Origin of the sequence: Dorea sp. D27 (assembly GCF_001185345.1) — a bacterium.
Lineage (GTDB): Bacteria > Bacillota > Clostridia > Lachnospirales > Lachnospiraceae > Extibacter.
Genome location: NZ_KQ236745.1, coordinates 137997 through 195667, shown reverse-complemented (window position 1 = coordinate 195667; position 57671 = coordinate 137997). Strand labels below are relative to the sequence as shown.

Here is a 57671-nt window from a genome sequence, read left to right as displayed (position 1 = left end):
TCCATCGCCTGTTTATACCAGTCCTGCTTCGTCACGTCGGGATCTTCCTTCTGCGCCGCTACCGGTTCCGCCATCCGCAGGCTCCCATGCTTATTATAGATTGCTATGCTCCTTAAGTTGTCCCTGTTTGCCTCATATAGAAGATTCATCTTGGTCTGGATATCCTGATCCTGGCTTGCAAAGTCATTTTCTTTTATGACATTGTAATAGGCAGCATCGGATATCTGTCTCATGCTGACAAGATAATCCTCGAGATTCTCCCCTGTCTGTTCCATCAGCTTCTGTGTACTCTGTACCGTTTCCTGCCTGGATAAGTTGGAGAACCTGATGTACATGACGATTCCAAGAACCATCATCAGAGAGAGCGAAATCAGGGAAAATGCAATCATAATCGTAGACTGGATCTCTCTCGGCTTTACTTTATTCAAACGCCTGAAATATTTATCTTTCACTTCTTCGTATGCTCCACTCTGTATTTGGAAGGGGATACGCCAAACCGTCTCTTAAATACATAGCTAAAATAATTCGGATCCGTATAGCCCACATTCTTAGCGATAATGTAATTCTTTTCGTCTGTTTCTACCAGCTGCCGGGATGCCTGTTCCATCCGATATTCAGTCAGATAGCCGATGAACGAATTTCCTGTCTCCTTTTTGAATATAGTGGAAAAATAAGAATTTGATACAGACAGGATCTTACAGATGCTGTCCAGCGAGAGCTCTTCATCCGCATAGTTATTATGAACATGCTCCTTTGCCTTGCTTACGAAAGATTGAGTGGAACTGCTCCGGGCACTGATCAGCCTTTCCTGGAAAGACAGGCTGGTATCTGTGAGCCATTTCCCCATCACATCCGGCTCCAGATCAAGAAGATGGCTGTACAGCTTACTCATGTCTCCCAGACATTCATCCACGTCAATATTATTGTTCGTTGCAAATTTATAAAATCCGCTGACCAGTTCCATAATCGCGATATGGTACTGCTGCAGGGATTTTGCTGAAACAGACAGATATTCCTGATATTCCTTGACGGCTTCTGCCATCTCCTGCGCCGAACCAATCCGGATCGTATGGAACAGGTTCGACAGCTTTGCGTCGTTCATCGGGCTGGATCTGCTGATTTCACGTGGCGCAATCTCCTTTATGTTGATTGCCCTGGGAGCCCTGTAAATCACCCGGTAAGACGCGGCCTCTCTTGCACTGTTATAGGACAGCGGCAGATCCAGGACATTTTCGCAGACCCGGCCGATACCGACAGTTACGACAGCGCCTATGATGCGCTCGGCATACCGGCAGAACCTGTCACATTCATCCGTCAGTTCTGATACCTCTGTTTCATCCTTCATCTGAACGATTAAGACCGTATTCCCGAGATAAGAGAGGCATTTTGCCTGCCACTTCTCCCCCAGGTACTCCTTCGCCTGCTTCTGGACAGCGGTTGACAGGAGCAGGGTGTTCATATGTTCCGGCACATGGCTCGGTGATGTATAGATAACAAGGCAGACAAAAAATGGTCCTGATAAAGATATCTGGTAATCCGATATATATTTTGGAAGCTCGTCTTCTGAAATTCTTCCTTCAATCAGCGTTGAGTAGAAGTTCGCCTGCAGGAGAGGCAGGGAATCCAGATAATATTTCTGCAATGTTTCCACATTTCTTTTTTCACTGATTTCCTGGTTCAGCTTTGTTTTCATCTGTATGAATACGTTAGTCAGTTCGACAGAATTAACCGGCTTCAGCACATATTCTTCCACTTCCAGGTGTACCGCCTCTTTCGCATATTCAAATTCATCAAAGCCTGTAAAGAGCAGAATCTTTGTTGCCGGATAATCTGCCTTGATGTGTTTGCACAGCTCCAGGCCATCCATGTAGGGCATCTTGATATCTGTCATAACGACATCCGGCTGGAATTCTTCCACCATCTCAAGTGCCTTCACCCCATTATTGGCATATCCGATTACGGAAAATCCAAGCCATTCCCAATTTATCTTTTTTATGATTACCTGGATGACTTCTTCCTCGTCATCCACCAGAAGCACTGTATATGTGTTCATCTTTTTCTCCGTATGTGTGTATGTGTGACTGCATTTATTATACCAAACAGACCTATAACTGTAAATAGTGGCGGACCCTTAACCCGCCAAACGCAGTTTCCTATGTAACGAAAAGAGCCAGAACGATGTCTGGCTCTTGTGAAACTATTATCCGATTATTTTTTCTGTACATATTTCAGACAGTCAAGTGTTACTGCCACGAGGATGATGATACCGGAAAAAACAAACTGGAGGTTCGTATCGATACCAAGGATTGTAAGAGAATAGGTAAGTGCGGTAAAGATGCATACGCCGACTACTACACCTGAAATCTTACCGATACCTCCGGTAAAGGATACGCCGCCTACTACGCAGGCTGCGATGGCATCCATCTCCCAGCCCTGTCCATATGCCGCAGAACCAGAGCCTACCATTCTTGCACATTCCAGCCAGGAACCAAATCCATAGAGGATTCCTGCCAGCACAAACGCGCCTACCGTTACAGCAAATACAGAGATACCTGATACCGCTGCCGCCTCCGGATTGCCACCGACTGCATACAGGTTCTTGCCGAATGTTGTTTTATTCCAGATGAACCATATGATTGCGATAGCTGCTACTGCCCATAATATAATCGTCGGGAAGCTGTTCAGCTTCGGTATGATCATATTCGGGATCGTCGGCTCAATCGCACCAAAAGATACTCCTTTCGTTGCGTAAGTAACGAGTCCGAAGATTACAAGCATGTTTGCCATGGTCGAGATAAAAGGATGCATCTTGAATTTGGCTGTAAAGAAGCCTGCAATTGATGTAAAGAAGGTACACAACACGATACACACTACGAGTGCCAATACGACTCTCACGCCAAGCGACATCCCTGTAAAGTCAAATATATGGCCAAACACGGCACCTGTGTTGATTCCCTGATGCATAATAATCGTAGCCGTCGTCATACCCATGCCGACCATACGTCCGATAGACAGGTCAGTACCTGTCAGGAGAATCAGCCCTGCAACTCCAAGTGCAAGGAACATCCTCGGCGAAGCCTGCTGCAGTATATTTAATACGTTATTATATGTAAGCAGCGGAGAATGTTTGATAATCGGTGTAATGATACACAACATAATAAAAATCAGAATAATGGCTATATACAGACCGTTCTGCAGTAAAAATGACCTGCGGTTGAATGTATATTTATAATTTTCCCATTTCTGTGCCCTTGTCTCCATAAATGTGAACTTTGACATACGGAGCAGGTCAATCAGGTGATATTCATATGCAAAGGCAGCGTGCCTTCTGTCCTTTACCTCCTGAAGCCCTTTCTGCATCTGAATCTTGGCATCAAACAAGAGGTTCTTATACACGTATTTCTCATCTTTTATTTCCTGATGATCCGAAAGTTTTGCCAGATTCTTCTGATGCTCTTTTTCCAGTTCTGCAATTTTCTGCCGGTATCTTTCCTTTACGAGCTCTTTTTCCTGCTCGCAGCTTTCTTTGACCGGCTGATAATACTCTTTGTCATAGTGTGCTTTGAGATAACCTTCTGCATCTGCAATCAGCTTTGCTATCTCATCTTTATTTCTTACTTCAACTGCTTTCGCCTTTTCCAGTTCGCTCCGGAGCTTTGCAATCCGGTCTTCCTTCTCGCCTTTTGTCAAGGTGCGGTCTCTCTTCAAGCCATCAATACTGTTTTGAAGGGAGATAACCTTATCTGTACCTTCCACCCTGAGGCTGTCAATCTGCGTCTGAATCTTACCGACATAATCATCGATTGGCTGACGCAGCTCTAATTCCTGTTCAGCCGTAAGAACTTTACTATTTCCTTTAGCCATATCTATCCGTCTCCCTCCTTATAGGTATTTTGCACTGAGTCTCAAAAGCTCTTCCTGGTCTGTGTCTTTGGTATCGACGATCCCGGAGAGCCGGCCATTTGACATTACGCCAATGCGGTTTGTAATCCCAAGAATTTCCGGCATCTCAGACGACACGACAATCACGGTCTTACCCTGTTTTGCCATCTTGATAATCAGCTCATAGATTTCATATTTTGCTCCGACATCAATTCCCCGGGTAGGTTCATCCATCATAAATACCTGTGGTCCCCGCTCCAGCCATTTTCCGAATATGACTTTCTGCTGATTTCCTCCGGAAAGGCTTGAAATCATATCACTTGGTCCCATACACTTCGTATGCATCGTCTTAATCTCATCGGAAGTTGCCTTTATCATCTTTGAGTCTGAAAGCGCCAGCCCGGACTTATACTGATCCAGATTCGCTATCGTAGTATTGAATGTAAGGTCAGCCTTGATGAAAAGCCCGTTCGCTTTCCGTTCCTCGGTAATCATAGCGAACCCATGATCCATGGCTTCCCTGGCACTGTTAAAGTTCATCAGACGGCCTCTGAGATAAACGCGTCCCGCCGCTCTCGTGCGGACGCCGAAGATTGTCTCCAGAAGTTCCGTACGGCCTGCTCCGACGAGCCCGTACAGTCCAAATATCTCTCCTTCTCTTACATCAAACGAGATGTCGGTCAGATGAGGCTCAAACTTTGTAGATAGATGCTGAATAGATAAAATCGGCTCCTTTGGCGTATTGTCAACCGGAGGGAACCTGTTTTCAAGAGAACGCCCTACCATCGCCGCAATCAGCTCATTCATATCTGTATCTTTGGCACTCTTTGTCATAACGAGGTCTCCGTCTCGAAGTACGGATACGTCATCGCAGATTCGGAAGATTTCATCCATCTTGTGTGAAATATAAATCAGGGCAATTCCCTGTTCCTTTAACATCCTCATCATCTCGAAGAGTTTTTCGACTTCTTGTACGGTCAGCGATGAAGTCGGCTCATCCAGAACTATGACCTTTGAATTATATGAGATTGCCTTGGCAATCTCGCACATCTGTCTCTGTGACACAGACATGTTGCGCATCGGCTGACTGAGGTTGACAGTCATGCCTAATTTCCGAAAAAGGTCGGACGCCTCCTTCTTCATTCTTCCCTCATCTATTACACCAGCCGAATTGACCGGATATCTCCCAAGAAACAGATTATCAACTACATTCCTTTCCAGACACTGGTTCAATTCCTGATGAACCATCGCGATGCCGTTTTCAAGAGCATCTTTGGGCCCGGAAAAGCTTACTTCCTTTCCACAAAGGAAGATATCTCCCTCGTCTTTCTGATAAGTACCAAAAAGACATTTCATCATCGTTGACTTACCGGCGCCGTTTTCACCCATAAGTCCCATGACACTTCCCCGCCTCACATCTAAGCTGATATGATCCAGGACTCTGTTGCGGCCAAAGGACTTGCTCATACCGCGTATCGATAAGACTATGTCATCTTTCTTATCTGCCATCATTTTACTCCTGTCCTGTATTCGTATATTGATATTATCGTGTTGCCCTGCAGTTTCAAGATAAACTTTCGGGGAGAATTCCTTCTCCCCAATCGTCTGTTTTTTATTTTACTGTCTGTTTCTACTGAAGTAATGATGTGTAGGAAGCAGCATTGTCTGTCTTAACCATGTTGATTGCGAATGCATCATACTGGTTTGGATTTCCAAGGCGGTTTGTAATGTTGGACTCTGTCTGTCCGTCACCGCCGATGTACTCGACGTCGAGATTCATAAGCTTGTCATATCCCTGCAGAAGCGGCTGATATGTAGAGCTTAAGAAGTTATCAGATGCATTGTAGATGTTAAGCCATACTTTCTTAGTAGCGCTCTTGCCTTCGTCCAGCTGATTTGATACTGGCTCATAAAGCTTGGTAGAATCTGTGAAATCCTGATAGTTGTCAGCTGTAACTGCAACGTTAAGTGCATAGTAGGAACGTTCTTCTTCATTATATGTATATACATCATCTGTCAGGACGTTGCCCGCGTCATCGGCCGTTCCGATACCTGTGTCAATGTCTACTCCGTCAAGAGCGTTGCGAAGAACACGAAGGGTCAGATATGCCTGTACGTCTGCGTGCTGGCTGATCGTTCCGCCGTAGCCTTCTGCGATTGCGGCTACTGCATCACTGTTAGCATCATAACCAAATGTCGGAACCTTGTTATCCTTGGACCATGCGTTGAACATGGACATGCCCATACCGTCATTGTTAGAAGCAACGATATCTATTGCATCGCCGAAAGAAGAGCTCCATGTACCAATTGCGTTTCCTGCTGTCGCTGCATCCCATGTAGCGCCTGCAGAATTCTTCATCTCCTGAGAAGCATACTCTCTGACTTTGTATGACTTTCCGCCGATTTCAAGCGTTCCGTCCTGTACGATAGAGGAAGAACCATCTGCATTTGTGCCGACCGGCTCGCTGTTGATCTCTCCGTCTTTCTCCACACCTGTTCCAAGCGCTTTACGGACACCTCTTGTACGTGCGATGGAGTCATTATGTCCGATATCCCCGATAGCCAGGACATAACCAATCGTTCCGTCACCGTTACGGTCAATCTTGTCAATGTTCTTCTCGATGTAGTCTTTTATCATCGTGCCCTGAAGTTCGGCACCCTGGTTTGCATCAAATCCAACATAATATGTATCTTTGTTGAAATTCAAAGCCGTCATATCCAGCTCTCCGGTAGAACTGTTGGATGGCTGGCGGTTAAACCATACGAGCGGTTTATCTTTATTAGCCACCTCTCCGCCTGAACTTTCTTTTGATGATGAATCTTTCTTGTCCGATCCTCCCGATCCACCACATGCTGTCAGCGAAACTGCAAGCAGTGCTGCCATTGCTACCATAGCTGCTTTTCTTTTCATAATACAATTCTCCTTTCTTCCCGCACTTTTATCAGTGCTCTTTGTTGATATTTACAGCTTATCCTATATGGCACCAGTAGAACATAGAATATTTTTCCATCATCATTGAAATTTTTTAGGTACTTTCAGCATGTCAGTCCACCCGGTCGACGGCATGTATGATAGCTGCCAGCTTTTGTGCACAGAGGCTTGCCGTCCCGACAGCAACCCCGTCCACATGAGGAAGCGCTGCGTATGCGGCTGCATTCTCCGGGCAGACGCTTCCGGCGTATACCGCCCGCACTGCGGCCTGTCCCGCACTGCGGTCTGGGCCGTACAGTCCGGCAAGTGTTTCTTTCACAAAGCACATAACCTCTTCCACCTCGTCGGTGCGCGGGGTCCTTCCTGTCCCCAGTGCCCACACCGGTTCATAGAGCACGACCATGTCACAGGGCCTGACATCCTTAAGCCCATGTTCTATCTGGTACCGTAGATATGCTTTTGTCCGGCCTGCGCTGTATGCCCTGCCCGTCTCGCCGATGCAGAATATCGGAACAATGCCGGCATCCGTACAAGCCCTGACCTTCCTGTATACCATTTCATCCGTGTCGCCAAAATACATCCTCCGCTCCGAATGCCCGGCAAAAGCGTAACTGCACACTTCCGAAAGCATCGCGGCCGAGATGGCACCGCAGTAACTGCCCGACGGTTCGTAGAATACATCCTGAGCCCCAAGGTATATGCCGCTTCTTTGCGCACACACCTTCTTTACTTCATTTAACGCCAGAAAGGACGGCGTCAGCACGATATCCGTACTGTTCACGGTGTCCAGTCCGTATTTGCTTTGAAGCAGTTCTTCCGCACACTCGACCGACTGCCTGATATCCTTGTTCATCTTCCAGTTGCCTATAACAATTTTTCTGTTCATCGTATCTTCCTCCCATTCAGGACCCTTCCGCGTGCTTCCAGATAAGAAAAGGCAGCGGAGGGGCTGTCTGCCCCTTCCTCTGCCTCACACGCCGGCGGTTCATTATCGCCTTTTATTTTCCATGCTTTCTCAGTTCCAACTTATATGTATATGCATCCCCCCGGAAGAGCCGTTCCGTATATTCCACCGGCCTTTCCCCTGCGTAAGAGATTCTCACGACCTTGAGCGCGGCAGATTCCGGCCGGACACCGAGCGCCTCCGCTTCCTTCTTGCTCACCGTGTGGGCGGAAAACAGTTCCTGGCTTCTGTCCGGCTCGCATCCATATCTGGCCTGGAACACCGCATACAGCGCGGCGCCCCTCTGGAAATCCTGCTCAGCCAGCCCCGGGAACTGCCGCTTTGGCACGTATGATGTCTCCAGCGCTATAATCTCGTCACTGGCCAGCCGGAGCCTTCTGATATAGTATACTTGATCTGCACCTTCCAGAACGAGCTTAGCCTTCAGCGTTTCCGAAACGACCGTATCGGCCACTTCAAGTTCCCGGAACTCCAGCAGCCTCGTAGACGGCACCAGGCCATTTTTGCGAATTTCCTCGCTGATGCTGTAAAAGCCGTTCAGCAGGTGCTCGATTGCGTGGTAGGTCACGAAGCTGCCTTTGCCCGGCTTTCTCGTAATATACCCTTCCCACATCAGCTCGTCCAGCGCCCGCTTCGCCGTTATCCTGCTCACATCATAGTGCTCACATATTTCAGCCTCCGACATGATACGGTCGTCTGCCTTGAGCTGCCTGGAAATAATCTGTTCCTTCAAATCGTCTTTTATCTTAAAATACAGAGACTGACTTCTCTTTTTATTTGCCATACCGTTCTCCCCGACCTGTTCATCTTCTGTATCCATCTTACAACAATTTTCCAGTAATTTCCATATGTTTACGATATCATTACTTTCTGTACAAGTCCGGCGACCGCGTCTGCGAATGCCTCGTCATTGATATGGCAGTCATATTTATATATCGGTATATCATTTCTTAAGTTTTCTTCCAGCGCCTCAAGCAGCGCCATATCCGCCTCCCTGTCATAGAATGGGGTCCCTTCGCAGTCATTGGCGGACAGTCCTCTGAGGGGAAACGCCACGACGGCCTTGCCTTTGGACTGGTTCAGCTTCCCAGCCATGAGCTTTCCCATGTGGCGGTTCTCGCTTACTGAGGTCCTAACGACTTTCAGGCTGGTCACATGCATGATGAACCGCCGGTCCAGATATTTCTCCGGCACAGATTCCGGCGGCGCAAAGTCGATGATATCCATTGCGCCCGGCACGACGACCTGGGGAATACCCATATCGGCTCCGCCGGTGAGCCTCTCCGGCCCGGCATATCCGATGCCTCCAAGTTCACCGGGGGTGAGCTCCGCAGTCGTTATATCCGCGGTCCCGTCTATCCAGCCCTGCCGTATCATCTTCTCCATACACGTTCCGCCGAGACCGTTACTGTGGAATACGAGCGTCTCAAATCCGGCCTGCTCCAGCCGCCGCTGTACCGCCGACACGCACGGTGTAGTGATTCCGAGCATGCTCATGGCAATTCTCGGCCTCGTCTTCTCAAGTGGCGCCTGCTCCATCTTCACCATGCCTGCTATCGTAACCGCAGCCTTATTCATGACCATCTTCAGTATGTCGTTCAGGCCGGAGATGTCGACGAGGGAATTGATGACAAAGGTGTCGTTGATTCCCTCGAACATATGCTGCGCATAACCATTGGTAGCCTGTGTAGACACCATGACTTTCGGAAAGCCGACCGGCAGGTTCCTCATCACTTCACCCCCGACAATCGTTCCGCGGCCTCCTCCCATCGTTATCACCCCATCAATTTTCCCCTCCTCATGCAGGCGGCGGACGGTGAGGGCCGCCCCCTTCAGCATGGTATCGTTGGATTTCTGCCTGGAATGCTCCCGGCGCATCTGCTCCAGATTCTCCCCTGCTTCCCGGGCGACCGCCGCCGCGCTTATGTCAGGGGAAAAGCCGGGACTGCCGAGGATGCCGGTGTCTACTACAAGCGTCTTTATGCCTTCCCGCTCGATTCTCGTCTTTAAGTATAGAAACTCGTCACTCTTCGTGTCGAGTGCACCGATAACTGCAACTGTCTTCATGTATTACGCTTCCTTTCCCTTGTTATATTCTAATGTGCAGAGTTCCCACCTTTGCTACAGAGTCGATTCCCTCTAAAACGTCTCATAGCATTTCCTCCATCATAAAACGTGCAGCATAGTCAGCAAATTCCGGGGCATTGATGTGGTAGTCCAGCTCGATTACCTCAATCTGCGGCTTCAGATTCTTCCTCATTGTTTTAAATAATTCCCGATCTGCTTCCGGGGAATAGAACTCTTTTCCTTCACAATCATTTGCAGACACCCCTCTGAGAGGAATGATAACAACGGTCTTTCCGGTTGAGTAGTTCAATCTTCTTGCAATGTCCTCTCCTAATATTTTATTTTCTTCTATGTTTGTCCTGACTACTTTTAAATCGGTATTGTGCATCAGATATTTTCGCCCTTCATATGCGGGCGGCATCGTTTCAGGGGGCATGAAATTCAATACGTCCACAGCACCCGGAACTATAATCTGAGGAATCCCTTTTTTCCCTGCGGTGCAGAGGCGGTCCCCGCCTGCACCTCCCGGAATTCCGAAAACATCGGAGGTTATCTCACCCAGCGTGACATCTATTACTCCATCGACAAGGCCGGTACGTATCGCCTTTTCCATTATTCTGCCTCCCATTCCTGTCGTATGAAATACAAGCGCTTCGTACCCGTTCCTTTCCAGCTTCTCCTGTATCCCGCTGACACACGGCGTAGTGATTCCGAACATGGACATCGCGATGCGCTTTCCTGCTCCCGCCGGCAAGGATAAAATCTCAGCATTTCTGGCCAGTCCGACAACAGCAGCCGCAGTTTCTCTGATGGAGCTCCTTAGGAGGTAGTTGAGGCCCTGGATGTCCACCAGCGAATTCATCACCATCGTATCATTTATGTCTTCAAAATGAGACTGCGCATGTGCGACAGTCGCAACTGTTGACAAGATTACTTTCGGAAATCCAATCGGCAGGGCCGACATGGCAGACGCAGCTATGTGCGTGCCCTGCCCTCCCCCCATAGAAACGGCCCCCTGGATCCTGCCCTCCCTATGCAGCTTTTCCACCATGGCCTTAATGCCGCGAATCATTGCATCATTTGCAGCTTTTCGGTTCCGTTGTTCCCTGAGTCTTCTAAGCCCTGTACCAGATAAATCCGCAATCTCTACAGCCGTTATGTCCGGACGGAACTGCGGTTCCCCCAGCACCCCCACATCTATCATAAGGGGATGCGCCCCATACTCTTCGATTCTGTCCCTCAGGTAACTAAACTCCCTGCCTTTTGTGTCAAATGCCCCGATAACTGCTATCGTTTTCATTCGTATCCCTCTCTGCTATTTCCCAAGTGTCAGTGATCTGAATTCCTGTACGACTTCGTATATCGCCTCTTCCGTAGGTATCCGCTCCACCGTGGATGCTCCGACAAACGCGTCTGCTTTCGTGAGCCTGAATCCTTTCTGCACCGATTCCGGGTCTGCAAAAGGTCCGCCATGGCACGCCACAATCACGTCCGGGTTCTCCTTGACAGCCACATCATACAGACGGTTAATCTTCTCCGCCGCCTTCTCTACCGTAAGAACATTGAATTTAAAGGCCTTGTCCCTTGTAACCCCTACATGGGGGCATATGATATCAGTTCCCGCCTGAACCATGCTTTTCACCTGTTCTTCGTCAAATGCATAGGCTATGGTAAAGATATTTTTATCGTGGCATTTCCGGATGAGCTTTACCTCGCCATTAAAGCCGATGCCTTCCCGTTCCATACTCTTGCGCAGTGCTCCTGAGTGTCCACCCAGCGTCGGCACATTTGTAATTCCTGAATATCCTATTCCTGTCAGTTCATCTATCAGGCGGTCAATATCTCTGTATGGGTCGCCTGCTCCAATCCCTGCAACCATAGGCGTGTCGCTTACGCGGTCGATTATCTTATTCCCCATTTCGAGAGAAACCCCGTTACAGTCAACATACTGCATATAGCCAAGCTGTCCTGCATTGCCGTTCATCCTGACAGGCCCTGTACAGTATGACATTATTATATCTATTCCTGCTTTATCCGCCGCTTTGGCAATCAGTCCGACACCTCCGGCCCCGATTATAATTGGCTTTTTTTCAGCCCTTTTTTTATTCAGTCTGTCTAATACTTCCTGCCTTGTAAATTTACAGCCCATCCATGCTCTCCTCACTTTCTACAGAAAATTAATGATTTCTTTCAGTGTATTTGACATATCTCTTTGTACTGCCAGACTCCCAACCGCCTCTTCACTGACTATCCCGGCAGCCTTCGTCTCAGTTAGCAGCCGCTGTAGGTCATCTGTTTCGGTCAGATATCCGACATCTGCAAGTACAATAATACTTTCGCTGAGCTCATACACGCTGTCGGCGAGCAGCTTTTGATACCTGATATATTCTCCACGGTCCTTTACCGTCTCCTGGCATTGTATTACGATGACATCTGCCCCCGCATCGTACATAGCAGTAATATCGTCCGGTGTTTTCACAACTGCCATTGTAAACATATCTTCCTGCTTTGCTTTCGTTATAAATTCTATTTCTTTTCGGAAGCAGCTTTGTTTCAGCCGGGCTTCGTACGCGCTGCTGCCAGGACTGTTGATCACGCCACTGTATCCAAGATTTTTAACATGGCGGATCATCCTGCCGGCATCTATGTAAGGATTATAAGCCCCGATGCCGGTTATTACAGGTGTCCTTTCTATAACCGGAAGAAGATGCTTGGCCAATTCACGGGCAACCTCATTTACATCATGGTAAGGAAGTATGCACTCTTCCTCTGCAAGGCCGTTGATCAACGCTTGAGACTTTGCCCCTGCCAGAATAATGTCAACCCCTTCTTTCTCTTCTGCCCTGGCATACAATCCAGTTCCGGCGCCGCATGCTATGACCGGTTCGTGCTTTTCAATCCTTTGATATAAGCGCCCTATAATTTCTTTCCTAGAATATCTCTTCATATCCTTCCTCCTACATGCAAGTGTTCAGCCTTCTATATCTGGCTACCGTCTCCGAGACCGACCTGTCTATTGTTACACATTCTACAGATTCGTCGCTGATATATCCATCTGCCTTGATATCCTCAAGGTATTTGTGTATATCTGAAACCTCATGAATCGTAGCGCCGCTGCACAGTATGATTCTGTCTTTATCTTCTCTCCTGGCAGTCTCAACTAATTCTATCGCTGCTTCTACCGCTTTATCCTCCGATGGTGCATCATCCCATCCGTGGGACTCATTCTCTGTCCTTGGTATATAAAGGCTCAATATATCCACACCTGCATCCAGCATCTGTTTTACTTGGTCCGGTTCAAAGCAGTACCCTAAAGTTACGGCTCCTCTTCTGCTCCATCTCCTGAGATATTCTACTTCCAGGGAATAGCCGACTCCTGCCATCTGAATGCCATTTCCATAGGAGCCCACCCATCCTCCGGCGGTAGGATAGTTCGTAACACCGGTTACTCCTTTTTCCAGAAGCTTTTCGGTAAAACGGTCTACATTCGTATAAGGTTCCGCAGGTCCGACGCCTGCAAAGACCGGCGTGCCGTTTGCGGCCGCCACATATCTGTCGGCCTGCTCCATAATAATTTCATTACAATTCCCCCCGTAGCCTGCACGCGCAATTACCGGCATCCTGCCGTCTGCCCCGAACATCTCCTCTTTGTGGGTGACAATGAAGTCTGCCCCTGTATCATGTGCTATTTTTGCGGTGAGCGGTATCCCCGCCCCAACACCTAATATGAACTGATTCCGCATTCTTTTCGTTTTTAATAGTTCTAACATTCTATTTCCTCCTCCGGTTAATTGCTGCGCCTTTGTTTTAAAGTATCTATCATAACTGCCAGCATAATAATCAGGCCTTTGCAAATCTGCTGCCAATATGCGTTAATCTCCAGCAGGTTCATCCCGTTTGTCAAGGTACCAATTACCAGCGCCCCGATTATGACACCGGAAACCGTCCCTCTTCCCCCAGTAAATGCAGTCCCTCCGAGCACCGCCGCGGCAACTGCGTCCCCTTCATAACCTGAGCCTGCCGAAGGCTGTCCCGAAGTCACCCGCGAGGCCACGAAAGAGCCCGCGAGGCATGCAAGCGCGCCAGATATGGCAAACGTCACAATCACTATTCTCTTAACATTGATTCCTGAATATATTGCCGCTTCCCGGTTGCCCCCGGCGGCATACATATGCTTGCCAAAAGAAGTACGGTATAGCAAAAGACCTAGCAGAACTGCTATCGCCAGTATGATTATCGTCGGCAGTGGAACTCCCATATACCGGTTGCTAGTCAGATTAAACAGCCATTCGTCCGCAGAAGAAATCCTCTCACCCGCGCTGATTATGTATGCGGAGCCTCTAATAACTCCTTGCATTGCCAGTGTCACGATAAAAGAAGGCATGCCGGAAAATGCTATGACCGTCCCCGTCAGAACCCCGGCCAGCGCGCCAATCAGGAGGGTCAGTAATAAAGATACTCCAAATGGCATCCCCCGGTTCAGGAATACACAGAGCACGATTCCGCTCAGGGCTACGAAAGAGCTGATAGATAAGTCGATCTCTCCCGTGATGAGCACGCACATCATGCACATGGCCAGTACACAATTCGTTGTAAAATAATTAAAGAGATTAGCCATATTGTTAGAAGTAAAAAAGTATTGATTGGCAAATGACAGGAAGATAAACATGGCTGCCAGAGCTATCATGATTCCACCGTTTGTCTTAACAAAATCTTTCAGCATTTCTACGATTTTATGTTCATTTCTAACTTTTGTACTTTTCATCAACTTTACCTCCAATTGCATAATTCATGATTTCTTCCTGTACAAACTCAGTCTCTTTTCCGTCAAGGATGCCTGTGATTCTTCCTTCATGCATTACGACAATTCGGCTGCTCATATTAATTATTTCCGGGAGTTCCGAAGAAATCATCATTATGGAGTATCCTTCATTGGCGAGATTGTTGATCAGATGATAGATTTCCGCTTTTGCACCGACATCAACACCTCTGGTAGGTTCATCCATAATCAGCACCTTAGGCCCGTAGGCAAGCCACTTCGAGATGACGACCTTCTGTTGGTTGCCACCGGATAACTGTGCGCAGTGCTGCCCTATGCCAGCCATTTTAATCGTCAGCTTTTCTGAATACTCTTTTATAATTTCATTTCTCCTTTTGTCATTCACAAATATTCCTCTTATAAATTTTTTTAAAACGAGCAGCGTCAAGTTATATGAGATGGACTTCTCCAGAAAAAGTCCAGACTGTTTTCTATCTTCTGGTATCAGCCCGATTCCGCACTTCATCGCATCATACGGCTTGCTGCATTTGATTCTTTCGCCATTCAGATATATTTCACCGCTTTCAATCTTGTCAAGTCCGAATATAGCTCTCGCCAGCTCCGTACGCCCTGCGCCGACCAGACCGGCAAATCCCAGAATTTCACCTTTCTTTAATGTAAAGCTTACATTGTTCAGATATCTGTTATTCAGCCCCTTCACTTCAAGTATATCCTCTGTTCCCTTTGGATGGTTGTTCCCGAAAAAGTCTGTAATACTTCTACCGACCATTGCCGCTATAACTTCACTTTTATCTGTTTCTTCTGTCCTTTTATTTGCTACGACGATGCCATCTCTCATGACAGTAATCGAGTCACATACTTTGAATATTTCTTCCATCCTGTGAGAGATGTATATAATCGAGATTCCCTTGTCTTTTAATTTCTTCAGATAGTTGAATAAGCTCTCTGCTTCTTTTTGAGATATAGCCGCAGTCGGTTCATCCAATATAATAATTTTGGCGTCAAACACAAGCGCCTTGGCAATCTCTACCAGCTGCTGCTGTGCCACGCTTAATTTATAAACTTTGGTCGTAGCGGGTACGTTCAGTTCCAGTGTTTCGATTGCCTTTTTTGCTTTGTCCTTCATTGCTCTTTTATCTTCAAGCAGCCCTCGTTTCAATTCTGATCCCAGAAAAATGTTGTCCGCAATGCTGAGCTGTGGAACGAGTGATATCTCCTGGTGGACAAGGCATATCCTCAGTTCCCTTGCCGCAAGAGGGGTCTTGATCTCAACCTCTCTTCCATTTACCGCTATCGTACCGCTGTCTTTCGAGTAGATTCCGCCCAGTATTTTCATTAGTGTAGATTTACCCGCGCCATTTTCTCCCATCAGTGCCTGGATTTCTCCTTCTTTTAAAAACAGGCTTACATCCTTTAATACATTGACGCCATAAAAGGATTTTTCTATATGTTCCATCTTTAGAATTATTTTCTCTTCATTCATACGTTCATCCTCAACTGACTGCAGCCCGCATATTGTCTGTTTGTGTTTACCATGAATCCGGCAATCGTGCAGGCCGCCTCTTTCATCTTTTATATAGACCGATACTCGGATTACTGGTAATCTGCAATGTTGGACTCGTCTACATTGATAACTTCCACGTAATTAATCTGTTCACTGACAGAACCTTCATCCAGATATTCGTAGGCCAGATCCATTGCCTTCCCGCCGATGCCTGCTGCATTTAAGTCCATCAATGCGATAACTTTTCCGTCAAGGACGTATTGGACAAGGTCTTCGTTGCAATCGCTGATGGCCAGTTTCACATCTGACATTCCTGCAGAGGCCAGCGCCGTCACGGCTGCCATCCCCGCATTTGCCCAAGGTGCCCAGTACGCATCCAGATCACTGTAATTCTGCAGCTGTGCGCTGATCTGGCTCAGGCAGGATTCCGTGTCTACACTTCCTTCACTGTATGCGACAATTTCAACATCAGGATACTCACCTACCGCATCTTCAAATCCCTTGCTTCTTTGCTTGGAAACTTCACTGGCACCGGTATACCATACCCATCCGATTTTCCCTTTCCCGCCGATAGCCTCGCACAGTGCCACACCGTGGTCGTAACCGGCCTGGTATAAATCATCCAGAACCGCCGCCGCATACAAGTCATCAACGTCTTTTCCATCCGGATAAGCATCCATTGTGATGACTGGTATACCAGCCTGATCAGCCTTACGCAGTGACGTTATGATAGCCTCGCTGTCCAGTATCGTTGTCAGAATTGCATCGACCTTTTTGGTGATACAATCTTCAAATATCTGGCTCTGTTTGTTCGCATCATCATCAAAGGAGTAAACCAATACTTCATCGCCTTCCTCTGCGGCTTTCTGAGCCCCTTTTGAAATATTGACGAAAAAATCCATTGTCTGATTTCCTACGATACATGCAATTGTTCGTTTTTTATCTTTTCCGGATTCTGTTCCTTTTTCCTCAGCATCTTTCCCACATCCATTTAGTATGAGAACTGCCATCATAGCTATCATTAATACACCGCTCACTATTCGCTTTTTCATATAGAATCTTCCTCTCTTTCTACACCATACATTTCATCTCATAGGTAAGTCCACCGAACGGACAGTCAAGATAATAGACATGAGCCGTCTTTCCCATAAAAGGGATACAAGCCTTATGTCCCACGATATATCCCTGCTGCACCAGCGATTCTGCTGCCTTTGTGAACTCTTCAAGGCTATCGTACTCAAAGGCAATATGATGCAGCCCTTCTCCATACTCCGCAAGCCGCTTCATCATATATGAACCCTTGCTTTCCTCCGGGACAACTTCGATAATTTCATATGCAACGCTGCCTACAGTTATATTTGCTCCCTTTATCGCAAACGGAGCTCCCACCTGCACACAGGTCTCGTCAAAGTTCATCTTGTCCACATATACCGCATCTCCTGCTCCTGGCATTTGCTTCAGTGACGCAACTGCCAGCTCTCTGTTACGTACCAATATGCCGATATGTTCAAATTTGCATCCCATAATCTCACCTTCTCTACTCAAACGTGTGTGTACATACAGCACCTGCATAGTGTCCCGCATTTGCATCTATAAAGTCTTTTATGCTGCATGGCTGTGTCATCGTCACAGCGCCTGCATCGACAAAATAGTTAGAGCCGTTTATGCACCTGCACTCTCCTGATGTCAGGAACAGCGCTGTTCTTGCAACATCATACGGGTCGATGGTCATATAAAGCGGATTTCCTGTTTTAGCTTTTCTGACCATCTCAACCGGGACATTGGCTCCTATCGGCGTGTCCGCCGCATATGGTGAGATACAGTTGCAGCGAACTCCCCAAAGACCCAGTTCATTGGCAATTGCATATGTCATCGCAACAACCGCGCCCTTTGACGTCGCGTAAGCCGCTGCCCCGAGAGGCCCCTTGAATGCAGCCACAGACGCCGTATTTACTATGTATCCTTTCGATCTTACCAGCTCCTCCGCCATGGTTCTTACACCAAGCCATACTCCTCTTACATTTATGTCCATAGTCTTTTCAAAAACGCTCATGTCAACGTGTGCGATATCCGCGTTGCCGGGCATCAGGCAGATGCCTGCATTGTTGAAAAGTATATCCACCTTTCCATATGTTTCCAGAGCGGTATTCCGCACATTTGCCCAGTCTTTTTCTGAGGTAACGTCCGCTTTCACGAAAATAGCTTCACCACCGGCGTCCTTTACTTTTTCAACCACCTGTGTACCGTTGGTTTCGCTGATATCCACGACGACGACTTTTGCGCCTTCTTCTGCGAATGTCAAAACAGATGCCTGTCCAAATCCAGAACCGCCCCCTGTGATAACTGCAACTTTCCCGTCAACTCTTCCCATAATTCTTTCCTCCTTACATTGATTTCCATAAGTTTCATTCTGACGTCAGCCATATATACAGATAATCTGTTATATATTTTTATATCGTTATATTAATATATACCATTTATTTTGTCAATGTGTATTTTCAGAAAATTTTATTTTATATCACCATCTGTCAGTCATTACTGCGGACACGACATAAGGCAACACACCCTGCGATGCATAATATAGCTGGAATCAGAAATGCCGGAGCCGACGGTATTCCTCCCGGACTGACAGCTGTTCCCAGAGCAGGATACACAATCCCTGATATCATGACGGATATCATGACGAGGCCAAAATTTGAACTCATATACTCTGTTCCGAAAAAATCCGTTGCCAGTATCGGCGTTACCCCGGCGCATCCCCCGTATGCATATGCTATAAGCGCTATAAGTACGATAAACATATTTCCTCGTATATGCCATAGGAACAATACACTGAGGGTAGTGGCGATATACAGTATCAGCAGCACCTTTTTGCAGCCTATTCTATCTGACAGCCATGCAGCCGTCAGTCTGCCGCACGCCGATGCCAGACCGGTTATCATGACACTTATGACAGCAATCTTCTCCGACAGTCCCCGAAGCTCTCCTAGTGATTTAATCAACGGATTCAGCATCAGATAGGCCGGTGTCAGACAAAGCAGGCAGATAAGAAGCATATAGTAATTTTTTGATGCCAGTACTTCCCTGGGTTTATACTGCTTTTTCCCTCTCCATTCTCCGTTTTCCTTCATACGGCTTTCTATGTATTCGTCAGCAGGATTGACGACGAACCAGCCTACAGTCAGGACAATAATGGCAAAGACGGCGGCCAGGATGCGGAAGGTAGTCTGGACCCCGGCTCCGTGTCTTCCCAGCAGCATATTGACGACCGGGGTAAACACTACCGTGGACATGCCATACGCACATACGATGATTCCACCGGCCAGCCCCTTTCTGTCCAACCACCACTTCTGAGCACAGGATACGGTGGCATTATAAGCCAGGCCGCCGCCAAATCCCCCCATGCCTGCATAGGTGATATACAGAAGCCACGGCTGTCCAGTTGGAATGAATGATGACAGCAGAAGCCCTGCCGTCATAAGGATGCCTCCCAGATGCAGCACAAACCTGGCTCCTTTCCTGTCGTTCAGCATGCCGCCGGCTATCACTCCAAGGACATTCATCGGGAGCATGAAAGAGAAGGTAAGCGCAGCCCCCGAATGAGTCCACCCGAAATGCTCGATTACCGGCCCTTGAAAGATACTCCATATGTAGATGATTCCGACGAAAAGTTGTACGACCACTCCGCCGGCCAGTGCAAGGTATCTGTTTCCGTTTTTCATATTTTTCATATTTTTTTCTCGCCTTCCAAATTGTAATATATATTCATAACTTTTAAAGTTATTATATGTTTATATATCATTTATGTCAATCTATTTTCTTTTTATCTATTGACATTTCGTCATCCCTTGTATATATTTTACTTAATATGTTATATTTAATTAACCCATATATACAACTCTCAATGTAAGAATATATAGAAGCACACAAGGAAGGTATTGATTATGGCTAAGAAAAAAGCGGCAGAATCTCTGTATTTTATCATTCAGGAAGATTTGAAATCCAAGATTCGTCTCGGAGAATTAAAAGAAGGGGACAGAATCATGTCAGAATCTGAAATTTGTGAACACTATAATGTAAGCAGGATTACAGCCAGGCGGACCCTAAACAATCTGGCAAGCGAAGGATATATCAAGCGGATACCCGGGAAAGGGAGCTTTGTCAACTATTACGCGCTGGAGATGCACACGAAGAAATATTACAGCCTGGCAGAAGAGATCGTACACTGGGGCATGCGGCCCAAGTCAGAATATATCACCCAGACATTTGCTCTCGTAAAAGACCTGCCGGAGGCGGAGCAGGTCATGGACCAGCTGAGAATTACAGAAAATGATGAACTGTACTATGTTAAAAGAATCCGGTTTACCAACGATACCCCTATTGCGGTGGACCGCACCTATGTACCTACCGCCTCTCTCTCAGAGGAGGAGCGGACAAAATTTGCAGAGAACCAGGCTGCCCACGTATATTCCATCGATGCCCGGATGCGTGGAACGCTGAATCGTGTGGGCGAGACGTTCTCGGCGGTAACTCTTGCAAAGGAGGACGCCTCCTGTCTGAATGTGACTGTTGGAACGCCTGCTCTTCGCATAGACCGCATCACTTATGCAAAAGATTCCATACTGGAATACAATGTAAGGCTCCGGCTCACTTACCGTTGCGACTATTCTATCGCATATAAAGGAATAGAACCAAGGGAATTATCTATCTGACAGCGAAAGCCATTGGGGACAGGTTAAAACGAGATGGGGACGGAGGTTTTTAAAAACCTCCGTCCCCATCTCGTTTTAACCTGTCCCCTTAGAAGCTTGCTATATTTTCCACGTAGCTCCGCATCTCTTCCCGGCTTTTGACCTGTCTGGCGCCTTCTACAATCTCATCCTGCTTTGCTTTCGGCATGGACGCAAATTCATTCAGGATATCAGAATGCTGTGCCAGTTCCATCGTAAATCCGATTGGAAGTTCGCTGTTATCTATCATCGTGACATCACCTCATGTTTAGTATGCCAGTCCCTCCATTCTCTATACATGAAATTTTTTATGCATTTCTTCTTTAAATTCACGTCCTTTGAATATAACGAGCGCCAGCAGGAACAGGAAGCTTAAGCCGGCGCAGATTACAGCCGGTGTCGTTATCGTTATTACTTTTGTAAGAAGCAGTATGAATGGCACGAGTATACTGTATGCGGACGCCATCACGTAATATATCATATATTCCCTTGCGGTGTGGGATTGAAGTCTGGATATAATGAGCATAGACAGCTCTATAATCACGCACACGGAAGGCAGCACAAAGTTCACTGACCACTTATGCCAGCCGGTGAACGCATCCCAGACGATACATCCGGTGCTGACGACCAGCAGCTGCCACATGGCGTTCTTCAGAAGATTATGCCTCTTGAAGAATCCGATTGCCAACGCCAGCCACATGCTGAACGCGCCCGCGGCGACAAATGCTGCCCAATGGCGTTCCGGAGATATGATGGCATTCAGCATGATTCCGACTACGATTGCTGCGATACAACAGAAAGAAAAATATTTAAAAAATTTCTTTCCTTCATAATTCATCTGTACCTCTTCCGGATATACCGGCTCCTCCACCTTAGTCCGCACCCCGAGTTCAGAAAGGATACGGAAGAAATTCCTCTGTATGTTAGAACTGTCAAAGCGGGATGTAAAGCCTAATGTCAGTATATCGTTGTAAGAACAGACGCACAATTCCACCTTTGGCGTGCTCGTAAACACACCGAACCTCTCTATATAAGGCTCATATTCGGCAGGCATCTTTACGGCGCTCATGTTGGAAAACACTGCGGTAACTTCCTTTTCCGCCAGCTTTGCACCGGCCCGGATGCATTGGTTCTTAATCTCCAGCGGCGCCCATCTCAGCACTTTATGCTTTTCAAAAGCGATAAGTTCATTCATATGTCCGGCAATATGTTCCTTCGTGAGATAATCGCTGAAATATACTTTTACCTCTTCCAGTATCTCGTCCAGGCTGTCCTGCGCCTCGCCAAACCGATGGCCCGGCTCTATCCAGCCGAAAAAATTAAGCATGGATTCCGACGGGAAGAACTTACGCAGATTCACAGGCACCATCAACACGACCGGCTTCTTCTCCTGTACTTTCGTCATCTCTTCATGTATAGCGCACATGAGCACGGCAGTCATCAGCACCGTCATCGACACGCCCTTTTCGCGGGATACGGCCAGGAGTTCTTTGACAGAGACCGTCCCTTCCGTCACTTGAAGTTCACCGTATTCTTTCTTCAACATCTTAATCTGATGCGCGCGGATCTTCTTCTTTTTCTTCCGCTTGGCATCCGGAGAATAGTATTTGGAAAAGCTGTCATTTTCCTGGTCCTGCACGGTCGGCCCGTCAGCAGCCAGCTCCACCTCGGGAAGACCTTCTTCTCCATGTGACAGGCGGAGGTAATTCTTCACAAGCTCCTTCAGGAATTCTGTCGCACCTGTCCCGTCTGTCAGTGCATGGAACACCTCAAAATTAATGCGCTTTTCGAAAAATGTCACTTCGAAAAGAAGCGCCTTTTTATCTCGTACGTATAGACAGCTGCACGGCTCTTTATATTCTTCCCGGACCACAGGCCTTAGCTCGCTCTTTTCCAGATAATGCCAGAAGAGGCCCTTCCTCATGACAGACAGAAAGACCGGGTATTTCTTTATCGTCCGGTTCAATGCTTCCTGCAGAATATCTCCGTCAATATACTCTTTTAATACACAGTAGAACCGGAACACCCGCGTGTCTTTCGCGTTGCTTGTGGCTGAAAACAGCTTCGCGGCATTGTCCAGGTTTCTCCAGTATGCTCTCTTCTGCTGGAACACCTCTCTAGTCCTCCCTCAAAAAATTATTGATAAGTTCAAAACTTTCCTGTACATGGTAATATTTAATCCCCAGCGCAAAGTAACCATGCAGGGCATCCTTTATCCGGTGTAATTCAACTTCATTGCCCGCCTTTCTCAGACGGTGTCCGTATTCCTCCCCCTCGTCCCGGAGCGGGTCGTATTCAGCAGTCAGCACGAGTGTCTTTGGCTGCCTGCTGTAATCGGTCTCCATCAGAGGCGCAAAGTATTTATTCTGCTTGTCTTCCTCACATGACGCATACAGCTCTATATAGTCCCGCATCTTTCCCGCCGTCAGAAGATAGTCTGTCCCGTTTTCCCTTACAGATTCAAACGGCGAATCATTACTGTAATCCGAGTTGACCGCGGGGTATATGAGAATCTGCTTTTTCGGAAGGAACACTCCTTTGTCCCTGGCCATAAGCGACACGGCTGCTGCCAAGTTTCCTCCTGCACTGTCCCCGATGATCGTAATCTGCTCCGGATCCACATTGAGGATAAAACGCTTCGTAAATATAGCCTCCGCAACCGCGTAACAGTCATTCAGCCCGGTGGGGAACTTATACTCCGGCGCCAGCCGGTAATCAACCGACACGACGATATGATCCGTGTCAGATGCCATCCGCGCACAGATGCGCTCATAGTTGTCGATGCTCTCCGTCACCCAGCCGCCGCCGTGAAAGAACAGAAGCACCGGAAGCCCCTCCACCGCCTTCTCCTTCGGCAGATAGATTCTCACCGGTATCTCATGCTCTCCATTATATATCTTATAGTCAATCGTCTTGTGGAAGACGCGCATCGGATCAATGGCCTTTAAATTAGCCAGATTCCTCGACGCCTCCACCTCGATGCCGTCAAAGGACAGCGCCTTCAAGACCCTTCTCATCGATTTGTTAATTGTCATACAATTTCCTCATTTTTCAAAGGGGTCAGACCCCTGTATGCACAGGGGTCTGACCCCTTTGAATTTATTCACACAATTTGAACTCTTTTACATTGAAAAGTCCTCTCGGCGTTATGCGAAGTTCGGGGATTACGGGGAGGGCCATGAACGATAGTGTGATGAACGGGTCCATGGTCTCCGGCACTCCCATCTCGTGTGCCTTTCTTATCATTTTCTTTAATGTCTTGTCTACGTTCTCATACCCTGCATCGCTCATGAGTCCCATAATAGGCAATGCCAGCGTCTCGTATACGTTTCCTTTTTCTACTACAGTGTATCCGCCCTGGGTGCGTACCAGTTCATTTACCGCCAGTTCCATATCCGTATCGTTATCTCCGATTACGATGATGTTGTGGGAATCATGTGACACGCTGGACGCCACCGCGCCGCCGCTTAAACCGAAGCCTGCCACGACGCCGACGCCGGTCTTTCCGGTCCCCCTATGACGCTCTACAACTGCAATTTTATTATATTCCCTGTCTGCTGTAAACTCTTTTTTACCAGGAATCTCGCATACGACATCTTTCGTGATTATCTGCCCCTCCTGCATCCGGATCACATGGCAGGGACCCTCCGGTTTCTCAAGCTTTAATCCGGCTTTGGAAAATGTATCCAGATGGACCGTGTGTTTCAGCTCTTCCGGGCATTGCAGGACTTGCGGTTCTGTACCGGCGTCTACTTTGATTCCCTTGTGGTATACATCCAGGATATTCATATCCTCCAAATCGTCGAACACGATCATGTCCGCCTGGTATCCCGGCGCAAGAGCGCCGAGATGTTGGAGACCGTAGCAGTCCGCCGCATGGATGGTAGCCATCTGTATGGCGCTGATAGCAGGTATTCCAAGGGATACGGCCTTCTTAACATTATAGTTGATATGACCGTCTCTCTGTATATCTTCAATATGTTTATCATCGGTGCAGAAACAGAATCCTTCCGTGCCGGTACCGTGCTCCACCATTCCCTTAACGATAGCCCCCAGGTTTCTGGCCGCGCTGCCTTCCCTGATGAGTATCGTCATGCCCAGGCGGCGTTCCTCCATGGCATACTCATAATCAATACACTCATGATCCGTATCGATTCCCGCCATAGCATAAGCCTGTATCTCATCATCTCCGAGCCCGGGTGCATGACCGTCAAGCGTTCTGCCTTTAAAAAGAGCAAGCTTCTCATGCATGCCGGCCTCCCCGTTAACGACGGACACATAATCCATCACCTCGCCCAGTCCAAGCACCCTCGGGTGTCCAAGATAGGGCTTCATCTTTTCCGCCGTAAATACGCATCCATTATCGTCCACGGAAGTGGAAGGCACACAGGACGGCATCATGACGTACACATTGGCCGGCACCTGCTCCGTCTGTCCAAGGATATAATCGATACCTGCGGCTCCTGCTACATTGGCCGACTCGTGGGGATCCACGATAAATGTCGTCGTCCCGCACTTTGCTGCCTGCCATACGAGCTCTGCCGGCGTCACAAGCGTAGATTCCAGATGAAGATGGCTGTCGATAAAACCAGGGCAGAGATATTTTCCATCAAGGTCCTCCTCTATCTGACCTTCATAAGTCCCGATACCTGCAATCCTGCCGCCTGAAACCGCTATGTCAGCCTTGAGGATCTCTCCCGTAAATACATTTACTACATTTGCATTCTTCAGCACAAGCTCTGCTTTTTCACGGTGCCTGGCCACTTCGGCGCACCGCCGGTATTCTTTCAGTTCCATAACGCTGCCCCCTTCGTAAATGCTCTTATTATACTACCTGATATAACCTTCCGCATATGCTTTTGCGCGGTTGAATGAATACATCTCGGCAAATGACGCTTCTACATATGGCATGACATAGAAAATATTTGCGATGCCGCAGGTGATTCCACCCAGCAGATACCAGCCGATAAAAGACAGATCCATGATAAACGTCTCCAGCTTCTGTCCTGTCATCATACGTTTGCTGATTGCAAATGCTTCCTTATAGCTCATGCCTGGATTCTCCGAAAGGATGTACGGTATCATCCGATATTCATATGATTTTATAATTCCAGGAACGATCAGCAGCAACGCCCACAAAAATATAAACAGGTCTCGCAAAAACATCGTGAGCACGATATTACCGTAATGGCCGGATCTGAAACCATCCAGCACCGCTCCCACGCTGACACGCTCCGTCTGGTTACGGACAAAAAATCTCTTGCCGCCGACTTCCAGCACATTTCCTACAAATATCATGAGCAGCGTGCCAAGCAGCGCCAGCATGATTGCCACAGCTCCCAGAATTGCTCCGAACGCAGGCCATCCAGCAGAGAACGAATCCGTATAGGCCGAGCTGTCGCTGTAATATGTCGTCTGCCTTAAGGACGCCGTGCTCCGGCTCGCGCCACCCGAATTCATTACCATAGATATGACCGACATGAGAAATGCCACTCCGACACACGGCCAGTAATTATGTTGAAATGCCTGCTTTCCCCGCATTTTAAGTTCCACCCTGTTCCACATATTATAGTTTCCTCCTCGTTTCTCTATGTTTGCTTTTTATAATATTGAATCCATTATACCCCAGTCTCAGGGTGAAATCTATAAAAGAGCAGAAACTTTGTAAAGTTTCTGCTCCCCGTCTCAGTCCTCCCGAATAAAATTAGTCGCAATCTTCGGCTCGTATACCGGCGGCTTCACTCCCGCTTTCCTGCCCGCGTCGATACATTGCAGCAGCCACGCCATATTCTCTCCAAGCGTGCGCATCGTCTGCAGTCCTTCTTCATCTTTCCTCACATCCTCAGGCGTAAGCCCATGCACCTGGTTCCAGTATTGTGACGAGACGACCGGCATGCTGCTGATGGTAAAGTATTTGTTCAGCCTGTCAAAGGCCGCAGAAGCGCCTCCCCTTCTGCACGACACGACGGCTGCCCCCGGCTTGCCGGCCATCACATCTTTGTTCGAGTAGAACAACCGGTCCAGAAACGCGGTCAGCTGTCCGCTCGGTCCGGCATAGTAGACAGGGGAACCGACCACAAGCGCATCCATCCCGCCAAGCATCTCCCCGACTTCGTTCACCTGGTCGTTCCAGACACATCTGCCCGTGTCCGCGCACTTCCCGCAGGCGATGCATCCAGGGATGGGCTTCTTCCCGAGATAGCATATCTCTGTCTCGATATCATGTCTCTGTAGGGTAGCTGCCACTTCCGTGAGGGCGGTATACGTACAGCCGTGTTCATTCGGGCTTCCGTTTATCAATAGCACTTTCATCATGGATTCTCCTTTCCAAAGTCCTCACCATATTCGGGAAAATACATCTGGAATGTCTGCTCTGTATAAGCTTCAATCTCCCTTACCATCTTCTCGTAATTCGCCGCCATCTTTCTGCCCTGTACCGTGACCGTGCAGCTGCCGCCGCACCTTCCGCCATGCCGGCGCTCTATCAGCCTGATTCCAAGCTCCTGCTCCGCCCGGTTGACAATCCTCCAGCCTTTGCTGTAAGACATGCCCATAAGGGCACAGGCCTCTTTTACTGAGCCGGTCTTTTCTACATTGGCCAGCAGCTGTACGATGCCAGGGCCAAATATCTGACTATCCCCGCATATTCTGATTCTGGCTTCTGCATGAAGCATATCCATCACTCCAACAATAATATCTTATCTTCCCGCACGCTGACCCGCTCCGGCACCTGCCTGTACCCGCGGTCCAGCTTCATCCACATAGTTTCTCCCGGATTGTCTGCATTTTTAAATAATATGTTACGTTCGAAAGGCGCGTCGGCCACATGAACCGTCTCCACCGCAATCTGACCGTCTCTATCCGCCGGCAGGAAATCATGGGCGCGGATACCGATATACCTCATATGCTCCGGTATCCTCCTGTTCAGTCTGAATCGTACGCCCCAATCAGCGGCCTCTACCACCTGTTCTCCGACACGGATGGCCGGTGAGATGTTCTTACATCCGGTAAGCCTCGCCGCCTCCACTTTTTCTGGATTGGCAAACAGCTCCTCCGTCCCTTTGCAGATAATATTTGCCCCGGATGACATGACCATGATATGGTCGCAGAGCCTGTACAGTTCATCCCTGTCATGGCTGACAATCATAACCGCCCCTTCAAATTCCGAAAGTCGTTCCTTCAGTTCCATCTGGAGCTCTTCTTTCAGATAGCTGTCCAGTGCAGAAAAAGGCTCGTCCAGCAGCAGCGCCTCCGGCCTGGACGCAAGAATCCTTGCAAGCGCGGTCCGCTGCTGCTGTCCCCCTGACAGTCTGCCGGGATACAGACTTTCCAGTCCTTCCAGATGGAACCGGCTGATCAGATTTTTTACATAAAAGGTATCTCTTCCGGCCCCTGCGGCTATGTTCTCATATACTGTCATGTTTGGAAACAGCGCATAATTCTGGAACAAGTAACCGACCTTGCGTTTCTGCGGTGTCAGATCAATCCTTCTGCCACTATCATATACAATTCTTCCTCCGATGGCAACCTTTCCTTTATCCAGAGCGGAGATACCTGCAATGGCCTTAAGGCTCATGCTTTTGCCGCACCCCGAAGCTCCGAGGACACCCAGGATATGCCCTGGCGATGTAAGATTCATATTCAGTTTGAAGTTCTTAAATTCTTTTTGTAAACTGGCCTCTATCTGTCCCATCGTTCATCTCCTCCGGTCCTGCTTCCTGAACCACCCCGCCGCCACGTTCATTCCAGACACTGCGAGGAAGGAAAGGAGCACAAGGATAAGCACGTATCGGTATGCGCCTTCCATATTTCCCGCCGCCACCTCAGAATAGACGGCAAGCGGAAGTGTTCTTGTCCTGCCCGCGATATTTCCCGCAATCATAGCCGTCGCACCAAACTCCCCGAGCCCTCTTGCAAAGGCAAGGATACCGCCGGACAGGATCCCCGGCAGGGCGTTGGGAAGCAGAATTCTGCGGAAAATCACAGCCTCGGGCATACCGAGCGTCCTTGCTGCAAATATCAGGTTTTCATCCACCTGCTCGAAGGCCCCTCTGGCGGAGCGGTACATGAGCGGAAATGATATCACTGCCGCCGCCAGCACCGTGGCCCCCCAGGAAAACGCGATCTTCACCCCGAAGTATTCCACAAAAAAGCTGCCAAGCGGACGCTTCACTCCAAACAGATAGAGCAGAAAAAAGCCGGCTACTGTAGGCGGGAGCACGAGCGGAAGCGTCAGAAAGCCGTCCCACGCTATCTTTACCTTTACGTTTCGGATACGCACGACAAGATATGCCGCCAGCATCCCTGTGAAGAACGTGATGACAATTGAAAAGACTGCTGTCTTCAGAGAGATTAAAATCGGTGAAAAATCCATGTCCGCCTCCTCTGCTTATTCTGGTTTGTCAACTGTGAACCCGTATGTTTCAAATACCGCAATCGCCTCTTCGCTTTTCAGGAAATCCAGGAACAGCCGGGCCTCTTCCTTGTGCCTCGACGCGGAAACGATTCCTGCCGGGTAGACCGCCGGCCCGGACAGACTGTCCTCCGGCGCCTCGGCAGCTACTTTTACTTTCTCTGTCGCAGCCGCGTCCGTGGCATATACGATACCGGCCTGGGCACTTCCTTCCGCCACCCAGTTCAGCACCTCCGTCACATTAGTTCCGAGGCTTGCCTTAGCCGATACGGAATCCCAGATACCAAGGTTCGTCAGCGCTTCTTTTGCATACTGTCCCACCGGAACACTTGCCGGGTCTCCAATCGCAATCGTATCCGTCTTTGTGATATCCTTAAATTCCTTCAGGTCCAGCTCACAATCCGATGACGTGATAAGCACAATCTTATTCTGGAGCAGATTGGTAACCGTGTCCTTATCTACCATAGCTTCATCCGCCAGGGCCTCCATCTGCTTCGTGGCCGCCGACATGAATACATCCGCCTCAAGCCCTTCTTCTATCTGTGTCTGGAGCTTTCCTGAACTGTCATAAGCACCTTCTACATTGATATAGGGATACTTCTTCTCAAACATGGGAATAAGCTCGTCCGCATAAGAATATTCCAGGCTTGCCGCCGCCGCTACCAGTAACGTAACAGGTTCCTTGCCGCTATCCTCTGTCCTCTGCTTCTCTACTGTTGCCTCCCTCTTCTTATCCGCCTTGTCTGAGCCGACGCACCCGGCCATGAACGTACCTGCCAGGACGGCTGCCAAAATCATGCTGATTATCCTGTTTCTCTTCTTCATCCTCTATTCCTCCTCATAATCCAATCATCCCGGGTACATCATCCTGTTACTGGGAATGATACAACAAGTTGTTTTTTAAAACAACTCGTTTGTTCTAATATAGGGACAGGTTTTCTGCAAAGTCAGCACCTGTCCCCTTTTCTTCATGTCTCTGTAGAACACAATTTCACTTTTTCTTTTTTTCATAAGGCGTGCCCGTAAGTGGCAGCTTTGTCTGGAACTGTCCGTTCCATTTATAATATGCTCCCGCTATGGCCGGTGCCGTGGGAATGGAGGTAATCTCCCCGATGCCAATAGCCCCGTACGCGGCGGGCACTCCCGGTTTTTCAATAATGATAGGGTTTATTTCCGGTATTTTGTCGGCTTTCAACAGCCCGAGCGTCCCAAACTTTGATTTTGGCTCGCCTCCTTCCAGAACGTATTGTTCTGTCAGGGCATATCCCATCCCCATGACGACACCGCCTTCAATCTGGCCTTCCACGCTGACCGGATTGACTGCTTTCCCCACATCATGCGCCGCCGCCAGCAGCTTCACCGTGCCGTCTTCATTGAGAACGCAGAGCTGAGCCGCGTAGCCATAAGCGACATGGGATATCGGGTATGGAACATCGCTTCCCATCCTATCGGTTTCTGCCAGATATTCTCCATAATACTCTCTGCCATCCAGCCCCGCCAGACCATACCGTTCTATGTCTGCGCGCAGCGCTTCGGCTGCCCGCCTTGCCGCCTCGCCTGTCACAAGCGTCTGCCGGGAGCCGGAAGTCGTCCCGGAGTCCGGCGCTTTGGCCGTATTCGGCTGCTTATAAGAGATGCCGGCCAGAGGAAGGCCCGCGGCTTCTGAGACAATCTGCGTAAGCACCGTCCCAAGCCCCTGACCGATACAGGAAGCTCCGGAATGTATCTCCACCTTTTGACCGTTCACAAGCAGGCGGCAACGGCCCCAGTCCGGAAGTCCGACACCGACACCGGCATTTTTCATGGCACAGGCCACTCCTGCATAAGGTTCCCTGTCATATATATCCTTCACCGCCTCCAGCGCCTCTGCAACACCCGTAGACGCGTCGGCTATCTGTCCATTCGGCAGCACCTGCCCCGGTCTTATGGAGTTCCTGTATCGGATTTCCCACGGCGTGATTCCCACCAGCTCTGCCAGCGCATTCAGGTTCATCTCTGACGCGAAGCACGTCTGCGTCACGCCAAATCCCCGGAATGCGCCGGCAGGCGGATTGTTCGTGTAGACGGCTTTTCCTTCGATGTCTATCGTCTGGAAATTATAGGGTCCGGCCGCATGGGTACAAGCCCTTTGAAGCACCGGACCGCCCAGGGACGCATATGCACCCGTGTCCGATACGACGACCGCCTTCATCGCGGTCAGATAGCCGTCCTTATCACAGGCCGTCGTCACGTCCATCCACATCGGGTGCCGCTTTGGATGTATGAGGATACTTTCCTTCCTCGACAGCTTCACCTTAACTGCACGTTTTGTCAGATAAGCAACTAGAGCTGCGTGATGCTGTACGGTCACATCTTCTTTGCCGCCGAACCCGCCACCTACCAGCTTATTTTCCACAATAACCTTATCCCGTGGGATGCCGAGCATCTTTGCACATTCACGCTGTGTATCATACGTGCCCTGATCTGATGAATAGATGAACACTCCGTCGTCAAACGGCATCGCTACTGCTGCCTCTGGTTCCAGGAATGCATGCTCCGTCCACGGCGTCTCGTAATGGTTCGTCACCTTGTAGCAGGAAGCTGCAATCATCTCATCCGCGCTGCCCCGCACGAGATGCTCATGGGCGAGGATATTGCCGTCTCCATGCACCTTCGGTGCCCCCTCCTCCATAGCTTGGAACGGATCCAGCACCGGTTCCAGCTCCTCGTACTCTATGTGGACAAGTTTCTTCGCCTCTTCCACAAGTTCCGGTGCCTCTGCTGCCACGATGCAGACCGCGTCTCCAAGGTAATGCGTCTCCTTCCCGACCGGTATCATCGTGTCCCAGTCCTGCTTCAGATGGCCTACCTTCACGCTTCCTGGTATGTCTGCCGCCGTAAACACCCCAACGACGCCCGGCAGTGCTTTTGCGGCCTCCGTATGTACCGCCAGCACTCTGGCCCGCGGATAAGCAGAACGCACTGCGCTGGCATATATCATGCCATCCAGATACATGTCATCTACATATTCTCCGGTACCGAGCACCTTTTCCCTTGCATCAATCCTCTGTATCGCCCTGCCTGTCGGAGCACTCCCTTCGTCTTCCCGTACTTCCAAACGGTTCCCGAAGATATCTGCGCTGAGCAGGACAGCATCTATCATCTTTTTATAGCCTGTACAGCGGCATACATTGTTCTTAATGGCCGCTGCCACTTCCAGCCGGGAAGGCCCCGGCTTCTCATCAATAAGTGCCTTGGCGCACATGACCATACCAGGAATACAGAAGCCGCACTGCACCGCGCCTGCTTTTGCAAATGCATAGCCATACACTTCTTTTTCTCTTTCGCTCAAGCCTTCCACCGTGACAATCTGTTTCCCTTCCATTCTGGACACGAGAGGGATGCATGCACGGGCTGCCTTACCGTCTATGATAACCGTGCACGTCCCGCAGGCTCCCTCGCTGCACCCGTCTTTTACGGAGGTCAGGTGCAGGTCATCCCGCAAGAACCGCATCAGTTTCTTATCTTCCTTGACCTTATACGTCTGTCCGTTGACCACTAATGTGTACATACGGCACCTCCTTACTGCCTCACAGTCCTTCTGTCAGGTCAGATTTCCTGTCTATATCCCGCAACTCTTTCTTTTCTATACCTATTAAAATAATTTCTTTCGCATGCTTTTCCATTACCGGCCGGCCGCCTTTATCGCCGTCCAGCGCGAGCAGCTCCTGTGCGTATATCAAGTCCCATACGACAGGATTGCCGCCCTGGGCGCCGCAGGCTGCTCGCACGATTCGGCCAGGATTCCTCCCTGCCGCCTCCAGAAGCTTTACAAAGGTACCGGCAGTCAGTTCCGGCTGGTCGCATACCGTGAACAGGACTCCTTTCAGGAACGGAAGGGTGTCCATGCATTTTTTCAGCCCGAGCTGCATGGAATGGGAGCTGCCTTTTTCCGGCTCTCGGTTTTCCACTACAGCAAAGCCTCTTCTTGCAGCGCCTTCTGCAACAGGACCGCATCCTGTCACGACTGCTTTCCACACATGGGGGAGTTCCGTAAGCGTATCGAGCAGATGGGCATACAGAGGCCGGCCTTCTACCTCCTCCAGCAGCTTGTTGCCGCCGAACCGGACGCCCTGCCCTGCTGCCAGCACGACAATTGCGTATGCCCCACAGTACTGTTCCATAGCGTGAACCGTTCCTGCCCCGACGCACCTTGCCTTGTCGGATATGGTGACACAGTAGCGGTGATCAGGACGGGCATCGATATCGCCGATCTTCATACCTTTCTGTACCGGCACACCGCGCTGCAGCATTCCTCTTACCATTCCGGACATCTTCGCATATACCGGTTCTCCTCCCGTCTCTGCAACAATCTGCCCTTTTTCTACCCGGTCTCCAATCGCCGCCTTAGGCTCCATCGCTCCATCTCCAGCGGCCTGTATAAGCCGCTCTCTCGAGTAGCCGCCCACTTCTCCGGGCACCCCCGTGTTTGGGATGGCATTTCCTTCCCATATGACACGGCCAAGCGTATCTCCCCGCTTCGTCTCTATGACACAGTGGCAGTCCACGCCTGCCGTAAACCCTGGTCCTGCTGCTATGACAAGCGGCGCATCCTCCAAGGACGTACCGGTATTCCTCTTTGCAAGGATGGCATCGACAAGCACATCCGGCCTGTATTCTTTTCGAATGTCCGCGGCTTCATCCACTATCACGGCCACATCGCCGTTGTCCATGACGCCCGCCGCCTCTTTCATATTCCTGACACACACACCTGTCATGCCCTCCACCGTGGCCCTGCCATCATAGACGGCACGGGACATGGCTACCGTCCTTCTCACGGTAAGCGGCACGGCTCTCTCCGTCATCATGATTCTGTGCCCTTGCAGATGCAGTTCGTATGCGATGCCAGTCGCCAGATCCCCTGCCCCCTTAATCAGTACATTCATGTCTGCCTCCCAGCCCTGATGTCACGATTACATTGTAAAATCCTTTTTCAGCGAACAGGCCGGCTATTCTGTCGCCTATGCTGACGCGCTGCGCATCGTCTGCCTTGTTCAGGACAATGTGGAACTTCATGAATGGATCCATAGACTTCTTCATGCCTATGTCGCTCAGCCCGATCTTAACGATATCTTCGCACTCCAGGACATCTTCCACTCCCTTTCCAAGAAATGCAGACGCCCGTTCCGGATGGTGGCAGACATCTTCGATCCGTCCGCCCACCGCGTCCAGCCCCGCTACGCCAAGCAGCACCATCGTCTTGCCCCAGAGTACAGGTTCATGTGCCTCAGGCACTTTGACCGGCTGTCCCTTTGCACCGTCTGCTTCTATGATGACCGGTACCGACAGCATCCGGACAGCCTCGAGAAATGCAACGGGAAATGCGCTCATCTTACCGTCAGGCTCAGGATATCCTGCCCAAACCTGCCGTTTGTGTTTCAGCATCTGGTACAAAAGCTCCAAATCAGGAGACCTGAGATATAAACCTTCGTCAGGCTGCCACATATGGGTCGTCGTCGTGACGATAACCGGCTGCGCCTCCTCTTCATATTCCCGGGCCAGCTGCCGGATGACAGTTGTCTTGCCTCCCGCGCCTACAACTGAAATGATGGGTGCAGAAAATCTGGCCAGCGAAAGTGCTGACTTCAGGCTCTCTGTCTCGATTGGTCTGCTGCTGCCGTAACTTCGTATCATATTCCTGCCTCACATTATCTGATGTCTGTTAGTTCCTGCGCGATTACGTACCGTCCGCCGTATTCTTTTATAATCTCACCATTATCCGCTGCCAGCTCGCCCCGGAGGTACACCTGTTCCGCACGTCCTCTGAGCACCGTTCCTTCCAGCGGGCAGTAGTCTGTATCCGCCATCTGCGTCTCTGCCGACAACATCCACTCCGTCTCCGGGTTCCAGACGACAATATCCGCGTCACTTCCAGGTTCAAGTGTCCCCTTCTTCGGATACAGATGATACAGCTTCGCCGGATGGTACGCCAGATATCTGCACATCTGCTCCAGCGTCAGCCTCCCCTGCCCCACGCCATAATGATACATGAGCGCAGGCCGTTCCTCCGCTCCCGGCATTCCGCACGGCACGAGGGAAAAATCTTTCTCCCCCATCTTCTTCTGATCCGTCGTAAAACTGCAGTGATCCGTGCAGACGGTCTGGATTTCTCCTTCCCGGAGCGCCTGCCAGAGCACCTCCTGGTCTTTCTTGGACCGCAGCGGCGGTGCTATCATATAATTTCTGCCTTCATTATCCGGCAGGCAGTATCTGCTTTCGTCCATGACAAGGTACTGGGGACATGTTTCTACGTACACGGTCTGACCGGTTTCCCTCGCCCTTCTGACTTCCATAAGCCCTTCCCGCGAGCTCAGATGCACTACGATAACCGGTGTGTCCACACATCTGGCAATCTTGAGAAGCCGTCCGACGGCCTCCGCCTCCGTAACCGGAGGACGCGTCCCCGGGTAATCCGATACGTCTTCCCGGTGCCCCTTCTCCTTCATCACCTCTGCCACCCGGGCGTCGATAATACCTTTGTTCTCGCAGTGTACCCCGGCGATTCCACCAATTTCTTTCAGCCTGGCCAGTATCTCGTAGATGGTCCTGTCATCCACCACCATAGCGTCATAGGTCATATACAGCTTGAAAGAGTGAATGCCGGCTGCGGTTACGCGTGCCAGCTCTTCCGATATGCGTTCGTTCCAGTCGGACATGGCGAGATGAAACGCATAATCGCAGGACGATCTGCCGTCCGCTTTCTCATGCCAGCGGGCAAGCGCATATTCCAAGCTTTCTCCTCTGTTCTGCGTGGCAAAATCCACGATACACGTAGTGCCCCCTGAAAGCTCGGCCTTCGTCCCCGTGTCAAATCCGTCTGCGGTTACCGTGCCGGACACTTCCAGATCCATATGTGTATGGGCATCAATAAAACCGGGGAACAATAGCTTCCCCTCAACATGGATGACCTCCGCGTCGGGAAAGTCCAGATTCTCGCCCATGGCCAGAATCTTTTCCCCCTTTACAAGAATATCTGTCTTTTTTGTACCTTCTGGGCCCACTACCGTTCCGCCCCGGAATAAACGTTTCATACAGCCTGCCTTCTTTCTAATTGGCCGGAATCAGATATGGATACTCCCTGAGTACCGTCTCTATAAGACGTGTAATCCCTTCCGGGACCTCTCCTGTATTCTCCGCGTCTACCGTGTATCTCTCTCCGAGGTAACGCACGCGGCACTGGCCGGTTCCCATATCAGTTACCGTAAATCCATCGTTTTTGCTCTCTTCCATATCTGCTTCTTTTGCAAACAGGGTAAATTTATCAAGATACGGCGCACTGTCATACGGACAGAAGCTCCTGCAGTTGCCGCATTCATTACACATATAGTCTACATGGACGATCTGCTCCTTCTCCATCTCAGGCACGTGCACCGAGATATTGGCACGGTTCGGACAGACATCCACGCAGTTTTCGCAGACGGTAGAACAGCTCAGGCAGCGTTCTGCCTCCGGCTTTTCTGACGGCTCTTTCAGGATACCTTTTCTGGCATAGATTCCGGCTTTCTCTGCCGGGCTTGCCATGCTGCCGGTCACAGGTCCGCCGACGACCGCCCCGGCTGCCTTCATCGCGTCCGCCATTCCTTTGACGACGAGAGATGGTCCATACAGCCCGTCTCCGATGACGTACACGCCGGGCACATTTGTCTCCAGGCTGCCCCCTACCCTGGGCCGGCCTTTCTCATCCACACAGATTCCATTCGCCTCATAATATTCCGACGGCACCTTTTCTCCTACCGCAGCTATCACCGTATCCGCCGGAATCTTCTCCGTCTCCTCAGTCTCTGCCACTCCGGCACGTCCGGAAGCGTCCGGCGCTCCAAGTACCGTCTTTTTACAGACCAGCATTCCATCCTCGATACAGGCTGGTGCCAGCAGTTCTCTGAATTCCACACCGTCTTCCACTGCCTGGAGAAGCTCATGTTCATCCGCCGGCATAAAACGCTTCGTCCTTCTATAGACAAGATAGACGTGCTCCACGCCCGGACAGCGTATGGCGGCTCTTGCCGTATCCATAGCTGTATTGCCGCCGCCGATGACCACGACATTTCTCCCGATTGCCAGATTTCCCTTCTGTTCATTGAAGCGTTCCAGAAATGCAAGCGCATTGAGCGGCGTGCCTCCCATAAGCGTGAGGCTGCTTCTCTTAGAAGCCCCGACCGCCAAGATGACCGAGTCATAGCCCATGTCCTTTAACTCGCTGACAGACGGCGCCTCGGTATTGCATCTTATATCAACGCCTAACTTCACAAGAAATGACACGTCTTTCGCAATTACCGTGTCATCGATGCGGAAATCGGGAATCACGCTGCTGACAATGCCGCCAGGCACCGGGCGCTTCTCGAATACCGTCACCTCCACGCCTGCTCTTGCCAGATAATATGCCGCCGCCATGCCGGAGGGCCCTCCTCCGACGACCGCCGTCCTTATGCCGCGGCCTGCCCTCCGCTCGAGCGTTGAGAGTGCCTGTTCGTAAGCATTCTCTGCACATAACAGCTTCGTGTCTCTAATCTGTACCGGTGATTCATAGAAGTTCCTCGTGCAGCGGCTCATGCAGCCGTGGGCACAGATGGTACCTGTGATAAACGGCAGCGCATTCTTGTTGAGGATGACCTGCATAGCCTCCTCATACTTTCCTTCCCCGGACAGTTTCATATACGCCGGCACTTCCTGATGAATCGGACAGGCGTCTTCACATGGAGCGGTATGGCAGTCAAGAAGCGGCACTTTCTCGGAAGATTTTCTGGTGGCCGGCATCTTCGCAGGCTTGACGTGGTGCCTGTCACAGACGGCACCCTTCGCCGTTTCATTCAGCTCCTCCACATCGATACCGACAAACGGCTTCACGCGTCCGTCAAGCTCCTCTGCCATCTGAAGAAGCCTTTGGTAACCACCCGGCTTCAAGATGGTCGTAGCCACGGTCACCGGCCATACGCCGCATCCCGCGATACGTCCGATATTAAATGCGTCCGCCCCGCCGGAATACGCTATCCTCAGCCTCCCGTCAAACTCCCTTGAGAGCTTTGCCGCCAGTGAGATAGACAGCGGATACAGCGATTTGCCTGACATATACATCTCATCGCTTGGCAGCTCGCCTGACTTGACATCTACCGGGAACGTATTTGTTATCTTGACACCGAACTCCAGCCCGAGCTCTTCCGACAGCTCCATAAGCCTGTTGAGCATCGGAACCGCATCTTCATACTGAAGATCATCCTCAAAATGAAACCTCCCGAAGGCCACATAGTCATAGCCCATCGTATCCAGCGTCTCTCTTGCAAAGTCATAGCCGAGAAGCGTCGGATTGCACTTGATGAACGTGTGCATCCCCTTTTCTTTCAGCAGATAGTCCGCTATGCTCTCGATTTCCCGGGGCGGGCAGCCATGCAGCGTAGAGATGGTCGCGCTGTTGCATATATCTGCAGATATGCTTTCGATATCCTCCTCTGTCATGTGGGCGAACCCGCCGGCTTGCTCCAGCAGGTACTGCCTGCATTCCCGGAACGTGTCCGTATGTCCGGCATGTCTCATATTTTCTATAAACCCATCCATCTTTGGGGACTTGATCCCTGCCAGGTCATATCCCACGCTGATGTTGAACTGGAAGCCATCCATGCTCCCGAGCTCATATTCCCTGGCCATGAAAGACAGAAGGAACCATGCCTTAATATATTCATCCTGCGCCTGTGGCACATAGAGCTCTGTAGACCATTCGCAGTTATAACACTCATCGTCTGCCTTGATGCACGGTTTGTTCACACAGGCGGCGAGTTCATCCCCGTCCATAATCTGTACGGTCTTAAGCTCAAAGAAGCGGGCCCCGGCATAGTAAGACGCAGCGATGTTCTGCGCCAGCTGGCTGTTCGGCCCTGCTGCGGGACCAATGGGTGTCTCCAGCTTCCGGCCGAATAATCTGTAAGAACGGGCCGGGTCAGCCTTATAAGGCCGGTGGACGCCAAACACGGTTCCCTTAGCATCATGTTCTGACCGGATCCAATCCATCAGCTGGGGAAACGGCATACATGTCATCTTGTCACTCATATCATTTCCTCCTTATTATACATCACCCGTTGATGCTCTTCCACAGTTTATCGGACTGCTCCCGGCATTTTCCCATCGCCTCTTCCACATCGATGACCATTACTTCCCGGTCTTTCATGAGAATGCGTCCATTCCCGACCGTAGTTATGACATCGTGTCCTGTCATGCCGAACAATATGTGTCCGTATATGTTGTCCTTTGTCATGCGGGTGGGAGGATCATAATCTACGATAATCACATCCGCGGCCGCTCCCTCTCTCAGAACGCCCAGCGGAGTCTTGAAATAACGGTTCGCTATGGCAGCGTTGTTTTCAAACAGCATCTTCGGCACTTCACTCCACGCCGCATTCGGATTGCAAAGATGATGCTTGTGCAGCACATTTGCAACTTTATACGACTCCGTCATATCATGCGTATATCCGTCGGTGCCAAGTCCGGTCAGTATACCCCTGCGTACGAGCTCCATCGTTGGGGGACACCCGCATGCATTGCCCATGTTGGATTCCGGGTTATGTACGACCATCGTATCAGTCTCCTTCAGGAGCTCCATCTCATGTGGATTGATATAGATGCAGTGGCCGAGCAGCGTCTTGCCGCCTAACACGCCGTGATCCATAAGGCGGTCTACGATGCGTTTTCCATGCTTCTTCAGACAGTCATGCAAATCTTCTATACCTTCTGCCACATGGATGTGATAGCCGGCTTCATCGGGTTTGCTCATCGCCGCCAGCTCGAACGTCTCATCCGAAATCGTGAACTGGGCATGCATTCCCATCATCCCCGCCAGCATATCGGTATCGTCCATAAGCGCATATCGGATAAAATCGGCATTTTCCTTCACGGCTGCCTTTGCCTTGTCAATCCCGTCCCTGTCAGATACCTCATAACAGAGGCAGGCGCGTACACCCAGTTCCTTTGCCACATCTGCTATCGTAAACAAGCTGTCCGTAATGTGCCCATAGCTGGCGTGATGGTCGAAGATTGTAGTCACCCCGTTCCTGATGCACGATATCATCGTGTCCACAGCGCTGTACTTTGTCTGTTCCAGCGTCAGGTGGCGGTCTATCGTCCACCACTGTCCATCCAGAATGTCAAGGAATCCTTTCGGATTGTAACCCTTGATGCTCAGTCCCCTGGCCATGGCGCTGTAGATGTGCTCGTGGGTATTGATAAATGCCGGCATGATTACCTTGCCTTTTGCATCTATGTATTCCGCATCCGGATAGCTTTTCCTTATAAGTCCAGTCGGACCTGCGGCAACGATACGATTTCCGTCTATGGCAGCCGCGCCGTCTTCGATATAAGGATTCTGTTCGTCTAATGTAATAGTCTTTCCGTTCCCTATTACCAACATAATGTCGCCTCCTCTTTTTATCGTCCCATCTCAGAACTTTCAGCCGTTCCCATGGCGCCTGCCGATATTCCGAAACCTTTCTTTTTATCATCATGCTGCTTTCGCGCCACGCCTGACAGGGAGACAGATCGTCTGCGCGGCATCGTCTTACATCGGTTCTCCCATGTACGTCAATACACTCAAGGCACCCCTTGCATTTGAACATATTTTACATTCATTGGAGTCCATGCAACCGAGATTTATCGTATATTTTTAACAAACATTGTGTTTGTTTCTTTTATTCTATCATCAATATATATAAATTGCAACGCTGTATACAAAATTATTTTTGTATCCTAAATATTTTTGTATTTTAATATTGCTTTATTTTTTTCTGTGCTATGATGAGTTTAGGGAGACAGTTATAAGTATATGAGGAGGCACAGAAGAAAATGGCAGATTCCAGACTTGAAATGTTAAAACAGATAGCTGCAGGGATGGCCGCCCAGTTCGGCGGCAACTGTGAAGTCGTCGTGCATGATCTGACAAAGAGCTCTATCGACAGCTCTATCGTGCATATAGAAAACGGGCACATCACAGGCCGCAGGCTCGGGGACGGACCGTCCGCCGCCGTCCTGAACGCGGTAAAGCATCAGGACGGACCGCTGAAAGACCATCTGGCTTATCTGATCAAGACAGACAATGGACGTGTCCTGAAATGCAGCACGATCTACATCAATGATGAGCAGGGCAGGCCACGTTATATTCTTTCCATCAATTATGATATAACGAACCTGCTGGCGCTGGAAGGAAGCATTCATTCTCTCACCAGCTGTCCGCAGGAGGCAGGAAGCCCTGAAGCCGGTAATCCACCGAAGAAAATCACGCATGACGTCAGCGAGCTTCTGGATGAGCTCATCGCAGAGTCAGTCGAGCTCGTAGGGGTGCCTGCGGCACTCATGACAAAAGAGGATAAGGTGAAGGCGATCAACTTCCTGAACGATGCCGGGGCGTTCCTCATTACGAAATCAGGAGATAAAGTAGCCAAATACTTTGGCATCTCCAAATATACGTTATACAGCTACGTAGAAATCAACAAATAAGCAATCAGGAAATGGAGGGTACGATACCGTGAGTAACTCAAGTAGAAATGGAATAAGATGGACACTGAACAGCATGCCGAAAAGCGAGGATCTTCAGCTCGCCCACATGTCGGAGGAAGAGATGCGCAAAGCGCGCAGCTTCCACGAGAGCTTTCCGCAGTACAGCGTAACGCCGCTTACGAAGCTTCCCGGACTGGCACAATATCTCGGGCTTAACAGCTTGTACGTAAAAGACGAATCCTATCGTTTCGGGCTGAATGCCTTCAAGGTGCTTGGCGGCTCCTATGCCATCGCCAGATACATAGCGAAACAGCTCGGGAAAGATGTAAGCGAGGTGCCCTACAGCGTGCTCACCTCGGAAAAGCTGCGGGAGGAGTTCGGGCAGGCCACCTTCTTTACCGCCACAGACGGCAACCATGGACGCGGTATCGCCTGGGCTTCCAACAGGCTCGGGCAGAAATGTGTCGTGCGGATGCCAAAAGGCACCACCCGGACGAGATTAGAGAATATCGCCAGGGAAAATGCGACGGTGACGATAGAGGACCTCAACTATGACGACTGCGTGCGCAAAGCGGCGAGGGAAGCCGAAGAGACCGAACACGGCATCATGGTGCAGGATACAGCCTGGGAAGGTTATGAAGAGATCCCGACCTGGATCATGCAGGGGTATGGAACACTTGCGACAGAAGCGGCAGAACAGCTTGAGAAGGACGGCGTGAAACGGCCGACGCATCTCTTCATCCAGGCAGGCGTAGGTTCGCTCGCAGGCGCTGTCATCGGCTACTTTGCCAACCGCTATAAAGAAAATCCTCCGGTGATGGTCGTCGTAGAGGCGAAAGCCGCCGACTGCCTCTACCGCTCTGCCTCTAAAGGAGACGGCAGCCGTGTCGATGTGGATGGTGACATGCTCACCATCATGGCCGGCCTCGCCTGCGGGGAAGCCAACACCGTGTCCTGGGATATCTTAAAGAACCACGCCGATGCCTTCGTGTCATGCCCAGACTGGGTAAGCGCCAACGGATGCCGCATCTGTGCCGCCCCGATGCGCGGCGACACTCAGATCATATCCGGCGAATCCGGCTCCGTGAGCATGGGCCTCGTAGCCGCCCTCATGACCCGGCCGGAATACAGCGAATTAAAAGAAGCACTGAAACTTGATGAAAACTCCGACGTGCTGCTCGTATCGTCCGAAGGGGACACCGATCCTGAGCGGTACCACGAGATAGTATGGGAAGGTCTGTGCGGAACAGGCAAAGAGCCATTTTCAGAATTGTCTTAAAATTGCCATAGGGGTCAGACCCCTGTAGCTACAGGGGTCTGACCCCTATGAAAAAGGAGGAACTTTCATGGATTTTAATAAAATTAAGGAAACTGCGAAAATTTATGAGGCCGACATGAGCGCTTTTCTGCGGGATATCGTCAGATTCCCCGGCGAGAGCTGCGACGAGAAGGCGCACATCGACCGGATTGCGCAGGAGATGCGCAAGCTTGCGTTTGACAAGGTGGAGATCGACCCTCAGGGGAACGTCCTCGGCTATATGGGTACGGGTTCGACTTTGATTGGCTTTGACGCCCACATCGACAACGTCGGCATCGGTAATATAGACAACTGGGACTTTGACCCTTATGAAGGGTACGAGACGGAGACGGAAATTGGGGGCCGCGGCGTATCGGACCAGCTGGGCGGCATCGTCTCCGCCGTGTACGGCGCCAGAATCATGAAGGATCTTGGGCTTCTCTCAGACAGATACCAGGTGCTCGTGACCGGAACCGTACAGGAAGAAGACTGTGACGGCCTCTGCTGGCAGTATATCATCAACGAAGACAAGGTGCGTCCCGAATTTGTCGTCTCTACAGAGCCGACCGACGGCGGCATCTACCGGGGGCAGCGGGGCCGCATGGAGATCCGCGTAGATGTCCAGGGGGTATCGTGCCACGGCTCCGCGCCGGAACGCGGTGACAACGCCATCTACAAAATGGCGGATATATTGCAGGATGTGCGGGCCCTGAATGAAAATGACGATGCAGACGAAGCGGAAATCAAAGGGCTCGTTAAGATGCTGAATGAAAAGTACAATCCTCAGTGGAAGGAAGCCAATTTCCTCGGGAGAGGCACCATCACGGTATCCGAAATCTTCTTCACCTCGCCGAGCCGCTGCGCGGTGGCAGACTCCTGTGCCGTGTCGCTCGACCGCCGCATGACTGCCGGTGAGACTTGGGAAAGCTGCCTGGACGAAATCCGCGCACTCCCGAGCGTGAAAAAGTACGGGGACGACGTAAAGGTATCCATGTATACCTATGACCGGCCTTCCTATACCGGCTGCGTCTACCCGATCGAATGTTATTTCCCGACGTGGGTCATCCCGGAGGACCACAAAGTGACAAAGGCATTGGAAGAAGCTTACAAAGGGCTCTACGGCGACAGCCGCCTTGGAAATCCTGAGACAGAGACACATAGAAAAGGCCGGCCGCTCACCGACAAGTGGACCTTCTCCACGAACGGCGTCTCCATCATGGGCCGCAACGGCATTCCATGCATCGGCTTCGGACCCGGCGCAGAAGCACAGGCACACGCCCCGAACGAAAAGACATGGAAAGACGACCTTGTCAGATGTGCAGCGGTATATGCCGCTCTCCCATCTGTATACTGCAAATAAAACGTAAAAACGAGGAGGTATATGATGATGAAAACATTACAGGATTACATAGACAGATTAAATGTACTGAACTTTAAAGAGATGTATGACGGGGACTTCTTTCTCACCTGGGAGAAGACAGACGATGAGCTGGAGGCCGTGTTTATACTCGCTGACGCTCTCCGCTTCATGCGTGAGAATAATATATCCACGAAAGTCTTTGAAAGCGGGCTCGGCATCTCCTTATTCCGTGACAATTCTACACGCACCCGGTTCTCCTTTGCTTCCGCCTGCAACCTGCTCGGTCTGGAAGTACAGGACCTGGATGAAGGGAAATCTCAGATTGCCCACGGCGAGACTGTCCGTGAGACGGCCAACATGATCTCCTTCATGGCTGACGTAATCGGCATCCGCGACGACATGTACATCGGAAAAGGAAACGCTTATATGCACGACGTCGCAGACGCCGTGACCGAAGGAAACAAAGCCGGCATCCTGGCACAGAAGCCGACGCTCGTAAACCTGCAGTGCGACATCGACCACCCGACCCAGGTGATGGCGGATATGCTGCACATTATCCATGAGTTCGGCGGCGTGGAGAATTTAAAAGGCAAGAAGCTTGCCATGACATGGGCCTACTCCCCCTCCTACGGGAAACCACTCTCTGTACCGCAAGGTGTTATCGGACTTATGACCCGTTTCGGGATGGACGTCGTTCTCGCCCACCCGGAAGGCTATGAAGTGTTCCCTGAAGTTGAGGCTGTCGCCACGGAAAATGCAAAGAAGTCCGGCGGTTCCTACACGAAGACGAATGATATGAAAGAAGCCTTCCAGGATGCGGACATCGTGTATCCAAAGAGCTGGGCCCCGTTCGCTGCCATGCAAAAGAGGACGGATCTCTACGCAAAAGGCGACCAGGCCGGTATCGACGCCCTCGAAAAGGAGCTCCTGGCACAGAACGCACAGCACAAAGACTGGGCATGCACGGAAGCGCTCATGCAGACGACAAAGGACGGCAAAGCGCTGTATCTGCACTGCCTGCCGGCGGACATCACAGGTGTCAGCTGCGCCGAAGGCGAAGTGGACGCGAGCGTGTTTGACCGTTACCGGGATCCGTTATATAAAGAAGCCAGCTTTAAACCGTATATTATCGCTGCCATGATATTCCTGGCCAAATTCGCAGATCCTGCCGACATCCTGAAGAAGCTTGAAGAAAAAGGAACTCCGAGAGTATTCAAGTAAGGGATGAGGAGGTATCATTATGACGAAGAAGAAAAGGGTAGTGATTGCTCTCGGCGGAAACGCCCTCGGCAATACGCTCCCGGAACAGATGGCCGCAGTCAGGATTACGGCCCGCGCTATCGTGGATCTGATCCAGGAAGGATGCCAAGTCGTCGTCGCCCACGGCAACGGGCCCCAGGTAGGCATGGTCAACAATGCCATGCTCGCCCTGACCCATGAAGACAACGACCAGCCCAACACCCCTTTATCCGTCTGCGTGGCTATGAGCCAGGCTTATATCGGATACGACCTTCAGAACGCACTGCGGGAAGAGCTGCTGGACCGGGGAATTGACAACATACCGGTTGCCACGATGATTACGCAGGTGAGGGTTGATCCGGAGGATCCTGCCTTTGGCAATCCTTCCAAGCCTATCGGCAAATTCGTATCCGAAGAACAGGCCAAAGAGATGGCATTGAAATATGACTATGTTATGAAGGAGGATGCGGGACGCGGCTACCGCCGTGTAGTTGCCTCGCCGAAACCGGTAGAAATCATCGAAATCGGCACAATCAAAGCTATGGTTGATTCCGGAGAGCTCGTCATTGCATGCGGAGGCGGCGGGATTCCTGTCACACGCCAGGGCAACCACTTAAAAGGCGCAAGCGCGGTCATTGACAAGGATTTTGCCAGCTGCCTGCTGGCAAAGGAACTGGATGCCGACTTTCTGATCATCCTGACCGCAGTGGAGAAAGCCGCCGTCCACTATGGACAGCCCGGGGAAAAATGGCTGGATAAAGTGACTGTATCCGAGATGAAGCAGTACATGGAAGACGGACATTTCGCTCCCGGATCCATGCTCCCAAAGGTACAGGCCGCTGTAGACTTCGCTGCCTCCAAACCGGGACGGAGCGCGCTCATCACTCTACTTGAAAAAGCAAAGGACGGAATCAATGGTAAGACAGGAACGCTCATCACCTTAGACTAAAGGAGGGGACGTATATGACAGATAAAGGGCGGACCCGCTCTTCCATATTTGACCTGAACGGTGTCCCTGATATAAAGCAGGCGCTGCCGCTTGCCCTCCAGCATGTAGTGGCTATGATCGTAGGCTGTGTCACGCCTGCGATAATCGTGGCCGGTGTTGCCGGCCTGTCTGAAAAGGATTCTGTCATCCTCATTCAGGCGGCGCTGATCGTATCCGGTATCTCTACCCTGATCCAGCTGTTTCCATTTGTACGTACGAGATGGTTGACGATAGGTTCCGGACTTCCCATCATTATGGGCATCAGCTTTGCCTATCTGCCGAGCATGCAGTCCATCGCGGCCGATTTTGATATACCGACGATACTGGGCGCCCAGATAGTGGGCGGATGCGTGGCAGTATTTGCAGGGCTGTTTATTAAGAAAATCCGCAGGTTCTTCCCGCCGCTCATCGCTGGAACCGTCGTATTCACCATCGGACTATCCCTCTACCCTACCGCTATCAACTACATGGCCGGAGGCGTGGGGAGCCCTGATTACGGTTCCGTGAAAAATTGGATGATAGCAGTAGCCACTCTCGTAATCGTGACGCTGCTGAACCACTTTGGCAGAGGTATCTTTAAGCTGGCATCCATCCTGATTGGTATCATAGGAGGGTATGGAGCAGCCCTCTGCATGGGAATGGTGGATTTCTCTCCCATAGCCCAGGCCTCGGCATTCCAGCTTCCGATGCCGCTTCACTTTGGCATCAGATTCGAGATATCATCCTGTGTGGCGATTGGACTTCTCTTTGCCATCAATTCCATACAGGCAATCGGAGACTTCTCCGCGACGACAAGCGGGGGGCTCGACAGGATGCCGACAGACAGCGAGCTTCAGGGCGGCATCGTCGGATACGGTATCACCAATATCCTCTGTGCATTTACCGGGGGGCTGCCGACAGCTACGTACAGCCAGAACGTAGGTATCGTGGCGACTACCAAAGTGGTGAACCGCTGTGTCCTCGGACTTGCGGCTGTCCTGCTGCTGGCTGCGGGATTCATACCGAAGTTTTCCTCCCTCCTGACAACGATTCCGTACGCGGTGCTCGGCGGTGCCACGGTCTCCGTATTCGCGTCAATCGCCATGACCGGGATGAAGCTCATCACTTCAGAAAACATGTCCTACCGGAATACATCCATCGTCGGACTGGCAGCTGCGCTCGGCATGGGGATATCCCAGGCGACCGATGCGCTCAACAGCTTTCCGGACTGGTTCGTGATGATATTCGGCAAATCCCCGGTCGTCATCGCAACATTGATTGCGGTACTGCTGAATATCATACTTCCGAAGGATCTGGAAGCACGTCCCTGAGGCAACAGCGCTCCGGGCGTCCTGGGAATCATGGCAGAAACATGCTTCCCAGGACGCCCGAAGCCTTCTTTATCACCGTCGGCTGCCACGAAGGATTATCATAATCAAATGCTCTCTTTCAGCGAGGCAATCCATGTCTCGATAGCCTGGACGAGTATATACTGCTGCTGCAGTACTGCTTTCCCTTCCGCCGGTATCTCAGCAATATTTTCTTTGATATTCATATTTTCTTCCAGATACGCTTTCAGACTTTTCACATTCTCCTCTATCTGCGTCAGACACAAGTTCCGGTTCCGTGCCGGAAGTTTGGCAAGATTTACGATGACCGCATTAAAGTCCAGAAAGATACGGACCGGTTTTGAAGATATATCTGTCATAAGCTCAACAAATTCCTTCTCACCTTCCTCCGTCAGAGAATAGACCGCTTTTTCCGGCATCTTGCCCTCTTTGACGATACTGCTCCTAACATATCCCTTCTCCTCCAGCTGAATTACTTTTTTATATATGGAAGGTGTGCTGATTTTGACCCACTTGGATATGTTGCGGTACTCTACCAGTTTCTGGATATCATAGGCGCTCAAAGCTTCATCTTTCAGCATCCCAAGTACAATCAGATCAATCGTTGCCATAATTTTCTCCTTTTTACATTTGACATTTACTATAATTTATAGTAGTATAGTCGATACATCTCTTCTATGCTATAATTTATAGTATTATATATTATGACTAATGTCAAGAAACGAAGGAGGATCAGTTATGAATCGTCAAAACAAGAAAATGGAACTGCTTGGCAGTGCACCGGTATCAAAGGCTCTTTTAGCGCTCGGCCTTCCAACTATGATAGGTATGATGATCAATGCATTGTACAATCTGGCCGATGCATATTTTGTCGGAGGCCTTGGGACGAGCCAGTTAGGCGCGATTACGGTTGCATATCCGCTCGGTCAGGTTGTCGTAGGGCTCGGCCTGCTGTTCGGCAACGGTGCAGCTTCCTATCTTTCCAGGCTGCTCGGTCACGGCGACAAGGTGACTGCCGGCAAAGTTGCCAGCACCGCCATATACAGCAGTGTCTGTGTAGGGGCTGTGGTCATCCTCTGCTCCCTTATTTTTCTAAAACCAATCTTAAGACAGCTAGGCGCCACGGAAAGCGTTATGCCCTATGCCATTACTTATACGGGCATTTACGTGGCTTCGTCCATCTTCAATGTATTCAACGTGACGATGAACAATATTGTATCGAGTGAAGGGGCCGCCAGGACGACCATGGGTGTATTGATGGCCGGCGCTCTTATAAATGTCATTCTGGACCCGGTCTTCATCTACAGCCTGAATCTTGGCGTAGCCGGAGCCGCGGCTGCCACTGCTGTCTCACAGTTTATTTCTACACTCATATATCTGGGGTATATAGGCAGAAAAAAAAGCGTATTCAGCTTTCGTATCAATGAATGCTGCTTTACCAGGGACATCCTGTCCGAGATATTGAAAATAGGCATTCCCACACTTGTATTTCAGCTTCTCACAAGCCTCTCCATCACTATGGTCAACGGGGCGGCCAAGGCCTATGGTGATTCGGCGCTTGCCGCTATGGGGCCTGTAACCAAAATCATGTCCGTAGGAAGCCTGATGGTATTTGGCTTTATAAAAGGCCTGCAGCCGATTGCAGGCTATAGCTGGGGAGCGAAAAGATACGGCCGCCTGCGGGAAGCAGTCAGAACCTCCATCATCTGGTCAACGGTGTTCTGCGCAGTCTTCGGCCTGGCAGCCGCCCTATTCTCATCTCATATCATAGCGCAGTTCACTAAATACGACCCGGAGATGGTACGTATCGGCACGACAGCACTCAGGGCAAATGGACTGACCTTCCTGTTCTTTGGCTTTTATACCGTGTATTCCTCCCTTTTCCTTGCAATGGGCAGAGCAAAAGAAGGCTGTCTCCTTGGGGCATGCAGACAGGGACTCTGTTTTGTCCCTGCCATTCTTATCCTGCCGGCAATCTGGGGGCTGCACGGTATCCTTTACGCACAGCCGGCTGCCGATATCATATCCGCCGCAGCGGCCTTATACATGGCCATACGTCTACACAAAGAACTGAAGTCTCTGCAGGCATAAGAAAGCCGCCTACTGCCGTCCCCGAGTATGACAGCGCTTTATCCATTTCACCACTTCCACCTGAACGACAGTGAACAGGGACAGTCCAGCTGTAACTCCCCACTGCGCGCCCGTGAGCACAGTGAGCCGGAATGCGTTCTGCAGAGCCGGAATGAAAAGTATACAGGCCATAAGCGCGGCAGAAGCCGCAAAAGTGATAAACAGCCATGGATTCAGCCCTTCCGCCCGCACCCAGACAGGTTCCGTGTTGGACCGCTCGTTAAAGGCACGTAGCATCTGGGAAAACGCCAGCGTACAAAAAGCCATCGTCTGCCCCGCGGCATGGGTGCCCGTCGTCTCTCCAATCCAATATGCAGCGGTTGTCATGGCCGCTACGAACAAGCCCTGTGCCACAACCCGGCGGACAAGTTCCTTCTCAAACAGAGTCCCCGATTTTACCGGCTGATGCTTCATGATATTCCTGCTTGCAGGATCTACCCCAAGTGCGAGCGCCGGCAGCGTCGCCGTAGCCAGATTCACCCAGAGGATATGCACCGCAAGCAGCGGAGCGTCAAAGTTAAAGACAGTTGCCGCCAATAAGGTCAGAATCTCCGCAATATTGCCGGCAAGCAGGAACTGGATCACCTTCTGTATATTCCGGTAAACCCTTCTTCCTTCCTTGATGGCATATGCAATCGTAGTAAAGCTGTCATCGAGCAGAATCATGTCGGAAGCCTCCTTGGCCACATCCGTGCCTGCCTCTCCCATCGCCACGCCGATATCTGCTGCTTTCAGAGCAGGGGAATCGTTCACTCCGTCACCTGTCATGGCAACTACTTCCCCGGTACTCTTTAACGCTTTTATGATACGCAGCTTATCCGCCGGCGACACACGGGCATATACAGAAGCAGTCCGCACAGATTCCTTCAGCGCCGCGTCGTCCATAGCATCCAGCTCTTCGCCGGATATGACTGTATCGCCGCTTTCATATATGCCAAGCTCCTTTGCTATGGCAAGGGCAGTCACTTTATGGTCTCCGGTGATCATGACCGTACGTATGCCTGCTTCCCTGCAGACGCGTACCGATTCCGCTACTTCCTTGCGCGGCGGGTCTATCATGCCAAGCGCGCCCACAAAGGTCATATCCTCCTCAACGTTTACGTCGTCATCCGATGGTATGGAAGATAGTGTCCTCAGACAGACTCCGAGCACCCGCAGGGCTTCTTCTGACATTCCGTGGCAGAGCTCTGCTATGTTGTCCCTGTCGGCCTTCGTCATGGGCCGTACCCCACGGGACGTCAGCATATGGCTGCACAGCGGCAGCAGCTCATCCACCGCTCCTTTCGTGTAGGCGATATAGGACCCGTCTATCCTGTGGACCGTCGTCATCCGCTTCCGCTCAGAGTCAAACGGCTGTTCAAACAGGCGCGGATATGCATCCTCTAACGATTCATGGTCTATGCCGAACTCCTGTGCCATATATATGAGCGCACCTTCTGTAGGATCACCGATGATCTCTCCGCTTCTGTCCGGGTCGATGCTTGCATCATTGCAGAGCGCCGCTGCGTACACCATCTCCCGGTACACTTCCGGATGCAGTCCTGCAGCTTCCCTGATTGGTGTGGGTCTCCTGGATTCAAAGTCCCCGTTCACCGCGATATGGGTCACGGTCATCTTATTGAGCGTAAGCGTACCTGTCTTATCACTGCAGATGACCGTTGCACTTCCAAGCGTCTCGACGGCCGGCAGCTTCCGTATAAGGGCATTCTTCTTTGCCATACGCTGTACACCCAACGCCATCACGATAGTAGCTGTAGCCGGCAGCCCTTCCGGAATGATGGATATAGCAAGAGAGATTGCCACGAGAAACTGTGGCACCAGCGGCCGTTCATATAGCGCCCCGATAATAAAAATAAGCACGCAGACGATAAGCCCCGCCACCGTAAGCGTCTTTCCCGCTGCATTCAGCTTCTGCTTCAGCGGAGTATCCAGCTCATCCTCATTGTCGAGCATGCCTGCGATACTCCCGACTTCCGTATCCATGCCTGTGGCAACCACCACGCCGGCAGCCCGGCCGTATGTGACTATAGAGGAATGATAAGCCATATTGCGGCGGTCTCCGAGGACAGTCGCCTCCGGGAGAATAATATGTGCTTCTTTCTCCGAGGGCAGAGACTCACCGGTCAGCGAAGCCTCCTGCACTTTCAGATTTGCAGCGTCTATCAGCCTTATGTCCGCCGGCACCATGTCACCGTCTCCTAAAAATACTACGTCGCCTGCAACGAGCTCCGCCGCAGGAACGATGCTTTCCTCTCCCTGCCGCAGGGCACGCGCGGTGAGAGCACTCATATTGCGGAGTGCTTCAAGGGAAGACTGTGCCTTCTTCTCCTGTACGATGCCAATGACTGCGTTGATTACTACAATCGCAAAAATTACAACCGCCTCCGTCCACTCTCTGAGTACGGCTGAAAAAGACGCCGCCCCTATGAGTATGAGTACCATAGGGTCCATAATCTGCCCTTTGAGCATCTGCGCAATCGTCTTCGGCGGTTTCTGGCGCAGTACATTGCGCCCGTTCTTTCTTAACCTTTCGGCCGCCTCGGCATCGCTCAGACCATTCGCGGAGGTATCAAGCTTTCTGTAAACCTCTTCCGTCTGTTCTGAATGCCAAGGCATCTGTCTGTGATTATCCATATTGGATATACCACTCCCTTCTTTTTTATTATTTATCTGATTGCCTATACCGGCAGAATCAGCAGAAAAAAACGCAAAAAGGCACAATCTGCCGCTCCCGGTTAAGAAGCGCAGATCATGCCTGTTATCTCCGTCCATTCTTGAATCAAACTATCATAATTATTACATTGTTCGCCGTCGCTACTGTCAGCGTCGTCCATAATATCGGCTATATCCTTTCCCTGCAAAATCATCATAAAATTATTTGTGCTTTATTATATGAGAAGTACACAGCAATGTCAACTACTTTTTACAATTCTTCAGACGACGATGCTAACCTTGATATGCCCTTTGCAGCACGGTTCTGATAACTTCTTCTGTAATCTGTCCGTCATACGCATAGGCGAGCGGGTCATTCTGGACAACCGGAAGCGCCTTCATTATCTGCTCTTCCGTCAATCCCTGTTCCTTCAGCGAAGGAATCCCTATGCTCTTAGAAAATGTACGGACCGCATCCGCCGCTTTTATCCCGATTTCCACAGGGCTGTCAGATAAGATTTCCGCTCCCATAATCGTTCCCAGCCTCTTCATCTTTTCTGGATACGCGTATGCCTGCAGTTCTATCACAGCAGGAGTCAGCACCGCACAACAGATGCCATGAGGCACATGGTACAGATGTCCCAGCGCATGTGCACAGGCATGACCGATATGGACTCCCGATTCATTGAAGGCGATTCCTGCGAGGCTGCTTGCAAATGCCAGGTTTTCCCTTGCCTCCTTGTCGCTGCCGTCGGTCACCGCTGCCGGCAGGTATGTCTTTACAAGGCGTATCGTCTCAAAGGCAAGCAGGTCTGAATGTGGCGTATTCTTCTTCTCTGCCAGCGCTTCGTTGGCATGGGACAGGGCATCCATTCCTGTGAATGCGGTGACGAACGGAGGCACCGACATCGTAAGCTCCGGATCTACGATAGCACAGTCTGCGGAACAGGGAAGCCCCACTTTTGCGTCCAGCCTGCTTGAGGTCACGACCGCCACAAATGTGCTCTCAGACCCGGTGCCCGCGGTCGTCGGTATAAGGATGAGCGGCAGCGGACGGTGCTGATACCGCTTAGTTCCCGACAGATATTCGACGACTTCTCCCAGTATGTCCAGTCCATTGGCCGCTGCTGCCGCTATCACTTTCGCCGTATCCAATACGCTCCCACCGCCCAACCCGATGATTCCGTCAATCTCATTCCCATCGATTATCCTGACGGCTTCCTCTACCGTCTCATCGGGACAGTCTGTCTGCGCTCCGTACCATGCCGTAACGCCGATTCCACTGTCCATTAATATACGTCCTAACTTGGCATCCAGCTTCGTCTGCCTGATACCTTCATCACAGACGAGCAGTATATTGCCCATCCCTGCCTCTTTTGCCTTTTGTCCGGCCTGCCCTACCGTTTTGCTGCCGAACAGTACCGGTGCTATCTGTTGATATACTCCTTGTCTCAGCACTGCTCCCACCTCACTTTATTCATCATATGCATCTGCCAGAATATCCAGCGCATCCTGTTCTGTCACTTCACCGCCAAATGCCATGCAGAGCGCGTCACCATAGAACATAGATTTGGCGGCCAGTACCTGTTCCTTCGTCAGACCGAGTTCCTTGAATGATTGAACCCCGACGGCCCGTGCAAACGTGCGCACGGCATCTGCAGCCTCTTTTCCTATCGTCTCTGAATCATCAGAAGTGATATCCGCTCCCATCAGCCTTCCTAATCTTTTCATTTTCTGTGGATACTTCTTTGCGGCAAACCGTATGACCGCAGGTGTCATATTGGCACAGCAGACGCCATGTGGAATATGGTACAGATGTCCAAGTGCATGGGCCGCAGAGTGGCCGATGTGGACTCCCGATTCATTGAAGGCGATTCCGGCAATACTGCTTGCAAATGCCAGATTGTCCCTCGCCTCCATGTCATTTCCGTCCTTTACCGCTGCCGGCAGGTTCTCACCCACAAGCCGTATCGCTTCATAGGCGAGCAAATCGGAATGGGGCGTATTCTTTTGTTCGGTCAACGCCTCGTTCGCATGTGACAGCGCATCCATACCGGTAAATGCCGTGATGTACGGCGGTACCGTCTTCATAAGGCTGGAATCAACGATACCATATGCGGGCGGTACGGGAAGGCCAATCTTGCAGTCCAGCTTTTCAGATGTTACAACCGCGACAAATGTGCTCTCCGAACCTGTCCCGGCCGTAGTCGGTATCTCGATTACCGGCACAGGTGTATTGGCATAGTCCTTCTGCCCTGTCAGATACAGTATGATGTCCTCCAGCACCTGATCGTCATTGGGTACAACGGCAGACACCGCCTTAGCCGTATCCAGCACGCTTCCGCCTCCGACTCCGACTACTCCGTCTATCCCCTCGCATCTCCCGATTGCAGCCGCTTTCTTCACGCTTTCTTCTGGGCAGTCCGTTTCTGCCTCCGCCCACAGGACAACCTCAATTCCCGACTGTTCCAATACATGCCGGACCTTTCCGGCAGCGCCTGCTTCCAGCACACCTTTATCTGTCACAAGCATAACCTTTTTACATCCAAGATCCTTCACTGTCTCACCGGCCCGCACAACTGTATCGTTTCCAAATAATACCGGGGCAAGCTGTGTGTATATTCCTGATTTCATCATATCATTTTCCTCCTTAATTTAATTGTGCAGCCGCCACATATCCGGTCCTGACAGCATTCTCTATTCTGCCCGCTTTCTTCGCATCTCCCAGATAGACTACTTTGTCAAAGGCTTTTTCCAGTTCTTCCTTCAGTTCCGTGTTGGATGCCGTGCCAAGCGATACGACAATAGCGTCAAAGTCATACTTCTCCCGCATCTTTGACTCCGTGTTTTCAAAGACAGCCGCCGTCCCGTCGATTTCCACAAGCCGGCGCCTCGGATATAGTTTTGTCCCATAGGAATCTATACGGCCCATCACATCAATGAGGTTCTGGAAGAAGATACCCGGCCCGATTTCATCCGCCATCTCGAATACCGTCACCTCATTTCCCTGTTCGCATAGCAGCTCTGCCGTCTCTATTCCCGTCATTCCCGAACCGACGACAGCAACTTTTTTATCCGTAAGGCCGACTGTTCCGTTTAAGATCTCTACAGGTGTATAGACGTTCTCCCCGTCAATCCCCCTGATGGACTTCGGCATGACCGGCTTGGACCCGTGGGATACGAATACCGCATACGGATGCAGCGCTTTTATATCATCTACGGTCGGTGCAGTATTCAGATGCAGCTCGACTTCAAGCTTTTCCATCTGGCATTTCTGGTAGTCGATGAGCCAGCCTGTCTTCTCCTTCTTGGGAGGTTTCGATGCGAGCACAATCTGTCCGCCCACTTCATTCTGCTTTTCGTAGACGACCGGACGGAACCCTCTCATCGCGAGGACTCTTGCCGCTTCCATACCGGCCGGGCCGGCGCCGATTACTGCCACGGTTCTCCCTCCACCGTCCCGTTTAAGCATCTCATCGCTGTATGTGTCTTCCCGGCATCCCTGGAAATTGATTGCACATCCCATCGGCACCTGACTCATATCGGCTGCCATGAGCGTCTCCATACAGTACAGGCAGGAAATGCACTTGCGTATTTCCTTTTCCCTGCCTTCCCGCGATTTGTTCACCCAGTCCGGATCTGCAAAAAAGGTCCGGGCAGAACCTATAAAGTCACAGTTCCCCTCTGACAGCATTTCCTCTGCATATTGCGGCTCCCGTATAACCGAGGCGGCGATAACCGGAATGCATACGGCTCTTTTCACTGCTGCCGCATTGTCCATCTTCCAGCCCTGGTCGAATCCTACCGGCTCCCAGGCCACGTTCATCGTCTCATATATGCCTGCGCTGACATCCAGCGCGTCAACTCCTTTTTCCTCCAGATGCTTAGCAATAGCCACTCCGTCCTCAAGGCAGAGACCTTCATCCGGACGACCGGCGTATTCCATATACTCATTTGCCGAGAATCGGACGATGACCGGATAATCGTCACCGCATTCTTTACGAACCGCGTCTATAATCTCATCCAGAAAGCGCATGCGGTTTTCAAAGGAACCACCGTACCTGTCGGTACGCTTGTTCGTATATGGGCTTAAGAACTGCCCGATGAGATAGCCATGCGCGCCGTGAAGCTCCACCGCATCCACTCCAGCCTCTTTCAAACGTTTCGCGCCGGCTGCAAACAGTCCGATCATCTCCTTCACTTCTTCTTCCGTCATCTCATGGGACGGCTGATGCACGCACTGGCATTCTGTCCTGCTTGAGGATTTCATGCTGTCCACTCCGTTAAGTTCTGCAATCCCCTGCCGGCCCGGATGATAGATCTGAACCGCCAGCACCGCGCCATATTTATGTATTTCATCTGCAAGCTTTTTTAAGCCTGGAATATACTTGTCGTCATCTACTGCTATCTGCTTCAGGTTCCCTTTTCCGGTCTTAAAATCAACACAGGCACATTCTGTAATGACAAGACCGACACCGCCTTTTGCCCTTGCCCCGTAAAAGGCCACATCCGTATCGGACACCGTCCCGTCTTCATTCGCGATGTGATTGCCCATGGCAGTCATGACAACTCTGTTTGGCACTACCATGGAACCGATTTTCTGGCTTGAAAATAATTTGTTATACATATAATCCTCTCCCTTTTTCGATTTATGATTCAGCCGCCGCCTTATTTTTCCGCATTCCCCAGACGAGCATGATAACCGTCAGCACAGCGGCAAGAAGGCCTGCCAGCATGAACGCGGCAAAGTTGACATTTGAGCCATTGCTGATCAGCGCTGTTAACGGATTGACGATGTAAGCGCATACACACTGTCCGAAATTCTGGGCACATGTCACGAGCGATATCGCCATCCCGACAGAAAACGGATCCACCGTATGTCCTGTATAAAT

49 protein-coding genes (2 of these 49 cut by a window edge) are annotated in these 57671 nt (G+C 50.6%); 8 read left to right on the top strand and 41 right to left on the bottom strand.

The window, feature by feature from the left end; genetic code table 11:
* From HMPREF0980_RS12205 to HMPREF0980_RS12120, 18 genes are all read right to left on the bottom strand, one after another.
* Positions 1 to 452, bottom strand: partial view of a cache domain-containing sensor histidine kinase gene (locus HMPREF0980_RS12205; RefSeq protein ID WP_049729372.1) — the start only. It extends 1405 nt beyond the left edge of the window; only the first 452 of its 1857 coding nucleotides appear in the window; it begins with the start codon at positions 450 to 452; the stop codon falls past the left edge of the window.
* Entirely contained in the window at positions 449 to 2053 is a 1605-nt protein-coding gene (locus tag HMPREF0980_RS12200) for a response regulator (protein ID WP_049729371.1), read from the bottom strand. The genes HMPREF0980_RS12205 and HMPREF0980_RS12200 overlap by 4 nt, the downstream gene beginning before the upstream one ends.
* Positions 2054 to 2208: 155 nt before the next feature.
* Positions 2209 to 3864, bottom strand: a complete 1656-nt coding sequence (locus HMPREF0980_RS12195) for a galactose/methyl galactoside ABC transporter permease MglC (RefSeq protein ID WP_049729370.1) — start codon at positions 3862 to 3864, stop codon at positions 2209 to 2211.
* 18 nt (positions 3865 to 3882) lie between these two features.
* Positions 3883 to 5391 carry a sugar ABC transporter ATP-binding protein gene (locus tag HMPREF0980_RS12190; RefSeq protein WP_049729369.1) on the bottom strand — a complete coding sequence of 503 codons (1509 nt, stop codon included), beginning with the start codon at positions 5389 to 5391 and terminating at the stop codon, positions 3883 to 3885.
* Between the two features lie 121 nt (positions 5392 to 5512).
* Positions 5513 to 6793: a substrate-binding domain-containing protein gene (locus HMPREF0980_RS12185; RefSeq protein WP_049729368.1), complete on the bottom strand. Its 1281-nt coding sequence runs from the start codon at positions 6791 to 6793 to the stop codon at positions 5513 to 5515.
* A gap of 133 nt (positions 6794 to 6926) precedes the next feature.
* Entirely contained in the window at positions 6927 to 7700 is a 774-nt protein-coding gene (locus HMPREF0980_RS12180) for a triose-phosphate isomerase family protein (RefSeq protein ID WP_049729367.1), read from the bottom strand.
* Between the two features lie 112 nt (positions 7701 to 7812).
* Positions 7813 to 8598, bottom strand: a complete 786-nt coding sequence (locus tag HMPREF0980_RS12175; RefSeq protein ID WP_049729366.1) for a GntR family transcriptional regulator — start codon at positions 8596 to 8598, stop codon at positions 7813 to 7815.
* A gap of 32 nt (positions 8599 to 8630) precedes the next feature.
* Positions 8631 to 9845 carry a Tm-1-like ATP-binding domain-containing protein gene (locus HMPREF0980_RS12170; RefSeq protein WP_049729365.1) on the bottom strand — a complete coding sequence of 405 codons (1215 nt, stop codon included), beginning with the start codon at positions 9843 to 9845 and terminating at the stop codon, positions 8631 to 8633.
* Between the two features lie 82 nt (positions 9846 to 9927).
* The gene (locus HMPREF0980_RS12165; RefSeq protein ID WP_049729364.1) at positions 9928 to 11145 is read right to left on the bottom strand and encodes a Tm-1-like ATP-binding domain-containing protein; all 1218 of its coding nucleotides are present in this window, start codon (positions 11143 to 11145) and stop codon (positions 9928 to 9930) included.
* 15 nt (positions 11146 to 11160) lie between these two features.
* Positions 11161 to 11994, bottom strand: coding sequence for a phosphoenolpyruvate hydrolase family protein (locus tag HMPREF0980_RS12160; RefSeq protein WP_049729363.1), 834 nt, complete (start codon positions 11992 to 11994; stop codon positions 11161 to 11163).
* Between the two features lie 18 nt (positions 11995 to 12012).
* Entirely contained in the window at positions 12013 to 12792 is a 780-nt protein-coding gene (locus HMPREF0980_RS12155) for a phosphoenolpyruvate hydrolase family protein (protein ID WP_049729362.1), read from the bottom strand.
* A gap of 10 nt (positions 12793 to 12802) precedes the next feature.
* Positions 12803 to 13615, bottom strand: a complete 813-nt coding sequence (locus HMPREF0980_RS12150; protein ID WP_049729361.1) for a phosphoenolpyruvate hydrolase family protein — start codon at positions 13613 to 13615, stop codon at positions 12803 to 12805.
* A 17-nt stretch (positions 13616 to 13632) separates the two neighbouring features.
* Entirely contained in the window at positions 13633 to 14610 is a 978-nt protein-coding gene (locus tag HMPREF0980_RS12145) for an ABC transporter permease (RefSeq protein WP_049729360.1), read from the bottom strand.
* Entirely contained in the window at positions 14591 to 16108 is a 1518-nt protein-coding gene (locus HMPREF0980_RS12140) for a sugar ABC transporter ATP-binding protein (protein ID WP_049729359.1), read from the bottom strand. The genes HMPREF0980_RS12145 and HMPREF0980_RS12140 overlap by 20 nt, the downstream gene beginning before the upstream one ends.
* Before the next feature lie 110 nt (positions 16109 to 16218).
* Entirely contained in the window at positions 16219 to 17181 is a 963-nt protein-coding gene (locus tag HMPREF0980_RS12135) for a sugar ABC transporter substrate-binding protein (RefSeq protein WP_049729358.1), read from the bottom strand.
* A gap of 19 nt (positions 17182 to 17200) precedes the next feature.
* Positions 17201 to 17653 carry a VOC family protein gene (locus tag HMPREF0980_RS12130; protein ID WP_049729357.1) on the bottom strand — a complete coding sequence of 151 codons (453 nt, stop codon included), beginning with the start codon at positions 17651 to 17653 and terminating at the stop codon, positions 17201 to 17203.
* A gap of 13 nt (positions 17654 to 17666) precedes the next feature.
* Positions 17667 to 18500: an SDR family NAD(P)-dependent oxidoreductase gene (locus HMPREF0980_RS12125; protein ID WP_049729356.1), complete on the bottom strand. Its 834-nt coding sequence runs from the start codon at positions 18498 to 18500 to the stop codon at positions 17667 to 17669.
* Positions 18501 to 18657: 157 nt separating this feature from the next.
* Positions 18658 to 19860: an MFS transporter gene (locus HMPREF0980_RS12120; protein ID WP_049729355.1), complete on the bottom strand. Its 1203-nt coding sequence runs from the start codon at positions 19858 to 19860 to the stop codon at positions 18658 to 18660.
* Between the two features lie 213 nt (positions 19861 to 20073).
* Here HMPREF0980_RS12120 and HMPREF0980_RS12115 point away from each other — a divergent pair, with 213 nt between their 5' ends.
* On the top strand, positions 20074 to 20841 hold the full coding sequence (locus tag HMPREF0980_RS12115) for a GntR family transcriptional regulator (RefSeq protein WP_049729354.1): 768 nt from the start codon (positions 20074 to 20076) through the stop codon (positions 20839 to 20841).
* Between the two features lie 88 nt (positions 20842 to 20929).
* Here the strand turns inward: HMPREF0980_RS12115 and HMPREF0980_RS12110 are convergent, their stop codons facing one another.
* From HMPREF0980_RS12110 to HMPREF0980_RS19605, 17 genes are all read right to left on the bottom strand, one after another.
* On the bottom strand, positions 20930 to 21109 hold the full coding sequence (locus tag HMPREF0980_RS12110; protein WP_049729353.1) for a hypothetical protein: 180 nt from the start codon (positions 21107 to 21109) through the stop codon (positions 20930 to 20932).
* Between the two features lie 42 nt (positions 21110 to 21151).
* Positions 21152 to 22972, bottom strand: coding sequence for a DUF6320 domain-containing protein (locus HMPREF0980_RS12105; protein ID WP_049729352.1), 1821 nt, complete (start codon positions 22970 to 22972; stop codon positions 21152 to 21154).
* Between the two features lie 4 nt (positions 22973 to 22976).
* The gene (locus tag HMPREF0980_RS12100; protein ID WP_049729351.1) at positions 22977 to 23894 is read right to left on the bottom strand and encodes an alpha/beta hydrolase; all 918 of its coding nucleotides are present in this window, start codon (positions 23892 to 23894) and stop codon (positions 22977 to 22979) included.
* A 64-nt stretch (positions 23895 to 23958) separates the two neighbouring features.
* Complete coding sequence (gene ade, locus HMPREF0980_RS12095; RefSeq protein ID WP_049729350.1) at positions 23959 to 25656, bottom strand: adenine deaminase; 1698 nt, start codon at positions 25654 to 25656, stop codon at positions 23959 to 23961.
* A 33-nt stretch (positions 25657 to 25689) separates the two neighbouring features.
* Positions 25690 to 26424, bottom strand: coding sequence for a DUF975 family protein (locus HMPREF0980_RS12090; protein WP_049729349.1), 735 nt, complete (start codon positions 26422 to 26424; stop codon positions 25690 to 25692).
* 120 nt (positions 26425 to 26544) lie between these two features.
* The gene (locus tag HMPREF0980_RS12085) at positions 26545 to 27171 is read right to left on the bottom strand and encodes a flavodoxin family protein (RefSeq protein ID WP_049729348.1); all 627 of its coding nucleotides are present in this window, start codon (positions 27169 to 27171) and stop codon (positions 26545 to 26547) included.
* The gene (locus HMPREF0980_RS12080; RefSeq protein WP_242847401.1) at positions 27171 to 27533 is read right to left on the bottom strand and encodes a winged helix-turn-helix domain-containing protein; all 363 of its coding nucleotides are present in this window, start codon (positions 27531 to 27533) and stop codon (positions 27171 to 27173) included. The genes HMPREF0980_RS12085 and HMPREF0980_RS12080 overlap by 1 nt, the downstream gene beginning before the upstream one ends.
* Positions 27534 to 27538: 5 nt before the next feature.
* Positions 27539 to 28552 (bottom strand): sulfate/molybdate ABC transporter ATP-binding protein, encoded by a 1014-nt coding sequence (locus HMPREF0980_RS12075; RefSeq protein WP_049729346.1) that lies wholly within the window; start codon positions 28550 to 28552, stop codon positions 27539 to 27541.
* A 3-nt stretch (positions 28553 to 28555) separates the two neighbouring features.
* Positions 28556 to 29233: a molybdate ABC transporter permease subunit gene (modB, locus tag HMPREF0980_RS12070; protein WP_049729345.1), complete on the bottom strand. Its 678-nt coding sequence runs from the start codon at positions 29231 to 29233 to the stop codon at positions 28556 to 28558.
* A 15-nt stretch (positions 29234 to 29248) separates the two neighbouring features.
* On the bottom strand, positions 29249 to 30097 hold the full coding sequence (gene modA, locus HMPREF0980_RS12065; protein WP_049729344.1) for a molybdate ABC transporter substrate-binding protein: 849 nt from the start codon (positions 30095 to 30097) through the stop codon (positions 29249 to 29251).
* Between the two features lie 166 nt (positions 30098 to 30263).
* Entirely contained in the window at positions 30264 to 32822 is a 2559-nt protein-coding gene (gene xdh / locus HMPREF0980_RS12060; RefSeq protein ID WP_049729343.1) for a selenium-dependent xanthine dehydrogenase, read from the bottom strand.
* 19 nt (positions 32823 to 32841) lie between these two features.
* On the bottom strand, positions 32842 to 34197 hold the full coding sequence (yqeB, locus tag HMPREF0980_RS12055) for a selenium-dependent molybdenum cofactor biosynthesis protein YqeB (RefSeq protein WP_049729342.1): 1356 nt from the start codon (positions 34195 to 34197) through the stop codon (positions 32842 to 32844).
* Positions 34181 to 34945, bottom strand: coding sequence for a selenium cofactor biosynthesis protein YqeC (gene yqeC, locus HMPREF0980_RS12050; RefSeq protein WP_049729341.1), 765 nt, complete (start codon positions 34943 to 34945; stop codon positions 34181 to 34183). Before yqeC ends, yqeB begins: the two co-directional genes overlap by 17 nt.
* A 14-nt stretch (positions 34946 to 34959) precedes the next feature.
* Entirely contained in the window at positions 34960 to 36342 is a 1383-nt protein-coding gene (hydA, locus tag HMPREF0980_RS12045) for a dihydropyrimidinase (RefSeq protein ID WP_049729340.1), read from the bottom strand.
* A gap of 16 nt (positions 36343 to 36358) precedes the next feature.
* On the bottom strand, positions 36359 to 39349 hold the full coding sequence (ygfK, locus tag HMPREF0980_RS12040) for a putative selenate reductase subunit YgfK (RefSeq protein ID WP_049729339.1): 2991 nt from the start codon (positions 39347 to 39349) through the stop codon (positions 36359 to 36361).
* A 22-nt stretch (positions 39350 to 39371) separates the two neighbouring features.
* Positions 39372 to 40703: a putative aminohydrolase SsnA gene (ssnA, locus tag HMPREF0980_RS12035; protein ID WP_049729338.1), complete on the bottom strand. Its 1332-nt coding sequence runs from the start codon at positions 40701 to 40703 to the stop codon at positions 39372 to 39374.
* A 17-nt stretch (positions 40704 to 40720) separates the two neighbouring features.
* Entirely contained in the window at positions 40721 to 40846 is a 126-nt protein-coding gene (locus tag HMPREF0980_RS19605) for a hypothetical protein (RefSeq protein WP_255351357.1), read from the bottom strand.
* A 288-nt stretch (positions 40847 to 41134) separates the two neighbouring features.
* Between HMPREF0980_RS19605 and HMPREF0980_RS12030 the strand changes: the two genes are divergently transcribed.
* The 6 genes from HMPREF0980_RS12030 (at position 41135) to HMPREF0980_RS12005 (ending at position 47979) form a co-directional block, all read left to right on the top strand.
* On the top strand, positions 41135 to 41785 hold the full coding sequence (locus HMPREF0980_RS12030; protein ID WP_049729337.1) for a helix-turn-helix transcriptional regulator: 651 nt from the start codon (positions 41135 to 41137) through the stop codon (positions 41783 to 41785).
* Between the two features lie 28 nt (positions 41786 to 41813).
* On the top strand, positions 41814 to 43064 hold the full coding sequence (dpaL, locus tag HMPREF0980_RS12025) for a diaminopropionate ammonia-lyase (RefSeq protein WP_084002756.1): 1251 nt from the start codon (positions 41814 to 41816) through the stop codon (positions 43062 to 43064).
* 67 nt (positions 43065 to 43131) lie between these two features.
* On the top strand, positions 43132 to 44442 hold the full coding sequence (locus HMPREF0980_RS12020) for a YgeY family selenium metabolism-linked hydrolase (protein ID WP_049729335.1): 1311 nt from the start codon (positions 43132 to 43134) through the stop codon (positions 44440 to 44442).
* 27 nt (positions 44443 to 44469) lie between these two features.
* Positions 44470 to 45663 carry a knotted carbamoyltransferase YgeW gene (ygeW, locus tag HMPREF0980_RS12015; RefSeq protein ID WP_049729677.1) on the top strand — a complete coding sequence of 398 codons (1194 nt, stop codon included), beginning with the start codon at positions 44470 to 44472 and terminating at the stop codon, positions 45661 to 45663.
* A 19-nt stretch (positions 45664 to 45682) separates the two neighbouring features.
* On the top strand, positions 45683 to 46630 hold the full coding sequence (gene arcC, locus HMPREF0980_RS12010) for a carbamate kinase (protein WP_049729334.1): 948 nt from the start codon (positions 45683 to 45685) through the stop codon (positions 46628 to 46630).
* Between the two features lie 14 nt (positions 46631 to 46644).
* The gene (locus HMPREF0980_RS12005; RefSeq protein WP_049729333.1) at positions 46645 to 47979 is read left to right on the top strand and encodes a uracil-xanthine permease family protein; all 1335 of its coding nucleotides are present in this window, start codon (positions 46645 to 46647) and stop codon (positions 47977 to 47979) included.
* A 104-nt stretch (positions 47980 to 48083) separates the two neighbouring features.
* Here the strand turns inward: HMPREF0980_RS12005 and HMPREF0980_RS12000 are convergent, their stop codons facing one another.
* On the bottom strand, positions 48084 to 48608 hold the full coding sequence (locus HMPREF0980_RS12000) for a PadR family transcriptional regulator (RefSeq protein ID WP_049729332.1): 525 nt from the start codon (positions 48606 to 48608) through the stop codon (positions 48084 to 48086).
* A gap of 127 nt (positions 48609 to 48735) precedes the next feature.
* Here HMPREF0980_RS12000 and HMPREF0980_RS11995 point away from each other — a divergent pair, with 127 nt between their 5' ends.
* On the top strand, positions 48736 to 50088 hold the full coding sequence (locus HMPREF0980_RS11995) for an MATE family efflux transporter (protein ID WP_049729331.1): 1353 nt from the start codon (positions 48736 to 48738) through the stop codon (positions 50086 to 50088).
* Positions 50089 to 50097: 9 nt separating this feature from the next.
* On the opposite strand, the gene HMPREF0980_RS11990 is transcribed toward HMPREF0980_RS11995, so the two are convergent.
* From HMPREF0980_RS11990 to HMPREF0980_RS11970, 5 genes are all read right to left on the bottom strand, one after another.
* Entirely contained in the window at positions 50098 to 52761 is a 2664-nt protein-coding gene (locus HMPREF0980_RS11990) for a cation-translocating P-type ATPase (RefSeq protein WP_049729676.1), read from the bottom strand.
* Between the two features lie 312 nt (positions 52762 to 53073).
* Positions 53074 to 54237, bottom strand: a complete 1164-nt coding sequence (locus HMPREF0980_RS11985; protein ID WP_049729330.1) for an iron-containing alcohol dehydrogenase — start codon at positions 54235 to 54237, stop codon at positions 53074 to 53076.
* Positions 54238 to 54252: 15 nt separating this feature from the next.
* Positions 54253 to 55416 carry an iron-containing alcohol dehydrogenase gene (locus HMPREF0980_RS11980; RefSeq protein WP_049729329.1) on the bottom strand — a complete coding sequence of 388 codons (1164 nt, stop codon included), beginning with the start codon at positions 55414 to 55416 and terminating at the stop codon, positions 54253 to 54255.
* 13 nt (positions 55417 to 55429) lie between these two features.
* Positions 55430 to 57406 (bottom strand): oxidoreductase, encoded by a 1977-nt coding sequence (locus tag HMPREF0980_RS11975; RefSeq protein WP_049729328.1) that lies wholly within the window; start codon positions 57404 to 57406, stop codon positions 55430 to 55432.
* A gap of 22 nt (positions 57407 to 57428) precedes the next feature.
* Positions 57429 to 57671 carry the end of an MFS transporter gene (locus HMPREF0980_RS11970; protein WP_049729327.1) on the bottom strand. Its footprint extends 939 nt past the window's final position, so the window shows 243 of its 1182 coding nt (coding positions 940-1182); its start codon lies beyond the right edge, outside the window — the gene reads right to left on this strand; it ends in the stop codon at positions 57429 to 57431.

Excerpts from the sequence above, each read along its gene's own strand:
- HMPREF0980_RS12200 (WP_049729371.1), bottom strand. The coding sequence starts at position 2,053 with ATGAACACATATACAGTGCTTCTGGTGGATGACGAGGAAGAAGTCATC.
- HMPREF0980_RS12195 (WP_049729370.1), bottom strand. The coding sequence starts at position 3,864 with ATGGCTAAAGGAAATAGTAAAGTTCTTACGGCTGAACAGGAATTAGAG.
- HMPREF0980_RS12190 (WP_049729369.1), bottom strand. The coding sequence starts at position 5,391 with ATGGCAGATAAGAAAGATGACATAGTCTTATCGATACGCGGTATGAGC.
- HMPREF0980_RS12185 (WP_049729368.1), bottom strand. The coding sequence starts at position 6,793 with ATGAAAAGAAAAGCAGCTATGGTAGCAATGGCAGCACTGCTTGCAGTT.
- HMPREF0980_RS12180 (WP_049729367.1), bottom strand. The coding sequence starts at position 7,700 with ATGAACAGAAAAATTGTTATAGGCAACTGGAAGATGAACAAGGATATC.
- HMPREF0980_RS12175 (WP_049729366.1), bottom strand. The coding sequence starts at position 8,598 with ATGGATACAGAAGATGAACAGGTCGGGGAGAACGGTATGGCAAATAAA.
- HMPREF0980_RS12170 (WP_049729365.1), bottom strand. The coding sequence starts at position 9,845 with ATGAAGACAGTTGCAGTTATCGGTGCACTCGACACGAAGAGTGACGAG.
- HMPREF0980_RS12165 (WP_049729364.1), bottom strand. The coding sequence starts at position 11,145 with ATGAAAACGATAGCAGTTATCGGGGCATTTGACACAAAAGGCAGGGAG.
- HMPREF0980_RS12160 (WP_049729363.1), bottom strand. The coding sequence starts at position 11,994 with ATGGGCTGTAAATTTACAAGGCAGGAAGTATTAGACAGACTGAATAAA.
- HMPREF0980_RS12155 (WP_049729362.1), bottom strand. The coding sequence starts at position 12,792 with ATGAAGAGATATTCTAGGAAAGAAATTATAGGGCGCTTATATCAAAGG.
- HMPREF0980_RS12150 (WP_049729361.1), bottom strand. The coding sequence starts at position 13,615 with ATGTTAGAACTATTAAAAACGAAAAGAATGCGGAATCAGTTCATATTA.
- HMPREF0980_RS12145 (WP_049729360.1), bottom strand. The coding sequence starts at position 14,610 with ATGAAAAGTACAAAAGTTAGAAATGAACATAAAATCGTAGAAATGCTG.
- HMPREF0980_RS12140 (WP_049729359.1), bottom strand. The coding sequence starts at position 16,108 with ATGAATGAAGAGAAAATAATTCTAAAGATGGAACATATAGAAAAATCC.
- HMPREF0980_RS12135 (WP_049729358.1), bottom strand. The coding sequence starts at position 17,181 with ATGAAAAAGCGAATAGTGAGCGGTGTATTAATGATAGCTATGATGGCA.
- HMPREF0980_RS12130 (WP_049729357.1), bottom strand. The coding sequence starts at position 17,653 with ATGGGATGCAAATTTGAACATATCGGCATATTGGTACGTAACAGAGAG.
- HMPREF0980_RS12125 (WP_049729356.1), bottom strand. The coding sequence starts at position 18,500 with ATGGGAAGAGTTGACGGGAAAGTTGCAGTTATCACAGGGGGCGGTTCT.
- HMPREF0980_RS12120 (WP_049729355.1), bottom strand. The coding sequence starts at position 19,860 with ATGAAAAATATGAAAAACGGAAACAGATACCTTGCACTGGCCGGCGGA.
- HMPREF0980_RS12115 (WP_049729354.1), top strand. The coding sequence starts at position 20,074 with ATGGCTAAGAAAAAAGCGGCAGAATCTCTGTATTTTATCATTCAGGAA.
- HMPREF0980_RS12110 (WP_049729353.1), bottom strand. The coding sequence starts at position 21,109 with ATGATAGATAACAGCGAACTTCCAATCGGATTTACGATGGAACTGGCA.
- HMPREF0980_RS12100 (WP_049729351.1), bottom strand. The coding sequence starts at position 23,894 with ATGACAATTAACAAATCGATGAGAAGGGTCTTGAAGGCGCTGTCCTTT.
- ade (WP_049729350.1), bottom strand. The coding sequence starts at position 25,656 with ATGGAACTGAAAGAATACCGGCGGTGCGCCGAAGTGGCCAGGCACCGT.
- HMPREF0980_RS12090 (WP_049729349.1), bottom strand. The coding sequence starts at position 26,424 with ATGTGGAACAGGGTGGAACTTAAAATGCGGGGAAAGCAGGCATTTCAA.
- HMPREF0980_RS12085 (WP_049729348.1), bottom strand. The coding sequence starts at position 27,171 with ATGAAAGTGCTATTGATAAACGGAAGCCCGAATGAACACGGCTGTACG.
- HMPREF0980_RS12080 (WP_242847401.1), bottom strand. The coding sequence starts at position 27,533 with ATGCTTCATGCAGAAGCCAGAATCAGAATATGCGGGGATAGTCAGATA.
- HMPREF0980_RS12075 (WP_049729346.1), bottom strand. The coding sequence starts at position 28,552 with ATGGGACAGATAGAGGCCAGTTTACAAAAAGAATTTAAGAACTTCAAA.
- modB (WP_049729345.1), bottom strand. The coding sequence starts at position 29,233 with ATGGATTTTTCACCGATTTTAATCTCTCTGAAGACAGCAGTCTTTTCA.
- modA (WP_049729344.1), bottom strand. The coding sequence starts at position 30,097 with ATGAAGAAGAGAAACAGGATAATCAGCATGATTTTGGCAGCCGTCCTG.
- xdh (WP_049729343.1), bottom strand. The coding sequence starts at position 32,822 with ATGTACACATTAGTGGTCAACGGACAGACGTATAAGGTCAAGGAAGAT.
- yqeB (WP_049729342.1), bottom strand. The coding sequence starts at position 34,197 with ATGAATGTACTGATTAAGGGGGCAGGGGATCTGGCGACTGGCATCGCA.
- yqeC (WP_049729341.1), bottom strand. The coding sequence starts at position 34,945 with ATGATACGAAGTTACGGCAGCAGCAGACCAATCGAGACAGAGAGCCTG.
- hydA (WP_049729340.1), bottom strand. The coding sequence starts at position 36,342 with ATGAAACGTTTATTCCGGGGCGGAACGGTAGTGGGCCCAGAAGGTACA.
- ygfK (WP_049729339.1), bottom strand. The coding sequence starts at position 39,349 with ATGAGTGACAAGATGACATGTATGCCGTTTCCCCAGCTGATGGATTGG.
- ssnA (WP_049729338.1), bottom strand. The coding sequence starts at position 40,703 with ATGTTGGTAATAGGGAACGGAAAGACTATTACATTAGACGAACAGAAT.
- HMPREF0980_RS19605 (WP_255351357.1), bottom strand. The coding sequence starts at position 40,846 with ATGCCGCGCAGACGATCTGTCTCCCTGTCAGGCGTGGCGCGAAAGCAG.
- HMPREF0980_RS12030 (WP_049729337.1), top strand. The coding sequence starts at position 41,135 with ATGGCAGATTCCAGACTTGAAATGTTAAAACAGATAGCTGCAGGGATG.
- HMPREF0980_RS12020 (WP_049729335.1), top strand. The coding sequence starts at position 43,132 with ATGGATTTTAATAAAATTAAGGAAACTGCGAAAATTTATGAGGCCGAC.
- ygeW (WP_049729677.1), top strand. The coding sequence starts at position 44,470 with ATGAAAACATTACAGGATTACATAGACAGATTAAATGTACTGAACTTT.
- arcC (WP_049729334.1), top strand. The coding sequence starts at position 45,683 with ATGACGAAGAAGAAAAGGGTAGTGATTGCTCTCGGCGGAAACGCCCTC.
- HMPREF0980_RS12005 (WP_049729333.1), top strand. The coding sequence starts at position 46,645 with ATGACAGATAAAGGGCGGACCCGCTCTTCCATATTTGACCTGAACGGT.
- HMPREF0980_RS12000 (WP_049729332.1), bottom strand. The coding sequence starts at position 48,608 with ATGGCAACGATTGATCTGATTGTACTTGGGATGCTGAAAGATGAAGCT.
- HMPREF0980_RS11995 (WP_049729331.1), top strand. The coding sequence starts at position 48,736 with ATGAATCGTCAAAACAAGAAAATGGAACTGCTTGGCAGTGCACCGGTA.
- HMPREF0980_RS11990 (WP_049729676.1), bottom strand. The coding sequence starts at position 52,761 with ATGGATAATCACAGACAGATGCCTTGGCATTCAGAACAGACGGAAGAG.
- HMPREF0980_RS11980 (WP_049729329.1), bottom strand. The coding sequence starts at position 55,416 with ATGATGAAATCAGGAATATACACACAGCTTGCCCCGGTATTATTTGGA.
- HMPREF0980_RS11975 (WP_049729328.1), bottom strand. The coding sequence starts at position 57,406 with ATGTATAACAAATTATTTTCAAGCCAGAAAATCGGTTCCATGGTAGTG.